The organism is Rhodococcus sp. NPDC047139, assembly GCF_040643435.1.
Lineage (GTDB): Bacteria > Actinomycetota > Actinomycetes > Mycobacteriales > Mycobacteriaceae > Rhodococcus.
Genome location: NZ_JBEYUH010000013.1, coordinates 57,672 through 114,022 on the forward strand (window position 1 = coordinate 57,672; position 56,351 = coordinate 114,022).

At 67.4% G+C, this 56,351-nt stretch carries 57 protein-coding genes and 1 tRNA gene (2 of these 58 cut by a window edge); 20 read left to right on the forward strand and 38 right to left on the reverse strand.

All coding sequences use genetic code 11. The annotated features are described in order from the left end of the window. Positions 1 to 524 carry the start of an ergothioneine biosynthesis glutamate--cysteine ligase EgtA gene (gene egtA / locus ABZ789_RS16765; RefSeq protein WP_358425664.1) on the reverse strand. Its footprint begins 706 nt before the window's first position, so the window shows 524 of its 1,230 coding nt (coding positions 1-524); the start codon lies at positions 522 to 524; its stop codon lies beyond the left edge, outside the window. A 153-nt stretch (positions 525 to 677) separates the two neighbouring features. Here egtA and ABZ789_RS16770 point away from each other — a divergent pair, with 153 nt between their 5' ends. From ABZ789_RS16770 to pth, 3 genes are all read left to right on the forward strand, one after another. Further along, entirely contained in the window at positions 678 to 1,856 is a 1,179-nt protein-coding gene (locus ABZ789_RS16770) for an aminotransferase class V-fold PLP-dependent enzyme (RefSeq protein ID WP_358425667.1), read from the forward strand. Positions 1,857 to 2,063: 207 nt separating this feature from the next. Continuing rightward, a complete protein-coding gene (locus ABZ789_RS16775) occupies positions 2,064 to 2,669 on the forward strand; it encodes a 50S ribosomal protein L25/general stress protein Ctc (RefSeq protein ID WP_358425670.1) in 606 nt (201 codons plus the stop codon). Positions 2,670 to 2,762: 93 nt separating this feature from the next. Beyond that, positions 2,763 to 3,335, forward strand: coding sequence for an aminoacyl-tRNA hydrolase (gene pth / locus ABZ789_RS16780; RefSeq protein ID WP_358425673.1), 573 nt, complete (start codon positions 2,763 to 2,765; stop codon positions 3,333 to 3,335). Positions 3,336 to 3,369: 34 nt separating this feature from the next. On the opposite strand, the gene ABZ789_RS16785 is transcribed toward pth, so the two are convergent. Further along, positions 3,370 to 5,007 (reverse strand): fatty acyl-AMP ligase, encoded by a 1,638-nt coding sequence (locus ABZ789_RS16785; RefSeq protein WP_358425676.1) that lies wholly within the window; start codon positions 5,005 to 5,007, stop codon positions 3,370 to 3,372. 212 nt (positions 5,008 to 5,219) lie between these two features. Between ABZ789_RS16785 and ABZ789_RS16790 the strand changes: the two genes are divergently transcribed. Then, positions 5,220 to 6,902 carry a peptide chain release factor 3 gene (locus ABZ789_RS16790; protein WP_358425679.1) on the forward strand — a complete coding sequence of 561 codons (1,683 nt, stop codon included), beginning with the start codon at positions 5,220 to 5,222 and terminating at the stop codon, positions 6,900 to 6,902. A 96-nt stretch (positions 6,903 to 6,998) separates the two neighbouring features. Further along, positions 6,999 to 7,616: a hypothetical protein gene (locus tag ABZ789_RS16795; protein ID WP_358425682.1), complete on the forward strand. Its 618-nt coding sequence runs from the start codon at positions 6,999 to 7,001 to the stop codon at positions 7,614 to 7,616. A gap of 44 nt (positions 7,617 to 7,660) precedes the next feature. Here the strand turns inward: ABZ789_RS16795 and ABZ789_RS16800 are convergent, their stop codons facing one another. From ABZ789_RS16800 to ABZ789_RS16820, 5 genes are all read right to left on the reverse strand, one after another. Continuing rightward, entirely contained in the window at positions 7,661 to 8,698 is a 1,038-nt protein-coding gene (locus tag ABZ789_RS16800) for an enoyl-CoA hydratase/isomerase family protein (protein WP_358425685.1), read from the reverse strand. Between the two features lie 50 nt (positions 8,699 to 8,748). Next, a complete protein-coding gene (locus ABZ789_RS16805; RefSeq protein ID WP_358425688.1) occupies positions 8,749 to 9,420 on the reverse strand; it encodes a pyridoxal 5'-phosphate synthase in 672 nt (223 codons plus the stop codon). Between the two features lie 34 nt (positions 9,421 to 9,454). Beyond that, a complete protein-coding gene (locus tag ABZ789_RS16810; RefSeq protein ID WP_358425691.1) occupies positions 9,455 to 9,889 on the reverse strand; it encodes a VOC family protein in 435 nt (144 codons plus the stop codon). Positions 9,890 to 9,903: 14 nt separating this feature from the next. Then, entirely contained in the window at positions 9,904 to 10,386 is a 483-nt protein-coding gene (locus ABZ789_RS16815; protein ID WP_358425694.1) for a nuclear transport factor 2 family protein, read from the reverse strand. Between the two features lie 139 nt (positions 10,387 to 10,525). Continuing rightward, positions 10,526 to 11,128 carry a TetR/AcrR family transcriptional regulator gene (locus ABZ789_RS16820; RefSeq protein WP_358425697.1) on the reverse strand — a complete coding sequence of 201 codons (603 nt, stop codon included), beginning with the start codon at positions 11,126 to 11,128 and terminating at the stop codon, positions 10,526 to 10,528. Between the two features lie 101 nt (positions 11,129 to 11,229). Here ABZ789_RS16820 and ABZ789_RS16825 point away from each other — a divergent pair, with 101 nt between their 5' ends. From ABZ789_RS16825 to ABZ789_RS16835, 3 genes are read left to right on the forward strand one after another with little or no spacing between them, the layout of a single operon-like run. Next, on the forward strand, positions 11,230 to 12,744 hold the full coding sequence (locus tag ABZ789_RS16825) for an acetyl-CoA acetyltransferase (RefSeq protein ID WP_358425700.1): 1,515 nt from the start codon (positions 11,230 to 11,232) through the stop codon (positions 12,742 to 12,744). Continuing rightward, positions 12,741 to 13,535, forward strand: coding sequence for an enoyl-CoA hydratase-related protein (locus ABZ789_RS16830; protein WP_358425703.1), 795 nt, complete (start codon positions 12,741 to 12,743; stop codon positions 13,533 to 13,535). The genes ABZ789_RS16825 and ABZ789_RS16830 overlap by 4 nt, the downstream gene beginning before the upstream one ends. Positions 13,536 to 13,537: 2 nt before the next feature. Beyond that, entirely contained in the window at positions 13,538 to 14,692 is a 1,155-nt protein-coding gene (locus tag ABZ789_RS16835) for an acyl-CoA dehydrogenase family protein (protein WP_358425706.1), read from the forward strand. A gap of 71 nt (positions 14,693 to 14,763) precedes the next feature. Here ABZ789_RS16835 and ABZ789_RS16840 read toward each other — a convergent pair whose 3' ends face one another. The 9 genes from ABZ789_RS16840 to ABZ789_RS16880 all read right to left on the reverse strand — a co-directional run bounded on the left by ABZ789_RS16840 (position 14,764) and on the right by ABZ789_RS16880 (position 23,549). Beyond that, positions 14,764 to 15,201, reverse strand: a complete 438-nt coding sequence (locus ABZ789_RS16840; protein WP_358425709.1) for a DUF6069 family protein — start codon at positions 15,199 to 15,201, stop codon at positions 14,764 to 14,766. Positions 15,202 to 15,274: 73 nt separating this feature from the next. Further along, positions 15,275 to 17,068 (reverse strand): ABC-F family ATP-binding cassette domain-containing protein, encoded by a 1,794-nt coding sequence (locus ABZ789_RS16845; RefSeq protein WP_358425712.1) that lies wholly within the window; start codon positions 17,066 to 17,068, stop codon positions 15,275 to 15,277. 52 nt (positions 17,069 to 17,120) lie between these two features. After that, positions 17,121 to 18,056 (reverse strand): 4-(cytidine 5'-diphospho)-2-C-methyl-D-erythritol kinase, encoded by a 936-nt coding sequence (locus ABZ789_RS16850; protein WP_358425715.1) that lies wholly within the window; start codon positions 18,054 to 18,056, stop codon positions 17,121 to 17,123. Between the two features lie 134 nt (positions 18,057 to 18,190). Beyond that, complete coding sequence (locus tag ABZ789_RS16855; protein WP_006553820.1) at positions 18,191 to 18,397, reverse strand: cold-shock protein; 207 nt, start codon at positions 18,395 to 18,397, stop codon at positions 18,191 to 18,193. A 226-nt stretch (positions 18,398 to 18,623) separates the two neighbouring features. Further along, the gene (gene rsmA / locus ABZ789_RS16860; RefSeq protein ID WP_358425720.1) at positions 18,624 to 19,532 is read right to left on the reverse strand and encodes a 16S rRNA (adenine(1518)-N(6)/adenine(1519)-N(6))-dimethyltransferase RsmA; all 909 of its coding nucleotides are present in this window, start codon (positions 19,530 to 19,532) and stop codon (positions 18,624 to 18,626) included. A 50-nt stretch (positions 19,533 to 19,582) separates the two neighbouring features. Continuing rightward, complete coding sequence (locus ABZ789_RS16865) at positions 19,583 to 20,710, reverse strand: transglycosylase family protein (protein WP_358425723.1); 1,128 nt, start codon at positions 20,708 to 20,710, stop codon at positions 19,583 to 19,585. Between the two features lie 395 nt (positions 20,711 to 21,105). Beyond that, entirely contained in the window at positions 21,106 to 21,537 is a 432-nt protein-coding gene (locus ABZ789_RS16870; RefSeq protein ID WP_358425726.1) for a DoxX family protein, read from the reverse strand. 79 nt (positions 21,538 to 21,616) lie between these two features. Continuing rightward, on the reverse strand, positions 21,617 to 22,678 hold the full coding sequence (locus ABZ789_RS16875; RefSeq protein WP_358425729.1) for a maleylacetate reductase: 1,062 nt from the start codon (positions 22,676 to 22,678) through the stop codon (positions 21,617 to 21,619). Between the two features lie 40 nt (positions 22,679 to 22,718). Beyond that, on the reverse strand, positions 22,719 to 23,549 hold the full coding sequence (locus tag ABZ789_RS16880; protein WP_358425732.1) for a TatD family hydrolase: 831 nt from the start codon (positions 23,547 to 23,549) through the stop codon (positions 22,719 to 22,721). A 22-nt stretch (positions 23,550 to 23,571) separates the two neighbouring features. On the opposite strand from ABZ789_RS16880, the gene metG reads away from it, so the two are divergent. The 5 genes from metG to ABZ789_RS16905 all read left to right on the forward strand — a co-directional run bounded on the left by metG (position 23,572) and on the right by ABZ789_RS16905 (position 29,821). Then, positions 23,572 to 25,128: a methionine--tRNA ligase gene (gene metG / locus ABZ789_RS16885; RefSeq protein ID WP_358425735.1), complete on the forward strand. Its 1,557-nt coding sequence runs from the start codon at positions 23,572 to 23,574 to the stop codon at positions 25,126 to 25,128. A 78-nt stretch (positions 25,129 to 25,206) separates the two neighbouring features. Further along, a complete protein-coding gene (locus ABZ789_RS16890) occupies positions 25,207 to 26,349 on the forward strand; it encodes a DUF2786 domain-containing protein (RefSeq protein ID WP_358425738.1) in 1,143 nt (380 codons plus the stop codon). 104 nt (positions 26,350 to 26,453) lie between these two features. Beyond that, positions 26,454 to 27,617 (forward strand): FAD-dependent oxidoreductase, encoded by a 1,164-nt coding sequence (locus tag ABZ789_RS16895; RefSeq protein ID WP_358425741.1) that lies wholly within the window; start codon positions 26,454 to 26,456, stop codon positions 27,615 to 27,617. Then, a complete protein-coding gene (locus tag ABZ789_RS16900) occupies positions 27,614 to 28,501 on the forward strand; it encodes an RNA polymerase sigma-70 factor (RefSeq protein WP_358425744.1) in 888 nt (295 codons plus the stop codon). The genes ABZ789_RS16895 and ABZ789_RS16900 overlap by 4 nt, the downstream gene beginning before the upstream one ends. 12 nt (positions 28,502 to 28,513) lie before the next feature. Next, entirely contained in the window at positions 28,514 to 29,821 is a 1,308-nt protein-coding gene (locus ABZ789_RS16905) for an aminodeoxychorismate synthase component I (protein ID WP_358425747.1), read from the forward strand. On the opposite strand, the gene ABZ789_RS16910 is transcribed toward ABZ789_RS16905, so the two are convergent. The 3 genes from ABZ789_RS16910 to rsmI all read right to left on the reverse strand — a co-directional run bounded on the left by ABZ789_RS16910 (position 29,785) and on the right by rsmI (position 36,481). Further along, positions 29,785 to 33,759, reverse strand: a complete 3,975-nt coding sequence (locus ABZ789_RS16910) for a WD40 repeat domain-containing protein (RefSeq protein ID WP_358425750.1) — start codon at positions 33,757 to 33,759, stop codon at positions 29,785 to 29,787. The two genes, ABZ789_RS16905 and ABZ789_RS16910, sit on opposite strands and share 37 nt — an antisense overlap. Before the next feature lie 286 nt (positions 33,760 to 34,045). Then, the gene (locus ABZ789_RS16915) at positions 34,046 to 35,449 is read right to left on the reverse strand and encodes a sodium:alanine symporter family protein (RefSeq protein ID WP_358425753.1); all 1,404 of its coding nucleotides are present in this window, start codon (positions 35,447 to 35,449) and stop codon (positions 34,046 to 34,048) included. A 144-nt stretch (positions 35,450 to 35,593) separates the two neighbouring features. Next, a complete protein-coding gene (rsmI, locus tag ABZ789_RS16920) occupies positions 35,594 to 36,481 on the reverse strand; it encodes a 16S rRNA (cytidine(1402)-2'-O)-methyltransferase (protein ID WP_358425756.1) in 888 nt (295 codons plus the stop codon). Positions 36,482 to 36,504: 23 nt separating this feature from the next. Between rsmI and ABZ789_RS16925 the strand changes: the two genes are divergently transcribed. Next, on the forward strand, positions 36,505 to 38,058 hold the full coding sequence (locus ABZ789_RS16925; RefSeq protein WP_358425759.1) for a phospholipid carrier-dependent glycosyltransferase: 1,554 nt from the start codon (positions 36,505 to 36,507) through the stop codon (positions 38,056 to 38,058). Positions 38,059 to 38,065: 7 nt separating this feature from the next. Here ABZ789_RS16925 and ABZ789_RS16930 read toward each other — a convergent pair whose 3' ends face one another. The 5 genes from ABZ789_RS16930 to mscL (ABZ789_RS16950) all read right to left on the reverse strand — a co-directional run bounded on the left by ABZ789_RS16930 (position 38,066) and on the right by mscL (ABZ789_RS16950) (position 41,917). Continuing rightward, positions 38,066 to 38,872 (reverse strand): hypothetical protein, encoded by an 807-nt coding sequence (locus ABZ789_RS16930; protein ID WP_358425761.1) that lies wholly within the window; start codon positions 38,870 to 38,872, stop codon positions 38,066 to 38,068. Positions 38,873 to 38,960: 88 nt separating this feature from the next. Next, a complete protein-coding gene (locus ABZ789_RS16935; RefSeq protein ID WP_358425764.1) occupies positions 38,961 to 39,413 on the reverse strand; it encodes a hypothetical protein in 453 nt (150 codons plus the stop codon). Further along, entirely contained in the window at positions 39,410 to 41,011 is a 1,602-nt protein-coding gene (locus ABZ789_RS16940; protein WP_358425767.1) for a BCCT family transporter, read from the reverse strand. The genes ABZ789_RS16935 and ABZ789_RS16940 overlap by 4 nt, the downstream gene beginning before the upstream one ends. Positions 41,012 to 41,092: 81 nt before the next feature. Next, positions 41,093 to 41,455, reverse strand: coding sequence for a GntR family transcriptional regulator (locus tag ABZ789_RS16945; RefSeq protein WP_358425770.1), 363 nt, complete (start codon positions 41,453 to 41,455; stop codon positions 41,093 to 41,095). 12 nt (positions 41,456 to 41,467) lie between these two features. Further along, a complete protein-coding gene (gene mscL / locus ABZ789_RS16950) occupies positions 41,468 to 41,917 on the reverse strand; it encodes a large conductance mechanosensitive channel protein MscL (RefSeq protein WP_358425773.1) in 450 nt (149 codons plus the stop codon). 157 nt (positions 41,918 to 42,074) lie between these two features. Between mscL (ABZ789_RS16950) and arsC the strand changes: the two genes are divergently transcribed. Next, on the forward strand, positions 42,075 to 42,422 hold the full coding sequence (arsC, locus tag ABZ789_RS16955; RefSeq protein WP_358425776.1) for an arsenate reductase (glutaredoxin): 348 nt from the start codon (positions 42,075 to 42,077) through the stop codon (positions 42,420 to 42,422). Positions 42,423 to 42,428: 6 nt separating this feature from the next. Here the strand turns inward: arsC and arcA are convergent, their stop codons facing one another. Beyond that, complete coding sequence (gene arcA / locus ABZ789_RS16960) at positions 42,429 to 43,640, reverse strand: arginine deiminase (RefSeq protein WP_358425779.1); 1,212 nt, start codon at positions 43,638 to 43,640, stop codon at positions 42,429 to 42,431. Positions 43,641 to 43,729: 89 nt separating this feature from the next. Between arcA and ABZ789_RS16965 the strand changes: the two genes are divergently transcribed. Further along, on the forward strand, positions 43,730 to 44,194 hold the full coding sequence (locus ABZ789_RS16965; protein WP_358425782.1) for an FABP family protein: 465 nt from the start codon (positions 43,730 to 43,732) through the stop codon (positions 44,192 to 44,194). A gap of 24 nt (positions 44,195 to 44,218) precedes the next feature. Here ABZ789_RS16965 and ABZ789_RS16970 read toward each other — a convergent pair whose 3' ends face one another. The 7 genes from ABZ789_RS16970 to ABZ789_RS17000 all read right to left on the reverse strand — a co-directional run bounded on the left by ABZ789_RS16970 (position 44,219) and on the right by ABZ789_RS17000 (position 49,553). Continuing rightward, entirely contained in the window at positions 44,219 to 45,067 is an 849-nt protein-coding gene (locus ABZ789_RS16970; protein WP_358425785.1) for an SDR family oxidoreductase, read from the reverse strand. Between the two features lie 75 nt (positions 45,068 to 45,142). Then, positions 45,143 to 45,286 carry a hypothetical protein gene (locus ABZ789_RS16975; protein ID WP_358425788.1) on the reverse strand — a complete coding sequence of 48 codons (144 nt, stop codon included), beginning with the start codon at positions 45,284 to 45,286 and terminating at the stop codon, positions 45,143 to 45,145. A gap of 98 nt (positions 45,287 to 45,384) precedes the next feature. Continuing rightward, positions 45,385 to 45,460, reverse strand: a tRNA-Ala gene (locus tag ABZ789_RS16980). Positions 45,461 to 45,630: 170 nt separating this feature from the next. Then, on the reverse strand, positions 45,631 to 46,455 hold the full coding sequence (gene glpR, locus ABZ789_RS16985) for a gephyrin-like molybdotransferase receptor GlpR (protein WP_358425792.1): 825 nt from the start codon (positions 46,453 to 46,455) through the stop codon (positions 45,631 to 45,633). Between the two features lie 254 nt (positions 46,456 to 46,709). Next, positions 46,710 to 47,345 (reverse strand): GNAT family protein, encoded by a 636-nt coding sequence (locus ABZ789_RS16990; protein WP_358425795.1) that lies wholly within the window; start codon positions 47,343 to 47,345, stop codon positions 46,710 to 46,712. Beyond that, on the reverse strand, positions 47,345 to 48,607 hold the full coding sequence (gene glp / locus ABZ789_RS16995; protein WP_358425798.1) for a gephyrin-like molybdotransferase Glp: 1,263 nt from the start codon (positions 48,605 to 48,607) through the stop codon (positions 47,345 to 47,347). Before glp ends, ABZ789_RS16990 begins: the two co-directional genes overlap by 1 nt. A 34-nt stretch (positions 48,608 to 48,641) precedes the next feature. Next, positions 48,642 to 49,553 (reverse strand): UTP--glucose-1-phosphate uridylyltransferase, encoded by a 912-nt coding sequence (locus ABZ789_RS17000; RefSeq protein WP_358425801.1) that lies wholly within the window; start codon positions 49,551 to 49,553, stop codon positions 48,642 to 48,644. Between the two features lie 59 nt (positions 49,554 to 49,612). Here ABZ789_RS17000 and ABZ789_RS17005 point away from each other — a divergent pair, with 59 nt between their 5' ends. From ABZ789_RS17005 to mscL (ABZ789_RS17020), 4 genes are all read left to right on the forward strand, one after another. Then, on the forward strand, positions 49,613 to 50,215 hold the full coding sequence (locus tag ABZ789_RS17005) for a 5-formyltetrahydrofolate cyclo-ligase (protein WP_358425804.1): 603 nt from the start codon (positions 49,613 to 49,615) through the stop codon (positions 50,213 to 50,215). Between the two features lie 109 nt (positions 50,216 to 50,324). Then, positions 50,325 to 50,621, forward strand: a complete 297-nt coding sequence (locus ABZ789_RS17010) for an FmdB family zinc ribbon protein (RefSeq protein ID WP_358425807.1) — start codon at positions 50,325 to 50,327, stop codon at positions 50,619 to 50,621. A gap of 104 nt (positions 50,622 to 50,725) precedes the next feature. Then, a complete protein-coding gene (locus tag ABZ789_RS17015; protein ID WP_358425809.1) occupies positions 50,726 to 51,445 on the forward strand; it encodes an SAF domain-containing protein in 720 nt (239 codons plus the stop codon). Between the two features lie 140 nt (positions 51,446 to 51,585). Continuing rightward, on the forward strand, positions 51,586 to 52,017 hold the full coding sequence (gene mscL / locus ABZ789_RS17020; protein WP_358425812.1) for a large-conductance mechanosensitive channel protein MscL: 432 nt from the start codon (positions 51,586 to 51,588) through the stop codon (positions 52,015 to 52,017). Between the two features lie 89 nt (positions 52,018 to 52,106). Here the strand turns inward: mscL (ABZ789_RS17020) and ABZ789_RS17025 are convergent, their stop codons facing one another. From ABZ789_RS17025 to ABZ789_RS17050, 6 genes are all read right to left on the reverse strand, one after another. Continuing rightward, positions 52,107 to 52,733 (reverse strand): MspA family porin, encoded by a 627-nt coding sequence (locus ABZ789_RS17025; RefSeq protein WP_358425815.1) that lies wholly within the window; start codon positions 52,731 to 52,733, stop codon positions 52,107 to 52,109. Between the two features lie 53 nt (positions 52,734 to 52,786). Further along, entirely contained in the window at positions 52,787 to 53,572 is a 786-nt protein-coding gene (locus ABZ789_RS17030; RefSeq protein ID WP_358425818.1) for an MspA family porin, read from the reverse strand. 577 nt (positions 53,573 to 54,149) lie between these two features. Further along, on the reverse strand, positions 54,150 to 54,380 hold the full coding sequence (locus tag ABZ789_RS17035) for a hypothetical protein (protein ID WP_358425821.1): 231 nt from the start codon (positions 54,378 to 54,380) through the stop codon (positions 54,150 to 54,152). 4 nt (positions 54,381 to 54,384) lie between these two features. Next, positions 54,385 to 54,882: a molybdenum cofactor biosynthesis protein B gene (locus ABZ789_RS17040; protein WP_358425824.1), complete on the reverse strand. Its 498-nt coding sequence runs from the start codon at positions 54,880 to 54,882 to the stop codon at positions 54,385 to 54,387. A 74-nt stretch (positions 54,883 to 54,956) separates the two neighbouring features. Then, positions 54,957 to 56,189, reverse strand: a complete 1,233-nt coding sequence (locus ABZ789_RS17045) for a trypsin-like peptidase domain-containing protein (RefSeq protein ID WP_358425827.1) — start codon at positions 56,187 to 56,189, stop codon at positions 54,957 to 54,959. A 119-nt stretch (positions 56,190 to 56,308) separates the two neighbouring features. Next, positions 56,309 to 56,351: the 3' end of a HAMP domain-containing sensor histidine kinase gene (locus ABZ789_RS17050; RefSeq protein ID WP_358425830.1), read on the reverse strand. The gene runs 1,361 nt beyond the window's last position; only the last 43 of its 1,404 coding nucleotides appear in the window; the start codon falls outside the window, past its right edge; it ends in the stop codon at positions 56,309 to 56,311.

A 56,351-nucleotide genomic window follows, 5' to 3' on the forward strand; every position in this document is an offset into this window, starting at 1 on the left:
GATGCGGTGCTGTTCATCATCAACCGGCCCATCGGGCCGATGCGGTCGTAGCGGAGTTCCATCGCGCCGTAGCGCGGGGTGCGGAGCAGACGCTGGGGAGGACGTACCCCGTCGGCGGCGTGGTCGAGCATGGTCACCGATCGTCGGGCGAGCAGTGCCCGGAGCATGCGGAGGTCGGCCGTGAGCCGATCGCACACCTGTCGCGCCGACACGCACGGCACGCTCGACAACTCCACCTGACCACCTGGTTCGAGGCTCACCACACTGCCCGAGGGCAGAGGACGCGCAGACGACGCCGGTGCCACCGTCCGGGGGGCGTGCGGCCCGAGCGCATCGACGAGGCTCGTGAGTTCCGGGCGTGACTCGGTGCCGTCCGCCCGAGCCGTGAGCCACTCGAGTTCGACCCCGATCAGCCTCGGAGTTCCCAACCGGAAAGCCCGCCTGCGGACGTGATCCTCGGCATCTGCGCGTGAACCGAGACCTTTGCGGGCACGTGACGCCGCGGTATCGACAGCCATCGCCATTGCTCCACCCCCTCGGCAGCGAGCCAGGTCTGCGGTCGAGACTAACCCGGCCGGGGACGCGACGCGCGGATAACGCATCGGTGCGTGCGCGAGCACGGCCGGCGGGGCAGTCTCGAACCCGACGCACGGGACGATGAAGGAGGTGAGCGGCCGGTGCCGGACCTGCAGGCGGTTCGCCGGGACACACCCGGGTGCTCGGACAGGGTCTTTCTCGACAGTGCGGGGTCGTCGTTGCCACCCACGCCGGTACTCGAGACGGTGGTCGGACATCTGCGCCGCGAAGCGGAAGTCGGGGGCTACGTCGCAGCGAACGAGCGAGCGGACGATCTCGCAGCCGTGAAGACGTCGTTGGGTCGCCTGTTCGGGGTACCCGAGACGACGATCGCGCTCACCGACAGTGCCTCCCGGGCATGGACGTCCTTCTTCTACGCCGTTCCGCTGCGACCCGGCGACCGCATCCTGCTCTCACAGGCCGAATACGCGGCGAACGCGATTGCCGCGCTCCAGCGCGCCCGGGCCACCGGTGCGGTCGTCGAGACGATCCCCTCCGATTCGTCCGGCCGCATCGACGTCGAGGCACTCGAAAGGATGCTCGACGAACGAGTGCGACTGGTGTCCGTCGTCCACGCCCCGACCAACGGTGGATTGCTCAACCCGGTACGGGAGGTCGCCGACGCCGCGCACGCGGTCGGTGCGCTCGTGTTGCTCGACGCGTGCCAATCGGTGGGGCAATTGCCGGTGAGCGTGCCCGAACTCGACGTCGACGCGCTGTCGGGCACCGGTCGCAAGTGGTTGCGCGGCCCCCGGGGCACCGGCTTCCTGCATATACGTGAGCGACTGGTCACGGCTCTCGAACCGACCGTGCTCGACCTGCACAGTGCAACCTGGACGTCGCCGCAGACGTACGCACTCGCCCCGGACGCCCGGCGTTTCGAATTGTGGGAGACCGACGTAGCAGCCCGCCTCGGTCTGGGCGCGGCCGTGGACTATCTTCTCGAACTGGGCGTGGATGCCGTAGCGGAAGCGGTGGCCCATCGCGCCGGACAGGTGCGGGACGGACTCGCCGGCATCGACGGCGTCACCGTCACCGATCTCGGTGAGCAGCGCAGCGGCATCGTCTCGTTCACCGTGGACGGCCACGATCCCCAGGACGTCCGCGACGCCCTGGCCGGGCGTTCGGTGACCGTGACCGTCAGCCACCGCAGTTCGACACTGCTCGACATGACCGCGCGGAATCTGCAGTCGGTGGTGCGGGCGTCGCCCCACTATTTCGTGTCCCCCGACGACGTCGACAAGTTTCTCGCCGCGGTGCGCGACCTCGCCCGGTCGTGAGACCGCACGAGACCTGTTTGTCGCTGCGCGACGTCATCCGGTAAAGTGGTTCGAGTTGTCTCGGCGAGGGTGAACCGCAATATCGCTGGATCACCGTGATCGACGCGGCTGCGACGGAAGCAATGTGCTCCCCGGTCGCCCGTGTCGGTTCCGTTCGTTCGAGAACACCCGACCACGAAGTGCCACCAGCGTAGGAGCCGTCACATCATGTCCGACGAGAATCGTCTCGTAGCCAGCGTCCGCACCGAGTTCGGCAAGGGTGCCGCACGCCGCGCCCGTCGTGCCGGCCAGGTCCCCGCCGTCCTCTACGGCCACGGCACCGAGCCCCGGCACCTCGCCCTCCCCGACCTCGAGTTCGCAGCAGTGCTGCGTGCTCACGGCACCAACGCCGTCCTGACCCTCGACATCGACGGCGACGAGCAGCTCGCGCTGACGAAGTCGGTCGTCGTCCACCCGATCCGTCGCTACATCGAGCACGCCGACCTGCTCGTCGTGCAGAAGGGCGAGAAGGTCACCGTCGAGGTGCCCGTCGTCCTCTCCGGCGAGGCCGGCTCCGGCACGCTGGTGGTCAACGAGGTCACGACCATCAAGCTCGAGGCCGATGCCCTGAACATCCCCGAGGAGATCACCGTCTCGATCGAGGGTGCCGAGGCCGGCACCCAGATCCTGGCCGGTGGCGTCGAGCTGCCCTCCGGCGCGACTCTGCAGGACGATCCCGAGCTGCTGCTCGTGAACATCGTCGAGGCTCCCTCGGCCGACGCTCTCGGTACCGAGGACGAAGAGGTTGCCGAAGAAGAGGCCGAGGAGGCCTGAGCCCCTCCCGGCTCTTGAAGTCACTCGTGCGGCGCGTCATCCCTTCGGGGTGGCGCGCCGCACGTCGTTCGAATGCACGGAAGGATTCTGCAGGTGGGTGACGACACCGCACTCGTGGTCGGTCTCGGCAATCCCGGGCCGAAATACGAGAACACCCGGCACAACATCGGATTCATGGTTGCCGACGTGCTGGCCGGACGCGTCGGTGGCAAGTTCTCGGCACACAAGCGCAGCAACGCCGACATCGTGCAGGCCCGTCTCGACGGGCGGCAGGTGATCATCGCCGAACCACGCACCTACATGAACCTGTCCGGCGGGCCTGTCGCCGCCCTGACGAAGTTCTTTTCGGTCGATCCCGCGAACGTGATCGTCGTGCACGACGAACTGGATCTGGACTTCGGGACGATCCGGCTCAAGCTCGGGGGCGGAGAGAACGGCCACAACGGTCTGCGGTCGATCTCGTCGGCGATCGGTACGAAGGACTACCTGCGGGTGCGGATGGGTATCGGTCGTCCTCCGGGGCGGCAGGACCCCGCCGACTTCGTGCTCAAACCGTTCTCGGCCACCGAACGCAAGGAACTCGACGTGTGGTGTGAGGAAGGCGCCGACGCTGTCGAACTGCTCCTGAAGCTCGGGCTCGAAGGCGCCCAGAACCGCATCCACTGACGCGTTTCGCGTTCTCGGTGGTTCGGTTCGGGACTCAACCGCGCGACAACAACCCGAGCGACGAGCCTCGGCGCAGCTTCCCCGAGGAGGTCTTCGGGATACTGCCGGGACCGAGTACCGCCACCGTGCGTGGCCGCACGCCCACCTCGGTGAACACGGCGTGCGCCACCTCGTGTTCGATGCGACGCACCTGCTCCGGATCGTCGAAGAGCTTGGTCTCCACGGCGACCGCGAACGATTCGCGCTTCTCCCCCGAGTCGAGCCGGATCGCGACGGAGTTGCCGGGCCGCACCCCGTCGACTGTCCCGGCCGCTCGTTCGATGTCGGTGGGATAGATGTTCCGGCCACCCATGATGATGACGTCCTTCACCCGGCCGCACACCACGACAAGGCCCTCTTCGGTGAAATACCCCACGTCACCGGTGTCGAGCCAGCCCTCGGAATCCTGCGCCGGAAGGGGCCCGTCCACCGTGAGGTAACCGTGCGTGACGGCCTCGCCGCGCAATTGGATGATGCCCACCCCGCGGGGCCGCAGTACCTGCCCGTCCCGGTCGACCACGCGGCCCTCGAGACCGGCCACGAGACGGCCGAGGGTCGGCATCCGGCGAGCATGGGGACGGCCGGTCGGCACGGCCATCCCACCGCCCTCGAGCAGGTCGGGGTCCACCAGGTCGAGCACCATCCCCCGTCCCGGATCGGGAACCGAAACCGCGAGCGTCGTCTCGGCCATTCCGTAGGACGGCGCGAGGGCTGCGGGGTCGAGACCGAATCGTTCTCCGGCCGCTGCGAGCGCCTCCATCGTGTCGGGGTCGACCGGCTCGGCACCGTTCCACATCCAGCGCATCGACGACAGGTCGACCACACCGTCCGGTGCCTGCGACAACTTCCGCGCCAGCAGTGAGTACGCGAAATTCGGTGCTGCCGTGAGCGTTCCCCGATACTTGGAGATCAGCTCCGCCCACAGGATCGGCGAGCGCAGGAAGTCGATCGGCGTGACGGAAACGACCTCGGCCCCCACCTGCATGGGAACGCTGAGGAAAGCCACCATGCCCATGTCGTGGAACAGGGGCAGCCAGCTGACCATCACGTCGTCTTCGAGCGAGAACTTGACGCGGTCCATCATCGCCACCGAATTGGCATAGAAGTTGCCATGCGTGATCCGCACCGCCTTCGGCGAACCGGTCGACCCGGACGTGAGTTGCTGCAGCACGACGTCCGACTCCGCGGTGTCCACGGGATCGACGGGTGCGCCCTCGCGCATCTGCTCCACGGGGACGACGGGGATTCCGCGTTCGCGGAGCAAGGGCTCCGCGATCTCGAACGGGGCACCGAGGACGACAGCGCGGGCATCGATCATCCGCAGGACGACCTCGGTGCCGCGTGACCACAATTGCAGGTCGGTGCGCGGGGTGGGCTGGTGCAGCATCGTCACGCTCCCCCCGCGCATCCACACCGCCTGGCAGACCGGCGCGATGTCCACCGGTTGTCCCGCGAGGATGCCTACGGCATCACCCGGTCCGATTCCTGCGGCGGCGAGGGCGCCGGCCATGCGCCGCGCCTGCCGGTGGATCAGTCCCCAACTCTGCCGCAGCGGCGCGTCCGGTTCTCCGGTGACCAGTGCCCCGGTGTCCGCATCAGCCGATGCGTACATCTCCTCGGTGAACCTGCTCACGACCCGCTCCCTCGTCCCCGGTGACGCGCGCTCCGGTGATTGTCGAGATCTCCACTTGCACACCAGCGTGCGCCTGTGAAAAGGCCGAGTGGGGTCGCACCCGGGAAACGTGATCGAATCTGGCGGAAATCGACACCGAATCGCCGAGTAACATAGACGAGTTGGCGGCGATAGCGCCCCTACTCCCTGCCCCCTTCGAGAGGTTTTTCGCGTTGAGCACCCCGCACGCTTCGGCCGACAGTCAATCCACCGGCACCACGAAGCCTGCGTCTGCGAAGGAGGTCCGAGCCGAAGCCGAGCGCAGACGTACCTTCGCCGTCATCTCGCATCCCGACGCCGGTAAGTCGACACTCACCGAAGCGCTCGCCCTGCACGCGAAGGTGATCTCGGAGGCAGGCGCGGTCCACGGCAAGGCCGGACGCAAGTCGACGGTCTCGGACTGGATGGAGATGGAGAAGGCCCGCGGCATCTCCGTCAGCTCCACGGCGCTGCAGTTCAACTACACACGGTCGGACATCGCGAACACCGAGGCCGAGTTCGTCAACGTCGTCAACCTCGTCGACACTCCCGGCCACTCCGATTTCTCGGAGGACACCTATCGCGTACTCACGGCGGTCGACGCCGCCGTCATGCTCATCGACGCGGCGAAGGGTCTCGAACCGCAGACCCTCAAGCTGTTCCAGGTGTGTCGTCACCGGGGCATCCCCGTGGTCACCGTCATCAACAAGTGGGACCGTCCGGGCCGCACCCCCCTCGAACTGCTCGACGAGATCGACGAGCGCATCGGCCTCACGCCGACTCCCCTGTTCTGGCCTGTGGGCATCGCCGGCGACTTCCGCGGTCTGCTGCGCCGAGGCGAGGACGGTGCCGCGCTCGAGTACATCAAATTCACCCGCACCGCAGGTGGGGCGAAGATCGCCCCCGAGGAACATCTGACCCCTGACGAGGCATTCGACCGCGAAGGCGACAGCTGGGCCGAGGCGGTCGAGGAATCCGAACTGCTCTCCGCCAGCGGCCAGGACCATGATCAGGAGTTGTTCCTCGCCGGACAGACATCGCCCGTGATCTTCGCGTCGGCGATGCTCAACTTCGGTGTGCGGCAGATCCTCGACACGCTGGTCACCCTCGCGCCCCCACCGCGTGCCCGCCTCGCCGTCGACGGCACCCCCCGCGAGGTCGACGATCCGTTCAGCGCCGTGGTCTTCAAGGTGCAGGCCGGTATGGACACCGCCCACCGCGACCGGCTCGCCTTCATGCGTGTGGTGTCCGGTGTGTTCGAGCGCGGCATGGTCGTCACACATGCCCAGACCGGAAAACCCTTCGCCACCAAGTACGCGCTGACCGTCTTCGGCCGCGAACGCTCCACGGTGGAGAACGCCTACCCCGGCGACGTCGTCGGCCTCGTCAACGCCACCGCTCTGGCACCCGGCCACACTCTCTACGTCGACAAGAAGGTGGAGTTCCCGCCGATCCCGTCGTTCGCTCCCGAGCACTTCGCGATCCTGCGCGCCGAGAGCGCCTCGAAGTACAAACAGTTCCGGCGGGCCGTGGACCAGCTCGACTCCGAGGGCGTCGTGCAGATCCTCCGCAACGACATCCGCGGTGACGCATCCCCGGTGATGGCGGCCGTGGGACCGATGCAGTTCGAGGTGGTCGCCGCGCGCATGAAGGCCGAGTACAACGTCGACCCGAAGATCGAACCTCTCGGCTACTCGCTCGCGCGCCGCACGGACGCCGCCTCGGCCGACGAGCTGAACCGGCAGCGTGGCGTCGAGGTGTTCACCCGCTCGGACGGTGTACTTCTCGCTCTCGTCAGCGACAAGTGGCGGTTGCAGTACATCCTCAAGGAGCTGCCGGAGCTCACTCTCGAACCCCTGGTCGCCGCGACCGACTGAACCATCCCGGCGGCGGCGTCCGCGTAGTGCATCCAGCGGATTTTACTGATACTTTTCCTTCCGTCGATCCGACGTATTCGGGTGGAATCAGGAGCTGTGTCGATGAACGACGACGTGCCGGCCGCAGCCGGTGAGGGTCTGTCGTCCGGTGGGACGACGGATGCGAGCAAGCGTTCCGGGCGGGCAAAGCGCTCGGGCACTTTCGTCTACCCGCTGCCGAGCACTCCTCTTCCGAGCAGTACCCCGCTGACGAGCACGCCGGATCCCGGAACACACCGTGCGAGCATCGGGGACTCATCGTCGCTCGAAGGTGACCCGGCCGGCGGGGTGGGCGCCGGCAATTCCGAGGAAGGAACGACCCTGGTGAGCAGCACCGGTACGAACGGCTCCGCGAGTGGGCCGATCACCACAGCGACAACGGCGAGCGAGAGCCTGGGCACAAGCACCATGCCGAGCCCGGTACCGTCGCGGCGGAACTCGATGGGCGTCGCGTCGGTGCGTATCGCCGCACGACTCGCGCAGAACGAACTGACCTCGCGCGACTCGCGCACCGCAGGCGCGCACGGTGACCCGATGGCCGACAACGACGAACTGCTCACCCTGCTCGGCGAATACCTGCTGGCGGGCGGGCTCGAGAAACCCGAGATCCGCGCAACCCTCGGCGGGCAGCCCATCGTGGTCGACCTGCAGTTGCCGCAGCGCCACGCCCGCTAGACCGGGTTCGCTCGGCCCCGCTGCCTCCACATCAGGGCGAGCGATCAGTCCCCGAAGAGGTCGGCTATCGCCGCCGGGTCCACGTCTTCGAGGGCGGGCGGCGACCAGTTCGGATCGCGGGTCTTGTCGACGAGGACGGCACGTACACCTTCTGCGAAGTCCGGGCTCGCGGCGACACGCACGGCGAGGTCGAGTTCGCGGGCGAAACACTCGCCGAGGGTGCTCTCGGCGCCACGACGCATCAGTTCGGCGGTCGCCCATACGCTCGTCGGCGACAGCGATCGCACTGCCGTGCGGGTCTGCTCGGCCCACTTCGCGTCGATCTCGGGAAGCTCGTCGAGGCGGGCCACCATATCGAGCACCGTCCCGTCGCCGAAGACCGTCTCGATGTCGGGGAAACGTTGCTCCAGAGAGGATTCGGGGGACGGTTCGACGAACTCGTCGAGTGCCTCGTGCCACTGACCCGCGCGGATACGGTCGGAGAAGTCGTCGATGCGCGCGCTGGGCACGTAGTGCGTGGCCAGACCGACCGCCAGGGCGTCTCCGGCATCGATACGAGCGCCGGTGAGCCCGAGATACATTCCTACGGCGTCGCAGCGCGCCGTGGTGCCGCGTAGACGCGGGAGGAAATGACTCGACCCGACGTCGGGGACGAACCCGATGGCCGTCTCCGGCATGGCCATCGTCGTCCTCTCGGTGGTGACGCGCACCGCGCCGTGCACCGAGATGCCCAGGCCGCCGCCCATCGTGACACCGTCGAGTACTGCGAGATACGGCTTGGGGTAGGTAGCGACGAGTTCGTCGAGCCGGTACTCGTCGGCGAAGTACTCCCGGACGGTGTCGAATCGTCCGTCGAGAGCGACTTCCCGCACCGGTTTGACGTCGCCGCCCGCGCAGAATGCGCGATCGGACGTGCTGGTGACGAGAACGGCCGTGACGGCCGGATCGTCACGCCAGGCGAGGAGCGACGAATAGACGTCGTGGATCATCGACCGGTCGAGTGCGTTGAGAGCACCGGGCCGGTCGAGTTGCACTTCGCCGACTCCGTTGGCGACGCGTGTGCGGATGAAGGACTCTTTCACGGCGGGGAGCCTACCGGTCATATGCGGCGAATCCCCGCGGCGCGAGAAGATCAGGGGTGGAGTTCCTCGGTGGACCAGCGATCCTGCGCTCGGCGATAGCGGTAGCGCAGATGCCGTCGACCGGGATCCGACTGCCAGAATTCGACCGTCGTGGCAGCGACACACCAGGCGGTCCAGTGCGGCGAGACGAGGTCGGGATCGCGCTCGAGGGCGGCAAGGCGTTCGTTCACGAGACGGTCGTATTCGCCCGGGTCGGACAGAACCTCACTCTGCCTGCCCGTGGACGCGACCGCGCGGGCGAATACCGATCGTTCCCGGAAGTCGCGGGCGCACATCTCGGGCGGGCCGACCTCGACGGGCCCGCGCACGCGGACCTGCCGGCCGAGTTCGCGCCAGTACACGGTGAGCGCGGCGGCGGGCGTCGCGTCGAGATCGCGTCCCTTCGGCGAACGGTCGTCACCGGAGAACCACCACCCCTCGTCGGTGACGTCCTTGATCAGCAGCATGCGAGCATCGGGCATCCCCGATGGGTCCACGGTCGACAGCGTTGCCGCATGCGGCTCGGTGATCCCGGCGTCGGCCGCCTCCGCGAGCCATTCGACGAAGGTCTCCTGCGGGGTCGATGCCGGCTCGAACCGTGGGGTGGGCACAGCCACGACGGGAAGCGCGCGGATCCAGCCGCGAAGATCGGGGAACTCGCTGCGACGCGCGATCTCGCTCATCGCCGCATGCTACAGCGGCAGGGACCGACGAAGCTCACTCCGGGGAGGGCGGAAGCTTGCCGTTCAACGGGCCCACGAGCATCCAGCGATGACCGAAGGGGTCGAGCAGGGTGGCGTTGCGATGGCCGTGGGCCTCGTTGATCCATCGTTCGACGGATCCCCCGGCCAGGCGGGCACGGGTGAGAACGGTATCGGTGTCCGCCACCTCGAGCATCAGACTCACCGAAACCGCCCCCTCCTGCGGTGCGGTGAGTCCGAGCTCGGGGAATTCCTCTGCGAGGTAGATCATCCCGGAGGGGAGCCGCAGCTCGGCATGCCCCACACGGCCGTCGTCCATCATGACCGGTTCGGTGGTCAGCGAAGCATCGAAGACCCGCGTGTACCAGTCGATCGCGTCGTGCGCCCGCGGCACGGTGAGATAGGGCAGCGCCCCCGGGCGAGGAAAGTCGTCGGAGTGCTCGGTGACCATCGTCGCGGGATTCCTCAGGAGGCTCTCGGTTGCTGCAGTAGCGCCCAGGGGTTGATGGTCAGCCTCAACGAGGGGGCGTCTCCCATGCAGGTGACCGTCTCCCAATTGCGACGATAGCCGGTCCGGCTGATGCGCCAGCGTCCGTCCTCGTTCAAGCTGTACCGATCGTGGTAATGGGCCGACCCCCGCAGCAACATTCCGTCCTCGGGGATGATCACGGTGTCCGACAACAGCCACACCCCGGTGGCGTTGCGACCGTCCTCGTCGATATCGATCTCAGGATGGGAACACCTGTGTTCTGTGACCAAGCGCGTGCCCAGCGTGTTCTCCAGGAAACCGATGAAGGCGTCGCGTGAATCGAAAACGAGATGCTCCCCGTAGACCGCGTGCGCGTCCGGCATCAGGGTGTTCGCGAGTTCGTCCCAGTCCTTCGTGTCGAGTGCACGCGCGTAACGGTACTTGAGCCTCGTGATCTCCGTTACCGCCTGCAGATCCATCGCGGCCTCCCATTGCCACCCCCTGCCAGTACTCGCTTCCAGGCTAGACCGGATGAGCTGGATCAGCCGCCGGAATCACACCGTTACCAGGACACACTCGGTCGCGATTCGGTCACGGGAGAACGCATGCGTCACGGGCTCACGACCCGCTCAGCGCGCGAATCGTCGCATCGACCACGAGTTCGGCGTACTCGTCGTCGACGTGTTCGCCCGGGGTGGTCAGTGCGAACAGCGCATGGCTCAGCACGGTGCCGGTGACCATCTCGAGCAAGAGGGTCGCCGAGGTGTCTGCAGGAAGTTCACCACGTTCGACGGCGCGGTGGACGATCGTGCGAGCCGCGAGCACACGGCTGCGGTTGAGCGTGTGAGTCAACCGGGCGAGCAGTTCCGGATTCGCGCGGGCGTCCAGTGCGACGCGCAGACTCACCAGTCCTGGGGTGGTCCGGTAGCCGCGCAGCAGTTGCCGGGCAAGTTCGACGAGATCCGATCGGAGAGCACCCGTGTCGATCGGCATGGGCAGCGGGCTGCGTGCTTCGAGCGCCTGGACGAGCAGATCGTCCTTGTCGGCCCAGCGACGGTAGAGGGCGGCCCGTCCCACACGGGCGCGGCGACCTACCGCGTCCAGGGTGAAACCGCGCCAGCTCGTCTCGGAGTACACCTCGAGCACGGCGTCGAACACTCGGTCCTCGAGGTCGGCATCGCGGGGGCGGCCCCGGCGGCGCGGGGCGGGTACGTCGGTCACGTCGGGCAAGTGTGCCAGACCCACGCCTATTTACAGACTGAAATCGTCCGTATTAGGCTGGCGGCGTCCTCCTCTCCAAAGAGCACGACCGAAGGAACACCATGACCGACCCCACCCGGGTGCCCGTCGTGATCGGAGTCGGCGACCTGCGCTCCGGCCGCGCCGGTGCGCCCGCCGAGCCGCGTGAACCGCTCGATCTCGTTCACGAGGCCGCCTCGGCCGCAATCGCCGACACCGGCGTCGACCTCGCCTCGCGCATCGACACCATCCATGCGATCAAGACCGCGAGCTGGAACTACGACGACCTGCCGGGCCTGCTCGCCGAACGTCTCGGCGCGAGCGCCGAACACACGTCGACGACGCCCATCGGTGGCCACTGGCCGGCGGCCGTGCTCGATCGCATCGCCCACGACATCGCCGCGGGCACCAGCACCGTCGCGCTGCTCGTCGGCGGTGAAGCACAGGCCTCGGTGACCAATTCGTACAAGGCGGGCACCGATCCGGCCACCCTAGGATGGACAACCGCGCCCGGTGGCCCCGCTCCGATCAGCAACGAGGACCTCGGCAGCCCCGCGATGCAGCGGGCCGGCATGGTAGCTCCCACCCGGGTCTACCCGCTGTTCGAGAACCGGCTCAGTCATGACCTCGGACATTCGCGCGAAGAATCACTCGACTGGTCGGCGACGCTGTACGCCGCCTTCTCGGAGTTCGCCGCGGACAACCCGGCTTCCTGGAACCCCGAGCGGCGCACCCCCGACGACATCCGCACCGTGGCCGGGAAGAATCGCCTCGTCACCGACCCGTATCCGCTCCTGCTCAATGCGATGCCGTTCGTCGACCAGGCCGCGGCCGTGGTCGTGACTTCGCTCGCCGTGGCCCGCGAACTCGGTGTCGCCGACGACCGACTCCTCTACGTGTGGGGTGGGGCCGGCGCGACCGAACCTTCGGATGTGCTGGCGCGCGGCGACTTCGGCCGCTCTGCTGCGCTCGACGACGCCCTGCGCAGAGCACTGTCGGCGACCGACCTGCGGCCCACGGACTTCGACATCATCGACGCCTACAGCTGCTTCCCGGTAGTGCCGAAGTTGCTGATCGAACAGCTCGGCCTTCCCCGCAACACCGTGCCGTCGGTGACCGGTGGCCACTCCTTCTTCGGCGGGCCGCTCAACAGCTACACACTGCATTCGGTCGTGGCGGTGGCGAAACGCCTGCGCGAGGACGGCGAGCTCGCTCTCGTGCACGGCAACGGCGGCTACCTGACCTACCAGCACGTCGTGGTCCTCGGCTGCGCTCCCCACACCGACGGATATGTCGGCGACCCCGAACACGTCCTGCTCGAGCCCTCCGCCCCCGAAGCCGCGACCGACTACACCGGCGAAGTTCAGATCGTCACCGCCACTGCCGAATTCGGTCGCGACGGCAACCCTTCTGTCGGTTTCCTCGTCGGCCTGACTCCCGACGGGAAGCGAGTCTCGGGCCAGACCGACGCCGCCGGCGCCATGATTCTCGCCGCCGGAGCCGACATCGTCGGCGAGACCGTGCACGTCACCGACAACGGCGGGCACCTGACCCTCACCCCCATCGAGAACCGACCCACCGAGGAGTCCCTGTCGTGAGCGAACCCGTCGTCCTCGTCGAGAAGCGCGAACACGTCCTCGTCGTCACCATCAACCGCCCCAAGGCCGCCAACAGCATCAACGCCGACGTGCACCAGGCACTCGGTGATGCCTGGGAGCGTGCCGAATCCGAACGCGACGTGCGCGTCGTGGTGCTCACCGGCGCCGGTGACGCCGTCTTCTGCGGCGGCGCCGACCTCAAGGCCCTGGGCACCAAGGGACCGGACGGTGTCACTCCACCCGAGACCGCCCACTGGGGCTTCGCGGGTGTGGTGAAACACCACATCTCCAAGCCCGTCATCGCCGCGGTCAACGGCACAGCGCTCGGGGGCGGCACCGAACTCGCCCTCGCGAGCGACCTCGTCGTCGCCTCGGACACTGCGGAATTCGGCCTGCCCGAGGTCCACCGCGGGCTGATCGCCGGTGCCGGTGGAGTGTTCCGCATCGGACAGGCCATTCCTCGCGCCGTGGCGATGGAGTTGATTCTCACCGGCAAACCGATGTCCGCTGCCGACGCGCTGCATTGGGGCCTGGTCAACCGGGTCGTCCCGCAGACCGAGGTCCTCGACACGGCCCTTGCACTCGCTGCCGACATCGCAGCCGGCGCACCACTCGCCGTGCAGGCGAGCAAGACCGTCGCCCGCGGCATCGTCGACGGCAACATTCCCGCCGAGGACCAGGCCTGGGAACTGACCGACAAGGCGCTCGCACGTCTGACCACCAGCGCCGACACCCTCGAAGGCGTCATGGCCTTCATGCAGAAGCGCGCACCTGTCTGGAAGGGCGAATAGTCGTGACCACCACCGAAGTGATCCGCTGGGACACCGACGAGCAGAAGGCACTGCGCCGGCTCGCCGCCGACTTCACACGCAAGGAGATCGTCCCCCACCTCGACGAATGGGAACGTGCCGGTGAGATCCCCCGCGAACTGCACCGCAAGGCAGCCGACGCGGGGCTGCTCGGAGCCTCGGTGGCCGAGGAACATGGCGGCTCGGGAGGCAACGCCCTCGACATGCTCGCGATCCTCGAGGAGATCATCCTCGCGGGCGGCTCGTCCGGCCTGATCTCGGCGCTGTTCAGCCACGGCATCGCGACCCCGCACATCGTGGCCTCCGGCAACACCGACCTGATCGAGCGGTTCGCGCGACCCGCACTCGAGGGTCGCATGATCGGCTCCCTGGCGATCTCCGAGCCGAGCGGCGGTTCCGACGTCGCGAACATCCGCACCACCGCACGTCGCGAGGGCGACGAGTATGTCATCAACGGTGCGAAGCTCTACATCACCTCGGGCACCCGCGCCGACTTCGTCACCACGGCGGTGCGCACGGGTGACGCGGGCGCAGGCGGCATATCCCTCATCGTCGTTCCCACGGACACACCGGGTTTCACGGTCTCACGCAAACTGGACAAGATGGGCTGGCTGTGCTCCGACACCGCCGAACTGTTCTACGACGACGTGCGGGTGCCGGTCGCCAACCTCGTCGGAGCCGAGAACTCGGCGTTCGCGCAGATCGCCCAGCAGTTCCAAGGTGAGCGCCTGTCGCTCGCGTTCCAGGCCGTCGCCACCGCGCAGCGCTGCTTCGACCTGACGGTCGAGTGGGTCAAGTCCCGCGAGACGATGGGCCGGCCTCTGTCGAAGCGTCAGGTCGTGCGCCACCGCCTCGCCGAACTCGCCACCGAGATCACGGCGGCAAAGACGTTCTGCCGCTCCGTGGCCGAGCGGTGGGTCAACGGCGAAGGCATGCTGCTCGAGACCTCGATGGCGAAGAACAACGCCGTCAAGGCGTGCGACCACGCCGTCATGGAAGCCGTGCAACTCGCCGGTGGCATCGGCCTCATGCGCGAGAGCGAAGTCGAGCGTCACTTCCGTGACGCTCGTGTCCTCGGCATCGGCGGCGGCACCAACGAGATCATGAACGAGATCATCAGCAAGTTGCTCGGCCTGTAGACCTGCGGACCGAGGGGAGGAAATGTGCTTCTCTGCAAATAAACTCGCGCATCTCCTCCCCTTCGTCCGTGTCAGCGACGCACTCGCAGCAACTCGATCGCCGCGACGGCCACGACAGCGATCACCACGTGCATCAGTGTGAGCGCAACAGTGCTCGGAGTGTCGAAATCCGCGCTGATCGTGCCTTGGATCGTCGCGAGCGGCAGTATGGCCCCGACAACCTGTGCGATCCGGGCGAAGCCGTTCCACCACAGCATCAGCAGCGCCGCGAGTGCCAGGCCGACGGTGAGCGGGAGCACGGTCATGAGCACGACACCGCCGGGTGCGGCGCTCATCACCTCACCCGCATCGGTGTGCTCGAAGGTGCCACCCGCTGCAAGACCTGACGCCCACAGAACGAGGTTGACGACGAGTGCCGCCGAGACGGACGCGGCGATCACGAGGCCGGAGCGAGCCGGCCGGGAGCGCGGGAGAAGCGTAGAGGTGCGAGATGTTCCGGTGACGGACATGAATCCTCCTGACGGACGTTCGTTCTGACGACGCCCATCGTCCGACCTCGAGTCGGCTCGAGGTCAAGAGAATTCAGTCCAGATCTTCGGCGAGCTCCATCCACTGCTCCTCGGCAGTTTCCTTCTCCGCAACCACCTCGCGCAACTGCGCATCGAGTTTCTGCAGTCGCTCGGGATCGGTGGCCGCCTCGGCGAGGTCGTGGTGCAACTTCTCCTCACGCTCGGTCAGCTTGGACACCAGCCGTTCGAGACGCGAGAGCTCCTTGCGAGCGGCGCGTTCCGCAGCACCGTCGCGCTTCTTCGGCTGCGCCGGGGCATCCTCGGATTTCGCGACGGTCGACGCCACCGACGGCACGTCGCCGTCGCCCATCGCCGCACGGCGGCGCAGGTACTCCTCGATACCACCGGGCAGGTTCGTGAGCCGGCCGTCGCCGAACAGAGCCCACGTCGAATCGCAGATGCGCTCGACGAGATACCGGTCGTGGCTGATGACGACCAGGGTGCCGGCCCAATTGTCGAGCAGGTCCTCGAGCTGCTGGAGCGTGTCGATGTCCAGATCGTTCGTGGGCTCGTCGAGGAGCAGCACGTTCGGTTCGGCCATGAGCACGCGGGTCAGCTGCAGACGGCGCCGTTCACCACCGGACAGATCACCGACCGGGGTGCGCTGGCGGGCCGGGGTGAATCCGAGCCGTTCGGCAAGTTGACCGGCCGAGATCTCCTTGTCGCCCAGCGTGATCCGCTCCGCTACATCCTGGACGGCCTCGAGCACCCGCATGTCGGTCGGAAGATCGTCGAGTTCCTGACGGAGCCAACCGATCTCGACGGTCTGGCCTTGGATACGGCGTCCGTGCGCAGGTTGCAGTTCACCGGCGAGAGTGCGCAGGAGAGTGCTCTTGCCCGAACCGTTCACCCCGACGAGTCCGATCCGCTCGCCCGGGCCGAGCCGCCACGTGAGGTCGCGGACGAGTTCCCGGCCGTCCGGGGTCGTGAGGGTCGCGTCCTCGAGTTCGATGACGATCCGGCCCAGACGCCGTTTCGCGAACGAAGCCAGCGCCACCGAATCGCGTGGCGGGGGCACGTTCGCGATCAACGCCTCGGCGGCCTCGATCCGGTACTTGGGCTTGGACGTACGAGCGGGGGCACCGCGGCGCAGCCAGGCCAGTTCCTTACGAGCGAGATTGCGTCGTCGCTCCTCCATCGCGTCGGCCTGCCGGGCGCGTTCGGCACGGGCGAAGATCCAGTCGTTGTAGCCACCCTCGTAGCTCTCGACCCGACCACCGACGACCTCCCATGTGCGGGTCGCGACGGTGTCGAGGAACCAGCGGTCGTGGGTGACGACGACGAGCGCACTGCGCCGCGACAACAGGTGCTCGGCGAGCCACTGAACGCCCTCGACATCGAGATGGTTGGTGGGCTCGTCGAGGACGAGCAGGTCCAGATCGCGGACGAGCGCGGCAGCGAGGGCGACCCGGCGACGTTCGCCCCCGGACAGGCCGTCGACCACCGCATCGAGACCGAGCTTGTCGATGCCGATTCCGGTGAGCACCGAGCGGATGCGCGCATCACTGGCCCATTCGTGTTCGGCCACACCGAGCGGACCGAGCACCGTCTCCCCCACGGTCGAACCCTCCGGCAGTCCCCCACGCTGGGTGACCACGGCCATACGCAGACCACCGACCCGGCTCACCCGGCCCGAATCGGGTTCCTCGATACCGGCGAGCACCTCGAGCATCGTCGTCTTGCCACCGCCGTTGAGGCCTACGACACCGATCCGGTCCCCCTCGTTCACGCCGAGGGACACCGAATCGAGCAGTGGCTTGATGCCGAAGGACTTCGACACCTGTTCGAGGTTGATCAGATTGGCCACGTGGAGCAACGCCTTCCGAGAATTGCGGGGATGTACTGCGGGAGCACGGGGATCAGGGGCGGGCGGAATCGGAGTCACCGACGACGCGGGCGCCGGGCACCGGGCCGGAGGCGACCCGCACGGTTCGGCACACACCGGCCCCGGCCAGCTCGGCGCTGACGGTTACGGCGGCGTGCTCATCCTCGACGAGGAAGGCGCACGTCGGGCCGGAACCGGAGACGATGCCCGCGAGCGCACCCGCCTCGACACCCGCCCGGAGTGTGCGGCGCAACATGGGATCGAGGGACAGGGCCGCGGCCTGCAGGTCGTTGCCGAGCAGCGGCGCGAGTTCGTGAGGGTCGCCGGATCCGAGCGCGGAGAGCACCGCGTCGGCATCTCCGATGCGGTGGGGTTCGCCTTCGGCCCGCAGCCGGTCGAGTTCTCCGAACACCACCGGAGTCGACAGGCCGCCCTTCGCCAGGGCGAGCACCCAGTGGAAGGTGCCGCGGGTGAGGACGGGCACGAGCCGTTCCCCCCGTCCTGTCCCGATGGCGGTTCCGCCGTGCAGGCAGAACGGCACGTCGCTTCCGAGTCGGCCGGCGAGGTCTGCGAGATCCTCCCGCGATGCTCCGATCCCCCACAGCGCATCGAGCGCGACGAGCGTGGCCGCGGCGTCGGCGCTACCTCCGGCCATCCCACCGGCGACGGGAATGCCCTTGTCGATGGTGATCGCCACATCGGGCGTGCGCCCAGCCCGTTCCGCCATGAGCTCGGCGGCGCGCCACGCGAGGTTGGTGGAATCGGTCGGCACGGCGTCGGCGCCGGTGCCACGCACCCGCACACTCAGTGTGTCCGCCGGGACGACCGAGACCTCGTCGTACAGGGACAGCGCCTGGAAGACCGTGTGCAGGTCGTGGTAGCCGTCGGGACGAAGGTCTCCGACCGCCAGATGCAGGTTGACCTTCGACGGGACCCGTACTGTCACGGGGGTCGGAACGACGGAAAGCACGAGTACAGAGCTTACTCGCGTGTGCCCGAACGACTCACATGCGACGGGGTGGTCGCGATCGAGAACGCGGCCGGACGACATACGGAACGGGCCGGCACCCTGAGGGTGCCGGCCCGTTCCGGAGATTGTGGGTGTCAGCCGATGACGTTGACGCCGGTGGCCTGCGGGCCCTTCTGGCCCTGGCCGATCTCGAAGCTCACGCGCTGGTTCTCCTCGAGGGTGCGGAAGCCGCGGCCCTGGATCTCGGAGAAGTGCACGAACACGTCAGCGGAGCCGTCCGACGGAGCGATGAAGCCGAAGCCCTTTTCGCCGTTGAACCACTTCACAGTACCTTCAGCCATGTTGCTGTCCTTCACTTGCAGGCAGGACGGATGTAAACGTCCTGTCTCGTCGGGAGGCGGTTTCGACTCCCGGGTCTGTCACTACACGGCTGAAACGATTCCATCGTGGCTATCGCATCCGCTCGCAACCAGAAATGTGCGAGGGGTAAACCACGAACACACTACCTAACGACCGAGGACTACTTAACCACACATCGCAGCCACCCGCCAGCAATGGTGATGGGCGTCACTCCACGGAGGCGAGGCGCACGAATGCCGCGGCGTCGAGTTTCTCACCGCGGGTCGACGGTTCGATACCCGCGGCGAGCAGGCGCCTTTCCGCTTCCGCCGGCGAACCCGCCCACCCACTGAGGGCCGCGCGCAACGTCTTCCGCCGCTGCGCGAAGGCGGCATCTACGACCGCGAAGACCCGGGCGCGCGTGGCCGCATCGGTGGGCCAGGGCGGTTCGGCATAGCGATCGATACGGACGAGACCGGATTCGACCTGAGGAACCGGCCAGAACACCGCTCGCCCCACGGCACCCGCCCTGCGGACGTCGCCGAAGAACCGGGCCTTGACGCTGGGCACGCCGTAGATCTTGCCTCCGGGCTCGGCCGCGAGCCGGTCCGCGACCTCGGCCTGGACCATCACGAGAGCCGTTCGGAGAGTAGGAAATTCGGAGAAGAGATGCAGCAGCACCGGCACGGCCACGTTGTAGGGCAGGTTCGCCACCAACGCGGTCGGCGCTGCCGGGAGATCTTTCGGCAGCACCTTCATCGCATCCATGTGCACGACGTCGAAACGGTCCACGAGCTCCGGTGCGCGTTCCTGCACCGTCTGAGGAATACGCTGCGCCAGAACAGGATCCAGCTCGACCGCTACGACGCGGTCGACTACGTCGAGCAGCGCCAGAGTGAGAGAACCGAGACCGGGCCCCACCTCGAGCACCACATCGTCGGCGCCGACCCCCGCCACGTTGACGATGCGGCGCACCGTGTTCGCGTCGTGCACGAAGTTCTGGCCGAGCTGCTTCGTCGGGCGCACCCCGAACTCCTCCGCGAGTGCCCGGACCTCGGCGGGTCCGAGCAGCGCGGCGAGGCCGCGCGGAGAAGCCGGGGTGGCCCTCGGAGTGGTTTCGGGATCGTCTGCTGACACGAGGTGAACCTAGCGCACTCGCGGGCAGGTCACGGCGTGCACCGGGCCACTCAGCGCAGGCCGAGCTTGCTGGTACAGGCCGGCCACGCTCCCCAGCCCTGGACGGCCTGGACCTTCTCGGCGACGGCGATCTGCTGCTCGCGCGTGGCGAGGTCGGCGCGCGGCGCGTACTGGGTACCACCGAACCCGGCCCACGTCTGCTGCGTGAACTGCAGGCCCCCGTAGAAACCGTTTCCGGTGTTGATCGACCAGTTTCCGGTCGCCTCGCACTGCGCGAGAGCATCCCAGGTGGAAGCGCGGCTGGAAACCGGCACGGCAGGCTTCGGCTTGGTGCCGACGCGGACGATCACGGGACGCGGCTCGGTGACCACCGTGAAACCGGTCTCCACACGTCCGACCTCGACACCGTTGACAGTGTGGACGTCGAAGGTCACCGCCCGCTCGCCGGGGGCGCCGGGATCGTTCACGGCGGTTTCGCCCTGGAACATGTTCGGATCGTCCACGCGGTGTTCGGGCGGGGCGATCGGGTGATTCTCGGTCCGCGGCTCGATCCGGTCGCGGGTGATCACGACTTCCATGCCCTCTTCGAGCGGCGCATCGAGAGCCGGAGTGACGCTGTCAGCCTGCTCGAGCTTCGCGCCCTGGGCCTCCAGCAGGTCGGCGACCGTGGGTGCTGCGATACGCAGCTCCGATGCGGGCGCACCGTTGTCCGCGAAACGCACCGTCTTGACGGTCACGACCTCGAGATCGGCACCGTCGAGCGGAAGCCGGTGCGAACGGGAGGCGGAGACGTAGACGTCGTCGGAGAGCCGGAACTGGTCGAGTGCCTCGTCGACGGTCAGTGCCGTGGTCCACACCGAACGCTCCTCACCGTCGACGGTGAGCCGAATCTCGCGAGCCTGCCGAAGGACGATCGTGTCGCCGTCCGACACCGACGAGTCCACGGCCGGTGCTACGACGTCGTTCTCGTCGATGGTGTAACCGGCGGCGGCCAGGATGTCGCCGACCTTGGAGTTCATGGTGCCGAAGGCGCGCTGCTCACCATCGACATCGAGGACGACGTCCTTGTGCTGGACCACAGCCGCGGCACCACCGGCACCGAGGGTGACGAACATGGCGGCGACCACCGAGTAGAACACCGGTGATTTTGCTCGATTGATCTTGGTGAAAGGCGACACGATTTATTTCCAGACAGACGACGAGTGGGATCACGGCACGATAACGAAACGGATTACGTGCGGCAACACGGGCCGTGTTACCTGCGGTTTCTCGTGTGAATCCTGTGACAAAAGTCGACCAATGTTATGTCCGAAAATACCGTTTTTCATATTCGGATAATCGCTGGTCCGAGCGAAGATCGGTGCAGGAGAATCGAAAATATCCACCCGGTTCGGAAGATGTCCGAAAACTCGTACAGGCCGGCACCGCATCACGAACGAATCACAGGCGTTTGTGCCCGGTTCCAGCCGGATGACCACAGGCACGACAAACGGCCGCAGCGCCGGCGGCCGTCCTGCCGCCGGCGCTGCGGCCGGGAGATGCGAGCCGGCCTCCGCGAGGAGGCCGGATATACCTATCGGGCGCCGGCGAGAAGCGGCACCTTCGGCGCAAGGAAGCGGTCGATGCCGAACGCTCCCGAACCGACCACGGCGAGCAGGAGGGCGCCCGCTCCGAGTGCGACCACGAGCTCGAAGCCACCATCGGCGACGTAGATGCCGTTACCCACATGGACGATGAAGAACGCGCCGACCATGAGCAGGAACAGCAGGAAACCGAAGACTGGAACCAGGACACCGAGGATGAGCGCGAGACCTCCGAGGATCTCGACCCACGTGGCGACGAAGGCCGAGATGGCCGGCGCGGGAGCCCCCATGCCTTCGAAGCCGGCCTTGGTGCCCTCGTAGCCCCACGAGTCGAACTTCTGAAGTCCGTGAGCGAGGAAGACGACGCCGAGCGCCAGGCGGGCGATCAGGATTCCGATGTCACGGACGAGAGGGGTCTTCATGGCGGGCCTTTCGGATGGGAGGCAGAAGCCCAGTTAGTTGAACAGGCAACTAAGATACCATCCGTAGTTGTAGCTTCAACTATGCTTCCGGCCGGGCCCCGGCGAACGCGTGCCCCAGCAATCGCCTCACTCCCACTTCCGTCACTTCGCGCGGGTTGGGGTACGCCTTCGCGGAGGCCAACCTCGCCGCCTCGTCCAGATCCGCCTCCACCATCCCCAACTCCTCGAGGCTGGTCGGACCACCCGCGGCCGCCACGAGGTCGTAGACGCCTGCGGGCGCCGAATCCGTACCGAGGACCCGGGCGACCCGCGCCATGACGTGCGGCACGGACGGTTCGTTGAACGCGAGAACGTGCGGCAGCACGACCGTGTGCGTCGCAGCGTGCGGTAGATCGAACGATCCTCCCAGGACATGACACAACTTGTGGTGCAGTCCCATCCCCGCCGAGGCCAGGCACGTACCGGCGAGCCACGCTGCGAGGAGCAGATCCGAACGCCCCTCGGGGTCCGCCGAGTCCGCGCCGAGCGCCGGCAGGCCACGCGCGATCGCAGCCACTGCTTCGAGTGCCAGGGCATCGACGATCGGGTTCGCCTGTTCGGAATACAACGCCTCGATCGCATGAGCCATGGCGTTCATCGCGCTGGTCACCGCCATGGGGATGGGCATCGTGGTGGTGAACTCCACGTCGTAGATCACGATCTCGGGAAGAATCTCGGACGACGACCGCGTGGTCTTCACTCCCTCCGCGGTCTCTCCCAGGACGGGTGTCACCTCCGAACCGGCATAGGTCGTCGGCAGAATCACCTGATCGATCCCGGTGCGGGCCGCGAGCGCCTTCGCCAGACCTGTGGTCGATCCGCCACCGACCGCCACGACCGCATCGACGTCGTGCTCGGTGACGAGGCGGAGTGCCCTTTCGGTCACCGCGACCGGCGTGTGCGCGACCGCGCCGTCGAACCGTGCGACCAGCAGTGAGCCGAGAACCTTCTCGACCTGTTCGGCCTGCGGACGCACATGCTCGCCCGCGAGCAGGAGCACCCGGGAACGACCGAGGCGACTCACCTCGTCCGCGACCCGCGAGGCGGTACCGGGGCCGAAGATCACACGTACCGGTTGAGAGTTGTAGACGAAGGAACGCATGCCCGTATTCTCACGAGGCTCGGGAGGGCATGCGGGGCCTTTACGAAAGTCCGTACACCCGTTCGGCGTTCATGGTGGTGGCTGCCGCCAGTTCGTCCGCGTCCTCACCCCGCACCTCCGCGAGCGCGCGCACCGTGTAGGGCAGGCAGTACGACTCGTTCGGAGCGCCCCGGAAAGGATGCGGTGTCAGATAGGGGGCGTCGGTCTCGACGAGAACCAGTTCGCGGGGAACGAGCGGCGCCGCCTCCCGCAGCGCCTTCGCGTTCTTGAAGCTCACGGTGCCGGAGAAGCTCAGCACGTATCCGGCGTCGACGCACCGCCGGGCCATGCCGGCATCGGACGAGAAACAATGGAAGACGACCGTCTCGGGTGCTCCCTCGTCTTCGAGCACACGTAGCAGGTCGTCGTCCGCCTCCCGGTTGTGGATCATGAGGGGCTTCCGGAGCCGTTTCGCCAGATCGATGTGCCAGCGGAAACCCTCCTCCTGTTCGGAGGGCTCGGCGCATCCGTCGAGCTTCCCCGGCCAGTAGAGATCGAGGCCGGTCTCCCCCACCGCGACGCAGCGGGGGTCCGCGGCGAGGCGTTCGATTTCCGCGCGGGTCGCGTCGTCGAGAGCGTTCGCGCGGGTCGGATGGATCGCGACGGCGGCGTACACCCGCTCGTCCCAATGTGCGGCGCGAACCGCGAAGCGAGCGGCCTCGAGATCGTCGGCCACCGTGACGATGCGCCCGACTCCCACCGCAGCGGCGCGGTCGACGATCGCGGAGGTCGACTCGGCGTCCTCGGCGCCGCACGCGTCGAGATGCGTATGGGCGTCGACGAGCGGCGTCAACGGCTGGGGAGGTTCGGGGGCGGGACGGGCTGCGCTCACGACCTATAAACTACTGGCCACCATGACTGCGCCTGATTCCTCCCGCCCGCCGTTCTACGTCACCACCGCTATCGCGTACCCGAACGGCGCCCCGCACATCGGGCACGCCTACGAGTACATCTCGACCGACGCGATCGCCCGGTTCAAGCGTCTCGACGGTTTCGACGTGCGTTTCCTGACCGGCACCGACGAGCACGGCCTGAAGATGCAGCAGACCGCCGCGAAGGAAGGGATCCCGGTCACGGAACTCGCGTCCCGCAACTCGGATGTGTTCGAGGCGATGGACAAGCGGCTGAACATCTCGTACGACCGGTTCATCCGTACCACCGACGCCGATCACCTCGAGGCGAGCAAGGCGATCTGGCAGCGGATGGTCGACGCGGGCGATATCTACCTCGACACCTACGCGGGGTGGTATTCGGTTCGCGACGAGGCCTTCTACACCGATGCCGAGACGACGGTGCAGGACGACGGCACACGGATCTCCACCGAGACCGGCACCCCCGTGGAATGGACGGAGGAATCCACCTACTTCTTCCGGCTGTCCGCCTACCAGGACAAGCTGCTGAAGCTGTACGAGGAGCAGCCCGGCTTCATCGCCCCGTCGACCCGCCGCAACGAGATCGTCAGCTTCGTCTCCGGCGGTCTGAAGGACCTGTCGATCTCGCGCACGACCTTCGACTGGGGTGTTCCGGTCCCCGATCACCCCGATCACGTCATGTACGTCTGGGTGGACGCGCTGACGAACTACCTCACGGGCGCGGGCTTCCCGGACACCGACTCGGAGGCGTACCGCCGGTACTGGCCCGCCGATCTGCACATCATCGGCAAGGACATCACCCGCTTCCACACGGTCTACTGGCCCGCCTTCCTCATGTCGGCAGGTCTGGAGCTGCCGAAACGGGTCTTCGTGCACGGCTTCCTGTTCAACAAGGGCGAGAAGATGTCGAAGTCGGTCGGCAACGTCGTCGACCCGCTCGAGATGGTCGAGCGCTACGGCCTCGACCAGCTGCGCTTCTTCCTGCTCCGGGAGATCTCGTACGGCCAGGACGGCAGCTACAGCCATGAAGCGATCGTCACGCGGATCAACGCCGACCTCGCGAACGACCTCGGCAACCTCGCGCAGCGTTCGCTGACGATGGTCGCGAAGAACCTCGAGGGCAGGGTTCCGCAGCCGGGCGAGTTCACGGACGAGGACCGAGCGATGCTCGCTCAGGCAGACGCCCTTATCGAGAAGGTGCGGGCCGAGTTCGACGCGCAGGCCCTGCACCTCGGGCTCGAAGCGATCTGGCACGTACTCGGCGAGACGAACCGTTACTTCTCCGCGCAGCAGCCGTGGGTGCTCCGCAAGACCGACCCCGAACGCATGGCAACGGTTCTGTACGTCACGCTCGAGGTCGTGCGGATCGTCGGCCTGCTCGTCCAGCCGGTGATGCCGGATGCCGCCGCGCGGATCCTCGACCTGCTCGGCCAGGGATCCGACGACCGGCAGTTCGATGCCGTCGCCACCCGGCTGGCCCCGGGCACGGAGCTGCCGGCGCCGACGCCGGTCTTCCCGCGGTACGTCGACGAAGACTGACGGCACGACGGGGAGCGCTCACCTCTGCGTTCTCCGTCACCGCCGAACGTGTCGGTGCCGTGCGCCACAATTCGGCGCATGCGCAGCGATAGAACACATGTTCGATCCGAGGGCCTGAACGAGCACGCACTGGTCGCCGAGTTGGGCGGCGCCTACGAGCGGGGATGGCAGCCCGCCGACGTCCTGCACGTGACGGCACGTTCGGGTGGACCTTCCTCCGACGCCACCCTCGCCGCGACCGCGGTGCTGTTCGACGCACGGACGACTCGCGCGGCCGAACGCGCGCCCGTCGACTGGATGCGGCAGATCGACGAGATCTCCCGCCGGCATCCTCACCTCGTCCGTGCGGCCGGGGCACGGACACTCGCCGACGGTCTCCGTCGAGCCTGTCCCGAGGTCACCCGATTCGAAGTCGAGGGACTTGCCTTCACCTGGAAATACCTGCCGTCCGTCGCGATCCTCACTCCACCTCCCTCGCGGTGGCCGGCCGTGCGCTCCGCCGACGCTCCTGCTGCCGCACCACCCGACACGCGGATCCTCGAGCGCATCCGGGCTCTCCTGTCGAAGGCCGAATCGACCGGCTTTCCCGACGAAGCAGAAGCACTCACCGCGAAAGCACAGGAACTAGTCTCGCGACACGCCGTGGGCGCTGCCCTCCTCGTCGACCTCGGCTCGGGCACCGATCCGGTCGTGGGCCGGCGCATCCATCTCGACAACCCCTACATCAGGGAAAAGGTTCTGCTCCTCACCGCCATCGGAGACGCGAACCGGGTGCGTACGGTGTGGTTCACCCGCGTGCAGATCGCCACGATCGTCGGCACCGCGTCCGACCTCCGACAGGCCGAACTGCTGTTCACCTCGCTGCTCGTGCAGTCCGGCCGGGCGGTACAGGCGGCGGGCACCGCAGGACGACGCGGAACGTCTGCCGCCACCTTCCGTCGCGCCTTCCTCACCGGCTACGCGCATCGCATCGGGGAGCGCCTCCGCGAGGCGGATGTCCGGGCCACCGCCGAGGCCGCAGCCGATGCCCGGGTGCCGATCACCACCCTCGCGCCGATCCTCGCCCGCCGATCGGATGCAGTCGATTCGGAGTTCCGGCGGCTGTTCCCCGTCACCCGCGACTCGCGTAGCCGCGGTGTCGACGCAGACGGCTTCCACGCCGGTCGCGACGCGGCCGACACCGCCTCGCTGACACCCGGACCCCGTCCGGTTCATCGCTGACGAGACGGGTGTCACAGGTCTTCGCGCCCACGGCCGTGTCACATCCCCGCTGCGAGCGGTGTCACGTCAGCGACACCACTTCCGACAGCGAAGGGACGAGAGCGATGACAACGCGATTCCATGTGGTGGTCGTAGGAGCCGGGTACGCGGGGGTGATGGCTGCGAACCGACTCCTGGTCGAACACCCCGACGTGGCGGTCACGGTGGTCAACCCGAGGCCCGTCTTCGTCGAGCGGATACGGCTGCACCAGGTAGCGGCCGGCTCCGGAGCCGCCACGCACGAACTGTCCGATCTTCTGCATCCACGGGCGACGCTGCATGTGGCCTCTGCCGTGCGGATCGAACCGCACGCGGTGTCCCTCACCGACGGCACTGTCCTACGGTCCGACGCGGTCGTCTACGCCGTGGGCAGCATCTCCGGTGCCGGTGCGATTCCCGGGGCGGAGAGGGCGTTCTCCGTATCCGATCTCGACTCGGCCACTGCTCTGCACGATGCGCTCCGGACAGCGGACGATCACGCCTCCGTCGTCGTGATCGGCGGCGGGCTCACCGGCCTCGAGACCGTCACCGAACTCGCGCAGTCGCATCCGCGACACACATTCACCCTCGTCGGTGATCCGGGTGCCGATCTTCCGGCACCCACTCGGCGCTATATCCGCCGCCGGTTGGAGGAACTGGGCGTCCGGCTCCGTTCGGGAACGCGAGTCACCCGAATCGACCACGATATCGACCACGAATCGGTCGAGCTCGACGACGGCACCGCGATTCCCGCGGCCCTCGTGGTACGGACGGCGGGCTTCGCCGTCCCCGACCTGGCTCGTCGCAGTGGCCTGCCGGTCGACGAGACCGGGCGCCTTCGGGTACGCGACACCCTCCAGGCGATCGACGGCACACCGATCGTCGGAGTCGGCGACGCGGTGGCGGTGTCGGGCAACGACCATCTGCGGATGAGCTGCCAGGCGGCGATGCCGCTGGGCGTGCACGGTGCCGACACGGCGTGGCAGTTGCTGCTGGGACGCGAACCGGCACCGCTCTCGCTCGGATTCGTCTCCACCTGCATCTCGCTGGGCCGCGATCGCGGCGTGGTGCAGTTGTCCGCCCGTGATGACTCCCCTACGAGGTGGGCGGTGCGGGGGCGGCTCGCAGCACCGGTGAAGGAAGCCGTCGTTCGTGGGACGATCCGCGGCATGCAACTCCAGGCGCGCGGACGAGCCCTGCCGACCCGACGCGGACCGGACAAGTCCGCACGAGACGAGGTGCGCGTATGACCGGCGGCGATGTGGATGTCTTCACCGAGCATCGGGGACTGCTGTTCTCCATCGCCTACGAGATCACCGGTAGCGTCGCCGACAGCGAGGACGTACTGCAGGAGAGCTACATCCGCTGGGCCCGCACCGACGCCGATGCCGTCGACAACCCACGGGCCTACGCGGCGCAGGTCGTGACGCGTCAGGCGCTGAACTCACTACGATCGGCGCAGCGCCGCCGCGAGGACTACGTCGGGCCGTGGTTGCCCGAACCGATCCTCACCTCTCCCGACGCCTCCCACGACGTCGAACTCGCCGAGTCGGTGTCCACCGCGATGCTGCTGGTATTGGAGACGTTGACGCCCGTCGAACGTGCGGTCTTCGTGATGCGCGAAGTGTTCGGTTTCGAGTACGGGCGCATCGCCGAAGCAGTCGGCCGCACCGAAAGCGCTGTGCGGCAGACCGCGCACCGCGCCCGCGAGCACGTCCATGCCCGTCAACGGCGATTCACTCCGCCGAGCGTCGAGACCGATCGGGTGGTCACCGCTTTCCTCACCGCGGCGACCACCGGAGATCTCGACGGACTGCTGTCGCTGCTGGCTCCCGACGTGGTGTATCTCGCCGACGGCGGAGGCAAGGTCAATGCGGCCCGGGTCCCGGTCCTCGGCGCCACGAAGGTCGCCCGACTGTTCCTCGGGCTGGTCCGGCACCCGTTGCCCGACATGACCATCGAGGCCGCGGTGGTGAACTCGATGCCGGGCGTCCTCGTCCGCTCGGCAGGGGTCCTCGACATGGTGCTGCACTTCGAAATCGACGAAGGGCTGGTCACCGGGGTGTACGTGGTGCGCAATCCCGACAAGCTCACGCATCTCGGGGCTCGTCCGAACTCCCCCGACCAGGCATGACAAGCTGACGCCATGCGGATGGAACGACTCGGCCGCGGCGGCACCGTCGATCGCGTTCTCGGTGCACTGGCAGCACGCGCCGCGAACCTGGCCATCCCCGCCCCGGCTGCGCTGTCGGGAGAGTGGTTCGGGGCTGCGGCCGTGCTCGTTCCCTCTGTATCCGTCGAATCGGTCCCCTCGGCGGAAGTCTTCTCACTCCCGGCGGACGGTCCCGTGTCCTGCGGCGACGACGGGCCCCTGATCGGCGGCGGACGCATCGGCTACCTCGCATATCCGGATCGCATTCCGGAGCACCCCGCTCTACCGCTGGCCGCGAGTGGTTGGACCGACACCGTCCTGCGTCTCGACCTCGACGGCTGCTGGTGGTACGAAACCCTCGGCACCGCGCCCTGCCCGGACGATCTCGCATCCGCGGTCCTCGACAGCACCCCTGTGGCCTCCGGGCGTATGGCTTCCGACTGGCACATCGAATGGACACCGCCGGTTCGGGAGGAACACCGTCGCGGTGTCGAACGGTGTCTCGACGCTATTCGCGCCGGCGAGGTGTACCAGGCGTGCGTGTGCACCCGCTTCACCGGGAGGTGGGGCGGCGATCCGCTGGCATTCTTCGCCGACGGAATCTCTCGGACGGCCCCGGCACGCGCCGCTTATCTGGAGGGATCCTGGGGTGCCGTCGCGTCGCTGTCGCCCGAACTGTTCGTCTCGCTCCACGGCGACACGATGCGATCGAGTCCGATCAAGGGCACGCTCCCACGTTCTGCCGACCCCGCCGGCCTGCGGACGTCGGTCAAGGACGTCGCGGAGAACGTGATGATCGTCGACCTCGTCCGCAACGACCTCGGTCGCGTCGCCGAAACCGGCTCGGTCGAGGTGGAGGATCTGCTGACGGTGCGGTCCGCGCCCGGAGTGTGGCACCTGGTGTCGACCGTCGCAGCGACCCGCCGATCCGGCGTGACCGTCGCCGACATTCTGGATGCGGCGTTCCCACCCGCTTCCGTGACGGGATGCCCGAAGCTTCGCGCTCGGACGCTGCTCACCCGGTGGGAAGGTTCCACGCGGGGTGTGTACTGCGGAACCGTGGGCATGACGAGCCCGATCGCCGGCACCGAACTGAACGTCGCGATCCGCACGGTCGAGTTCGGCCACGACGACGCGGGCAACGGCGTGTGCGCGCTCGGTGTGGGTGGCGGCATCACGATCGATTCCGATCCCGATACCGAATGGCAGGAATGCCTCGACAAGGCCGCCAGCATCCTCGCGCTCGGCGATGCCCGGACCGGCCCTCAGCACACCTCGCGCGGGAGGGAAGGCAGCTCGTAGCGGTCGAGCACCGCCGCGAGGCGCACCGAGGTGGACCGGCAGATGCGGGCCACGACAGTATCTGCGTCGAGTCCCCACGTGCGGAGCAGACCGTCGCCGCCGCCACCGACGATGGTGCCGTCGGGCGCGAAGGTGACCTGCCACCTGCCGGTACCCATGTCGGTGACCGGGCCGCCGATCGCGTGCATCGAGTCCGGATCGGCGACATCCCACAGCCGCACGGTGCCGTCGTCGCTTCCGCTCACCGCGCGAGTGCCGTCCGGGGTGAGCGACACCGAGTAGACCGTGCCGCTGTGGCCGGTCAACCGCGTGTCGCGGGCGACGAAGTTGCCGGACTCGTCGCGATCCCAGACGACCACGTCGTGATCGTCCCCACCGGTCACGAGCACGTTGCTGTTCCCACCGAAGGCCGCTGCATTCACTCCGGTGGCGTGCCCGTCGGATACGTCCACACGCTGCGGAGAGCGCGGGTCCGTGACGTCCCAGGCGTAGATCTCGCTGTCGGCGCTCGTGACCACCAGGCTCCGGCCGTCGGGGCTGATCGTCGCGCTGCGCACGAGGTTCTTCGGACCCTTCAGGGGTTCGCCCCACGGCACGGGATCGGCAGGATCCGCGACGTCCCACAACTGCACGGAGAAGTCGTCGGCGCCGGTCACGAGGGTCGTGCCGTCGGGTCCGAACGCGAGTGCGGAGGTGAATCTGGTCGTGAGCGGAACGGGGTCGCCGAAGGGTTGTGGTGCGGACGGATCGCGCACATCCCACAATTGCACGCTGCCACCCGACGTCGGTGCCGTGGCCAGGATGTTCCCCGAGGGAGACAGCGCGCACACGTATGCGCCGCCGAGCGGGCGCGGCAGGGCGATCCCGCCCGCACGATGCCAGTCACCGCCCGCACCGATCCGCCAGAGGGTGACGTCCGGCCCGTAACTGCCGGTCGCCACAAGATTCCCGGCACGGTCGATCGCCGGGCGGGTCAGCGCGCCGCGGGCTACCGCCAGTCGGGTCTGCGGCATGGTCCACACCCGCACGTTGGAGTCCTGCCCGCCGGTGACGACCGTGTTGCCGGCCGGGCTCACCGCGAGTGTGGGCACGCCACCTCCGTGCCCGGTCAGCGCCGGGCCGATCTCGTCGAGGGTTCGCGTGGACGGGTCGATGTCCCACAGCTTCGCGGTGCCGTCCCACGAGGCACTCGCCAAGGTGCGCCCGTCGGGCAGGAACGCGATGTTCCAGACACCGCCGGTGTGTGCATTCGTCGGCGCTCCCAGCCGACGGACATTGCGCGGATCGGTGGCGTCGAACAGGTGCAACATACCGTCGTCACTGCTCGCCGCGAGGAGCGTTCCGTCACCGTTGAAGCTCACCGAATGTGCGACGTCTCCGAATCCGGTGAGAGGTTCGCCGAGCGGCACGGGCCTCGACGGCGTGCTCACATCCCACAGCCGCACGGTGCGGTCGTCGCTCGAAGTGGCGAGGATCTGCCCTCCGGGTCTGAAGGCCACCGTGCGGACACCGCCGTCGTGTTCGTCGATCAGGGTGACCGGGAACCGTCCCGATGCAGGATCCGAGGTATCTACGAGCGCGACCCGTCCGTCGTCGTACGGCACCGCAAGCACACGTCCCGTGGGCGAGAAGCGCACATTGTGCACGGCGCCCTCTGCGTAGACCTGCCGGTCGAGGACCACCCGCGGCGCAGACCGATCCGCCACGTCGTAGATCCACACACCGCCGTCACCTGCACCTATCGCGAGGAAACGGCCGTCCGGACCGAACGACACCGAGGCCATGTACTTCGTCGAGAGCTGGAGCGGTGCACCCACGGCGGCCGGCTCGTCACCGTCGAGCGACCACAGGCGAACCGTGCCGTCGTCGCTGGCGGAGGCGAGGGTGGATCCGTCCGGCGACACGACGACGCCGTAGACCGGACCGCTGTGGCCACTCAGGGTGTAGGCAAGGGGCACGGCCTGGCTGGCGATGAGCCTGGAATACGCCACCGGACTGTCCGGCTGGAGTTCGGCCGCGGCGAGCGCCAGGTTTGCCGAGGTGGTGGGGTCGTCCTGTCGTAGCGAATCGGACAGCGCGACGATCTGCTGGAACTGTGCGGCGCTCCGCTCGGTCTCGGCGCGACCCTTCGCGTCCCAGGCGAGACCCGTCATCACGAACGCGACGATCGTGGACAGCGCCAACGCGGTGATAGCGACGTGGCGCCGGCGCAACTGGCGGACGATCTGTTTCCGGGAGGCGTCGAGGAAGGCCACGGCAGTGGGGCTGAGGGCGAGCGGTCCGCGTCGACCACCGGATGTTCCGGCGGACGCGAGATGCGGATACTGCTCGGCCACGACATCCATGCGTCCGCGCTGGTAGAGCAGTTCCTTGTTACGCCCGGATTCGAGCCACGTCGACGCGTCCGCCTCGATCTGCTGCCGCAGGGCGGCGCCGGCCCGGTCGTGCTGGAGCCACGACTTGAGGCGGGGCCACGCCTCGATCACGGCGTCGTGGATGAGTTCGACACAATCGGCATCGACGACGAGTACCCGCGCCGACACGAAATGGTCGAGGACGCGCTTGGCCGTGCCACGGTCCTCGCCTCCCACCGCGAGCAGTTCGTTCAACGGTCTCGCGATCTTGACGTCGGTGCCGGTCGCGGTGACGTAGACCAGGTGGACGAGCATCGCTCGGGCACAGGTCCGGTCGGCGGCGTCGGAGAGGCTCTCCCATGCCCGTTCCGCACCCGCGGCGACGGATCCGCGGACACCACCGGTGGCGCGATATGCCGCGACGGTGAGCGCCCCACCGCTGCGCTTGTCCCACAACGAGTCGAGCAGGTGGGACAGCAGGGGAAGCTCGGTTCCGCTGATCTCCCCCTCGGCCAGACCGGTGAGGTCGTGGAGGATGAGGTCGACGAGACCGGTCTCGAGCCGGAGCCCCACGAGCTTGGCCGGCGCGGTGATCACCTCGACGAGATCGTCGCGGTCGAGTGGCTGAACCGTCTTGGTCCGCCGTTCCAGTGCACGGGCGAGCACCGGGTTGGCCACCGCCTGGTCGTAGAAGTCCGAACGCATCGTCGCTACGACGAGGGCAGGAGCATCACCGTCGACACCGGTCGAGGCGGTCTCGAGCAAGGTCAGGAACTCGTTGCGGAGGCCGCTGTCGGGGCAGTGGGTGAACAACTCCTCGATCTGATCCACGACGATGAGCAGCAGCGACGACGAGGTCCGCGTGCTCGCAGCCCGCAGGGCCGCATGGACGGCATCGTGGTCGGCGGGATCGCTCACCTCTGCCAGTTCGGGGATCGCATCGACCAGCCGGGTCACCGGGTCGGCACCGGGCGTGATGACCACCGGATGGCAATCCGGCGCCGAACACAGCAGCGGGATGAGACCGGCCTGCACGAGCGAGGACTTCCCGACGCCGGAGGCGCCGGTGACCACGACGGGTCCCTGCCCGTGGGATGCCGTCACCACGTCGGCGAGGCTGCGGACACTCTGGGTCCGCCCGAAGAACAGCCGGGCGTCGTTCTGCCGGTACGACGCGAGGCCCTTGTAAGGCCGGATGCCGGGCGGCACTGCGGCAGCAGGCGCCTCCTTCGTGCGCGGGGCGTTCGTCTGCCCGCGCGCAGCCTTCCACCAGTTCTCCCACTGCTTCAGTGAGTACAGACCCGGGGCCGGCGGTTCGGCGTTGAGTTCCCGCGCCGCGCGAATGAGCACTACGAGCACCGGATGCACCGACTCGAAGTTGGCGGGCATCCGGGTGCCACTGCGCCAGTCGCTCACCCGCTGGACGGATACCGTTCGGTCGCTACCCAATGTCCGGGTGACTGCCGATGCCTCCGACACGACCTTCTTGAGGGCAGGACGACCGGCTGCCGCGAACAGCATCCGGAGCTGGTCGGCGAAGAACTGTCGCTGCGTCGACCCTGGCTTCTCGCCGGTGTCTCCCATCCGTTCCGCGCCCCTCGTACTCCGTTCCCCGCCCGAAATCGTCCGCTGCGGAAAAATTCCTCACCATGCCTGAGCAGGGATGATACCGCTTCCGCGCCGATCGGTATTTTTCTCCTCCCAGTGCGGCACGACAGAGTGGTGATCACGCAAGGTTCCACCTTGCAGCGTGGGGCGGGGGCCTCCACGCCGATAGGGACTGACGAGGGGTAGTTCCGGGTCGGCGTGGAGGCAGGCTCCGCCCCCATACTCTCGGCCCCGCTTCTGCGGGGCTTTCGCGTATCCCCGCCTACTTCACGACGTCCGGATCATCCGTGGCGGCGGGAGTGCCCAACAGATACGGATCGCGATCGAGATAGGCCTTCGTCTCGCGGGCGATCAGACCCGACAGCACCAGCAGGCCGATCAGGTTCGGCAACGCCATGAGTCCGTTCATCACGTCGGAGAAGTTCCACACCACTTCGAGCTGAGTGGTCGCCCCGATGAACACCACCGCCACGAAGACGGCGCGATAGGGCACCACACCCCGGCGACCGACGAGCCGCTCGACGCAGCGCTCGCCGTAGTACGACCAGCCGAGGATGGTCGAGAACGCGAAGAACACGACCGAGATCGCCACGATCCAGCCGCCCCACTCGCCGCCGAGACCGTCGGAGAAGGCCGTCGAGGTCATCGTCGCGCCCTGCTCCCCCGACTTCCATGCACCCGTGGTGATGATCACCAGACCGGTGAAGGTGACGACGATGATCGTGTCGATGAAGGTCTGCGTCATCGACACGAGTCCCTGACGGACGGGATGGGAGGTCCGGGCCGCTGCGGCGGCGATCGCCGCGCTGCCCATACCCGACTCGTTGGAGAAAATGCCGCGGGCGACGCCGTAACGCAGAGCGATCATGAAGACCGAGCCGATGAAACCGCCGGTGGCCGCGGTGCCGGTGAACGCATCGGCGAAGACGAGCGCAAACGCACCAGGAACCTCGCCGATGTTGAGCGCGAGGACGAGGGTGCCGGCCCCGACGTAGAGCAGGATCATGGCCGGGACGAAACCGGCGGTGACCCTGCCGATGGACTTGATACCGCCGAGGAGGACCGCGGCGGCGAGCACCGTCATGATCACGCCACTGAGCCAGGTCGGTACGCCGAAGGTGTCGTCGAGCTGGGTGGCGACGGTGTTCGCCTGCGTCATGTTGCCGATACCGAAGCTCGCGAGCACCGCGAACACCGCGAACATCAGGCTCAGGACCAATCCGAATTTGTTGGGGATCGCGCGAGCGAGGTAGTACTGCGGACCACCACTCTGCTCACCCTTGGCATCGGTGGTGCGGAACTTCACGCCGAGGAACGCCTCCGAGTACTTGCTGGCCATACCCACCAAGCCGGTGATCCACATCCAGAACAGCGCACCCGGCCCACCGAAGTAGATCGCCGTGGCGACACCGGCGATGTTGCCCACACCCACCGTTGCCGCCAACGCGGTGGTCAAGGCCTGGTACTGGGAGATATCACCTTCGGTGGCGTCGGCGTCGTGGCGAGTGATCAAGCCCAGTCGCAGCGCGGGCCCCAACTTGCGGAACTGGATGCCCCGCAGCCGGACCGTGAGCACCACACCCGTCCCCAGCAGCAGCGGAATGAGCAGATACGGCCCCCACACCACCCCGGCCACCTCGACGAGGAAATCGTTCACCGAATCCATCCGCGTCCTCCTGATCGTCCGATGCCACGAGCAGCGTTCCACCGGCCGGTTCCGGCGACGCCTGTGCCCGGGACCCGGCAGAGTCTAAGCGCCCGTGGCACTGAGTGACACCCATCCCCACCAGGTGTCCGTTATGCGCCTTTCTCAGGTGCGACGTGCTTCCAGCACCGCGTCGTAGAGCTCACGCTTCGACACAGACGCGCCGGACGACTTCGACGCCGACTCGGCGACATGTGCGCAGGCGTCCTTCAACCGCATCCCGTCCGCGACCATCCGTTCCACCTCGTCGACGAGATCGCCAGGGTCTGCGGCGACCGCGACCGCACCCTCGACGACGACGGTGATCTCGCCGCGTGCACCCTCGACTGCCCATGCGGCGAGTTCCGCGAGCGTCCCCCGCCGAACCTCTTCGTAGGTCTTGGTGAGCTCACGGCACACAGCGGCACGACGCGTACCACCGAGCACGTCCACGGCGTCGGCCAGGCACGCCGCGAGCCGGTGCGGCGCCTCGAAGAACACCACCGCGCGGGGCTCGTGCACGAGAGTGGACAGCCACGCCCGGCGCTGACCGGGTTTGCGCGGCGGGAAACCGTCGAAGCAGAACCGCTCGACGGGCAGGCCCGACAGCGCGAGAGCAGTCGTGACGGCAGAGGGACCCGGCAAGCACGTCACCGGCAGTCCGGCCTCGACGCACGCGGCGACGAGGCGGTAACCGGGATCGCTCACCGACGGCATGCCCGCATCGGTGACGAGCAGGACGGTACGGCCTTCCTCTATATCGGAGACCAGGCCCGGCAACCTCGACACCTCGACCTGGTCGTAGAAGCTCACGACCCGCCCGGTGATCGTGACGTCGAGCGCCGCGGCGAGCGCACGGGTACGGCGGGTGTCCTCCGCTGCGATCACATCGGCGGTTCCGAGAGCGTCGCGAAGCCGTGCCGACGCGTCTCGCACGTCGCCCATCGGAGTTGCGGCCAGCGTCAGCCGGCCCTCTGCCTCATTCGCGCCCTGGACCGATTTGGCTGCCTGCATACGGCTCAGCCTACGATCGGGTGGTGACCGTGACGGACCGCAGCCCTTCCGAGGCCCCGGACCGGCGTCTTCTCGGTCCCGGCCCACTCGTGCCCGGCCCCGAACCCCTACCCGGCGACCGGGCGCGGGGCTGGATCGTCACCGCCTTCGTCACGGCCCTCGCCGCGATCACGCGGTTCACAATGCTCAACTACCCCACCGACGCCAAGACGCCGGTCTTCGACGAGAAGCACTACGCGCCGCAGGGCTGGCAGGTGCTCACCGGTGGCTGGATCGAGGACAACCCGGGTTACGGGCTCGTCGTGCATCCGCCCGTCGGTAAACAGATGATCGCCCTCGGCGAGGCACTCTTCGGTTACACCGCGTGGGGCTGGCGGTTCTCGGCCGCGGTGGCCGGAGTCGTGCTCGTCCTGCTGGTCGTTCGCATCGTGCGGCGAATGACCCGATCGACGATGCTCGGTGCGATCGCGGGTCTGCTGCTCGTCGTCGACGGGGTGACCTTCGTGTCGTCCCGACTCGGCATGCTCGACATCTTCCAAGCGGTCTTCGTCGTTGCGGCCTTCGGTTGCCTGATCGTCGACCGCGACGACATGCGGGCCCGCATGGCGCGCGTCCACGCCGAGGGACGTGTCCTCGACAGCCTGTGGGGTCCGCGATTCGGTGTGCGGTGGTGGCGTTTCGGCGCGGGCGTCCTGCTAGGCCTGGCGTTGGGCACGAAATGGTCCGGCTTGTATTTCATCGCGTTCTTCGGGCTGATGTCGGTGGCTTTCGACCTTGCGACCCGACGCGCCTACGGGGTTCGGCGTCCGTGGGTGGGAACGGCACTGCGCGACATCGGTCCGGCGCTGTATGCCCTCGTACTGATTCCGCTCGGGGTGTACCTGTCGACCTATTGGGCGTGGTTCGCGAGCGAGACCGGCGTCTACCGCCATGCGGTCGGCACCCGGATCGGCCACGACGGAATGTTCTCCTTCGCGCCCGACGCGCTGCGATCACTGTGGTACTACAGCGCGAGCGTCCTCGAGTTCCACTCCGGCCTGACGAATTCGGCGGGCAATCAGCATCCGTGGGAGTCGAAGCCGTGGACGTGGCCAATGGGGTTGCGTCCGATGCTGTACTACTTCGCCGAGGGGGAGCAGATCGGTGGGTGCGGCGCAGAGCAGTGCGTCAAGGCGGTCATGCTCGTCGGCACTCCGGCTCTGTGGTGGGTCTCGCTGCCGGTCCTCGGATGGGGACTGTGGCAGGTGCTCGTCCGGCGCGACTGGCGGTGGGCCGCCGTCCTCACCGGATACGGCGCCGGGATTCTGCCCTGGTTCGCGAGCCTCGACCGGCAGATGTACTACTTCTATGCGGTGCCGATGGCACCCTTCCTCGTCATGGGCATCGCGCTCGTCCTCGGCGACATCCTCGGTTCGCCACATGCACCGAAGGAGCGAAGGGCGACAGGGCTACTCGTCGTATGCCTGTATATCGGGCTCGTCGTGGCGAACTTCGTGTGGTTGTGGCCGATCCTCACAGCCATGCCGCTGACCCCGGAACAGTGGAACGACCAGCTGTGGTTACCGAGTTGGCGGTGAGCGGCTGTCAGTTCGGTTCGTCGAGCACACCGTCCTCGGCGGACAGGTCGACCTCGCGGTCCGATTCGGCGCCGTAGCGGACGCCGTCGAACCGGCGGGCGAACCGGTCGTCGACGACCGTGAGGAATCTCTTCAGTCTCTCGAGCAGTTCCGAGAGGTGCCCCGGCACGAAAGGATCGCCGAGTAGATCGACGGTGGCGACGAGGCGATCCTCGACGAGCACCACCTTGATGTGCGGCCACCCGCGGTTCAGTTCGGTCAGGGTGGCAAGGGCCCGGGTGCGGCGGCCGCCCGGCGAAACCCCCGGAGTGTCGTCCTCGGGGATCGCGTGCAGCAGCGGTGCCCACAGCCTGATGCCGCTACCGTCGTCGTCGACGATGACGAAGACCACCTGGGAGTCGAGGACCACGACGAAGTCGCCGTCGGCGTCGACCGGCACGGGGCGTCCCAGTGTGCGTGCGAGCGCCTCGCTCACACGCTCGCGCAGGTCGCCCAGCGCGGACGGCGGGAGCGCGTGCAGGAATGCCGGGTGTGGCACCTTCCCGTGACCGCGCAGCATCGACACGATGTGGCGGGCGAGCCTGTCGGCCTCGGAAACGGGCCTGGTGACGATCTCCGATCCGACGACGTCGACCATTGCGCGCCCGTCGGAGCGCGCCTGTACCCGCACGCAGGCCGTCGGCCCGGATGCGGTCTCGGCGAACAGCTCGAAGGTGTCGGACGCGGTGAGAACGGTGATGCGTCGTGCGAGCTGCGACGCATAGCGAGCCCAGTCGCGGTCGAGCACCTCGTCGAATCGGTCGGTATCGGTCACGCGCACTCCTCTCGAAGAGCAACTGCCGGGCAGGCGACACCGTACTCGCGGTGGACGGCCACGTACCGCAGGCACGCGGGACCGTGTGTCAGCCGTGATTCCGGTGTCCGATCGCCGCCCACACCGCCACCTGTGATCCCCGCTCGAGGATGTCGACGATCGCGAATCCGGCCTGTGCCAGAACGGTGCTCACCGTCAACGAGACGGTGCCGGTGCCCTCCCCCACGCCTGCCCGGTCGATGACCCACAGCTGTCCGCAGGCGGCGAGCAGAGGTGCGAGCGCGGCCACTGCGGGAACATCCGAACGAAAGTCCGGCACTCGCATCGCGTAGATGCGGTCGAACTGCTCGTGCCGACCGCATCGTGCAGGTGCCCCGGCCGCGCTCGGCGCCACGCGGACGCGACCGCCGCGCCCGACCCGCTCCCCGACGGCCTCGGACGACGCCACCTCCGGGTCTATCGCGAGGATCGACATGCCGGGGTGAAGATCGAGGACCTCGAGCAGGAACTCGGCGTCCTCGGAGCAGTACCGCCGGCTCATTCGACCCGGCGCAGGGTCCGTCTCCTGCGTCCACCCGTGATCAGCGGGTCGAGTTGCAGATCCCGGTACAGCGATACGCACAGGCCGATCATGACGAGCACGAACGGCGCAGCGGCGATGATCGTCATCTTCTGCAGGGCGTCGAGGGCTTCTGTGCCGCCGGTCCACAGCAGCAATGCCGCGACACCACCGGTGAGTCCGCCCCAGAAGACCACCACCGAGCGCCGGGGTGCGAGTGTGCCGCGCTGGCTGAGGGTGCCCATCACCATCGACGCAGAGTCGGCTCCGGAGACGAAGAAGATGGCGATGAGCAGCATCGCGACGACAGTGGAGAGGCCGACGAGCGGCAGATTGCCGAGCATCCCGAACAGCTGGCCCTCGACACTGTCGGCACCCGCGATGTCGAGTCCGTCCTGCTGCTGAGCGATGCCGGCGCCTCCGAAGATCGAGAACCACACGAGACTGACCAGGCTCGGCACGAAGATGACGCCCACGACGAACTCTCGGATAGTGCGGCCGCGGCTGATCCGTGCCAGGAACATCCCGACGAAGGGAGCCCAGGAGACCCACCATGCCCAGTAGAAGATCGTCCAGCTCGACAACCATTCGCCGGCGGTTTCGCCGGAAGCCGCGGTGCGCGCTGACATTCGGGCGAACTCGGCGACATACGCGCCGAGGGTGGTGGGCACGAGGTTGAGGATGAAGACCGTGGGGCCGAGCACGAACACGAACAGCGCCAGGACGGCGGCGAGCACCATGTTGATGTTCGACAACCACTGAATGCCCTTGGCGACGCCCGTGACAGCAGAGGCGATGAACGCGAGGGTGAGCAGAGCGACGATCGCGACCAGCAGCATCACTCCTGCCGATTCGAGCCAGCCGGTGACCTCCAGACCCGACCCGATCTGCAGCGCTCCCAGACCGAGCGAGGCCGCGGTGCCGAACAGCGTCGCGAACAGGGCGAGGATGTCGATGACCTTGCCGAGCGGGCCTTCGGACCGACGACCCAGGAGCGGGACGAATGCAGAGCTGATGAGCTGCCTGCGGCCCTTCCGGAAAGTGCCGTACGCGATGGCCAGGCCGACGACGGCGTAGATCGACCAGGGATGCAGGCTCCAGTGGAACATCGATGTCGCCATGGCGACGCCGGTGCCTCCGGCAGTCCCCGGCGGTGGATCGACGTAATGCGAAAGTGGTTCGGCGACACCGAAGAACATCAAACCGATGCCCATACCGGCAGCGAACATCATCGCGATCCAGCTGACCGTGCGGAATTCGGGTTGCTCGCCGTCCTTGCCCAGCGGAATCCGGCCGTATCGGCTCGCCGCCAGCCAGATCGCGAAGAAGACGAATCCGCTCGCCGTGAGTACGAAGAGCCAGCCGAACTCGATGACGACCCAGTCGAGAATGCTCTCGGTGACGGCCCCGAAATTCTCGGTGGCCGTCAGACCCCACAAGACGATCGCCGCGACCAGAACGGCGGAGACGCCGAGAACGACCTTGTCGGTTTGCGGCGGTGCCACTACAGGCTCGGAACCTGCAGGAGTGCCGATGTTCGGGGTCTCTCCGGAGCGGGCCCGAAAACCAGGGACGTTCATGCGACAAACCTTGCAAGTTTCGGTCGCCCTCGGAGCCGAATCGCCGAACCCGAGGGAATCGTCACATTCCCTCTACCTGTGTCAGCCTGCCCGTAAGGCGGCCGAGACGAAGTCCAGGATCTCGTCGTCGGACATCCCCAGCGCCCTCACCGCGGCGACGTATTCGTTTGTCGACCGCTGGGCACGGGTCCGGGTCGGGTCGCCCGTGTCGGCGACGAAGGTCCCGGCCCGCCCGCGGGCCTCGAGCACTCCCAGCTTCTCGAGTTCCCGGTAGGTCTTGGCGACCGTGTTGGGCGCGATGCCGAGGGTGTCCGCGAGACCCCGGACCGTGGGCAGCTTCGACCCTGCGATGAGTTCGCCATCGTGTACGAGCTCGACGATCCGTCGGCGCAACTGCTCGAAAGGCGGAACGGGCGACTCGGGATCGATGGTGACGTCGAGCATTCTCGCAGGTTATCAGCGCTCGGAGGCGCTGAAGGGTTCTTCGGCCGAGGATGATTCGGGAGGAGCGCTGTTGTAGGTGCCCTTCTCGAGCAGGTCGCGGATCTGGAGGAGGAGGTCGGTCTCGCTCAACGGCTCGTCCTCGGGCTCCTTGTCGGGAGCAAAGCGCGCCTTGGCCGCATTGACGGGAACGATGAGTACGAAGTAGACGACCGCGGCGATGATGAGGAAGTTGATCCCCGCGGAGATCACGGCACCCAGATTCACGAAAGTCGCATCATTGGAGGGGAGAAGCCGGAAACCGAACCCCATCTCGTTGTCGCCGCCAACCGCTGCGACCAGCGGGTTCACGATGTGATCCGTGAACGCGGTGACGATCGCAGTGAATGCCGCACCGACGACCACGGCGACCGCCAGTTCGACGACGTTGCCGCGCAGCAGGAAATCCTTGAAACCTTTGAACATCGGTATCGGGGCCTCTTCTTCGGAAAATCATGACGGACGAACGAAACCAACGGGATACCCTAGTGAGCCGCGTGTGCCTCTCTCAACAGCAACGCGTCCGGGGCAGTCGTGGTCGCCCGTCGTATCCGCGCCCGCTCCGGCAGGGCACAATCAAGCCATGGCACACACCGCGACGATCTATCACAATCCGCGTTGCAGCACCTCTCGCAACACCTTGGCTCTGCTGAAGGAGCACGGCGTCGAGCCGACGGTGATCAAGTATCTCGAGACTCCGCCCTCGCGGGACGAACTGCGCTCACTGCTCGACGCCGCGGGACTCGCACCGAGCCAGGCGATCCGGAAGAAGGAAGCGCTCTACAAGGAGTTGGACCTGGCCGAGGCCACCGAGGACGAACTGCTCGAGGCGATGGCAGCGAATCCGATCCTCATCGAGCGACCGCTGGTCGTCACAGGCAAGGGCACCGTGCTCGCTCGCCCGGTCGACAAGGTGCTCGAGATCCTCTGACGAGACCTACAGGGCCGCCCGTGTGAGCGGGCACGACATGCATCGCGGGCCGCCGCGGCCGGAACCGAGTTCCGATCCTGCGATTCGCAGAACCTCGACTCCGGAATCCTCGAGCCGGGTGTTCGTCTCGACGTTGCGCTCGTAGGCGACGACGACACCGGGCGCGACGGCCAGCGTGTTGTTTCCGTCGTCCCACTGTTCACGTTCCGCCACAACGGGATCCAGCCCGGTATCGATCACGCGGAGCTTCTCGATTCCCATCGCGTCCGCGGCGGCCTCGAGGAAGGGGCGCGGGCCGGAGATCCGGACCGCGCCGTCTTCCCGTCGGATGGTGAACGCCTGCAGGCTGTCCCGGATCGCCGGATACATCACCACCGCATCGACGTCGACCATCGTGCACACCGTGTCGAGGTGCATCGACGCTCGTCGCTGCTCTATGGGCACCGCCAGCACCGTGTGAGCAAGTCCGTCTTCGAACACGCTGCGTGCCAATGCTTCCGCACCGGCCGGACTCGTCCTCTCCCCCACACCGACGGCGACGACTCCGGCCGCGAGGAGCAACACGTCACCCCCTTCGACGGGGGCGGTGTGCGACTCGTACGCGCGCCGCACGTCGAGGAACTGTGGATGGAATGCGTAGATGAGGTCGGTGAGGCCGGTCTCGCGGCGCCGCGCCGGCAACGCCAGGTTGGGAATGGCGACGCGCGAGCCGATCCAGAACGACGAATCGCGGGTGAACAGGAGATTCGGCAGCGGCGCGATGACGAAATCGGAACCGTGGTGCATCAAGCGCACGAGTGACGGAGCCGCGCCGTTGCCTACCACGGGGAGTTCGTCGAAGGTCATGCCCGCGATGAGGATGTGCGCGAGCTCGGCTGCCGGCAGTGTGCGGAGGTGGCCCGACAGTTCCTCCGCGAGCGCGTATCCGAGGCGTTGCGCGTCGACTGCCGACGAGACACTCTGCACGCGGGCGGCACCACTGACCTCGAGGGTCTCGGTGAGCAGATCGGCCAGCAGGTACACCTCGACCCCGCGGCCGCGGAGAAGCTCGGCGAAGGCATCGTGTTCTTCCTGAGCGCGCGCCACCCAGGGCAACGCGTCGAAGAGCAGCTGGTCGTTGTTGCGCGGCGTGAGGCGCTCGAGTTCGGCACCGGGACGGTGCAACATCACTGCGCGAAGTTCACCGACTTCGGACTCGACACCCCAGTGATGGCTCATATGCTCACCGTATCGCGCATGATCGCCGTATTCGGGTCGGGCGCGTCGAGTACGACGACAACGAAGCGAAGAACACGGAGGACACGACCATGGCCGACGACCCGCTCGGTTTCCTCGCGCCGTTCGCCGGACGGTGGACCGGAGGTGGCGACGGCCACTACCCCACCATCGACGACTTCTCGTACGACGAGACGATCGAGTTCGCCACCGTGCCGGGCAAGCCGTTCCTGATGTACGTCAGCCGTACCCGGCACCGGACGGAGGGCCGTCCGCTGCACACGGAGAACGGCTATCTACGCCGAAGCGGGGACGACGTCGAATTCCTCGTGTCGCAGCCCACCGGGTTCGTCGAGATCCAGCGTGCCCGGCCCGAGGACGGCGTACTCGACTTCACCACTTCCACTCTCGAACGATCGCCCGACGCCAAGCCCGTCCACGAGATCCGCCGGCGCTTCGAACTCGACGGCGACACGCTCGTCTACGACCTGTGGATGGCGCACGCGGACACTCCGCTCACACATCATCTGCATGCCGAGTTGCACCGCGCGGGCTGAGCGGGGCGGGATCCCCACAGGTTCTCATCTCGTGCCGACGACGCGACGGAAGTAATCGTTGGCGGCCTGCATGACGAGGTTGTAGGGCGGCGCGAACTTGCGAGCCCACCAATAGCCGAACCGGGTGTCGAACGAGGTGTAGACCATGAAGCGGTTCTTCAGGATGCCGGCGACGATGCGATCGGCCACCTGTTCGGGGCTCGCGGCGTGCCGGACGAAGCGTTCGGTGAGTTTGCGGACCTCGGGACGATCGCGGTCGACTCCGACGATCTGCACGCTGTCGACGAGCGGCGTGCGCACGGCCCCCGGAACCACGAGGGAGACACCGATGCCGTCGCGCTTCAGATCGAACCGCAGCACCTCGGACACCCCGCGCAGACCGAACTTGCTTGCGCTGTAGGCAGCGTGCCACGGGAGAGCGATGAGCCCGGCAGCCGACGAGACGTTGACGAGGTGCCCACCGCGACCGGCCTCGATCATCGCGGGCACGAAGTTCTCGATGACGTGGATCGGCCCCATGAGGTTGACGTCCACCATGAGCTTCCAGTGCTCGTGGCGGAGCCGGTCGACCGTGCCCCACACCGATACCCCGGCAACGTTGGCGACGACGTCGAGCGACCCGTAGGTCTCGTGCACCTCGCGGGCGAAGGCGGTGACGGCCTCGTAGTCGGAGATGTCCAGTGCAGCCGCGTGCAGCACGGTGCCACCCCGTTCGCGGACATCACGAACGACGTCGTCGAGGGCCTCGGCCTGCAGGTCTGTGAGCACCAGCCGGGCACCGCGATCGGACGCAGCATGGGCCAGGGCGCGGCCGATCCCGCTGGCAGCGCCGGTCACAAGGAATTTGGTTCCGCGCAGGTCGGTGATCGCCATGGCGACACCCTAGCGTCGGGAAGACAGCACGACGCTCCGGCGCGCCCGCGAGAAGGCCCTGCAGCGGAGCGATACTCAGAGCCGCTGGGCCATCTCCTCCTGGTACTCGCGAACCGTGCGCTCGATCATCGCGGCGTCGTCGTCGCGCCCCTCACTGCGCGCAAGATCAACTCGCTCGCGCAGTACCCGGATCGCCCGACGCAATTCGTCGTCACTCATCCTGTGGTCCATGCCACACAGTCTGCCGGGTTCCGTAGAGACCCGCTACCGCATGTCGCCCGGAAAAGACGAAAGCCCCGCCGACGGCGAGGCTTTCCTGGTGGAGCTGAGGGGAATCGAACCCCTGACCTCTTCGATGCGAACGAAGCGCGCTACCAACTGCGCCACAGCCCCCTGGGTCCCCGAGGGAACCGACTCGCAAACTCTAGCAAACCACCCCTGCCATCACGAAATCGGATTATCGATGCAGGTGATGTGGTGTTTCGGCGTGGCGGTGCCGAACACGAAGCGGGGCCGCACCACTCGGTGCGGCCCCACCCGACGTGTCCACCTTCTCGAGACGGTCACTCCCCTGCTGCGCGAGGAACGAGGTAGTCGTCCGGGTGGTCGAGATCATCGCCGGGACGGACTCCGTATCCGGGATCGATGGCGTAGTCGTCCTCGTAACGATCGAGGTGCTCGAACTCCGGATCCTCGTCGTCGACCTCGAGCACGACGGCACCGGGGCGGCGCAGACGCTGCGGCACCTCGTAATGGCCGTCATCACCTCCCCAGCCCGAACGGGACCGTTGCAGGCGCGCGAGCCGGCGACGACGGATCTCCTGCTCGAGTCGCACCTGGCGGCGCAGATAGAACAGATAGCCGACGAGCACCGCAGTGGCGAGGCCTGCCAGCAACCACATCATCGACGACACGATCAGCGCGAGTGCCGCAGTCATGATGGCGGCGATCAGCAGGCCGAGTACGACCCGCTGCCGGAACTCGTAGCGCGCGGCGCTTGCGACCGCATCGGCGTGCGGGTCGAAACCACCGCGGCCCCGCCGCTGCGGGCCGCGTGCCCGCTGCGGCGAGCGGTCCGATGCCGCTTCGTCGTGGTAATCGTCTTCGTGTGTGTCGAGTTCGGGCCGGTCGTCGCGTTCAGTGTTCATGCGGTCCTCCGCGGGATGGCGGTGCGTGCGGTCGCGACTCGGACGCCAATGAGGGTCGCTGCGGTGTCCGGCGGCCGGCCCCCTGGGGGTGATCGGCTCGTCGTCTCCGCGGTGCAGAACTCGCGTTGCGAGAGCGGCGTCGGTCGTCTGCCGGATACGAGGACGCTTCGTGACCAGCATGGGAACCAGAACGAACAACCACACGGCAACGAGCCCGATCCACAGAAGCGAGTTCGGCATCCGGTGGTCCTCCCTCCAGTCGTCGCCCTACCGGCCTTCGACGCCACCGACCTACATGAGGCTAACGGCAGCGACGCGCTTACCTGTCCAGAAACGCCGACTCGGTAGGCCACAAGAGCCACTCGAGTCACGCGAAACCATCTGACACTTTCTTCACTTTAATCACAGAGATCCCACACTCGCTGGGGATTGTTACTCGAGTTCTACGTAACCTGCGTTACATACGGGACGAACCCGACTCGAGTCGGAAACGGTCAGGACCAGGTCGCGCGACCGGCGCGGACGAGACGGTCCGAGACCGAACCCGGCACTTCCTCGACCGTCATCGCGACGAGCAGGTGATCGCGGAATCGGCCCTGGACATCGAGGTAGCGCTTCAGCAGCCCTTCTTCGCGGAAACCGACGTTGCGGAGTACCGCCCGGCTCGCCTCGTTCTCGGGCCGCACGGTGGCCTCCACACGGTGCAATCCCACGGGGCCGAAGCAGTGGTCGAGGCCGAGAGCGACCGCGGCGGTCGCCACACCGAGTCCGTTGACCTCTTTCTCCACCCAGTAACCGATCCACGCCGAGCGCAGCGCACCGCGCACGACGTTCCCCACCGTCAGCTGCCCACAGAATCTGCCGTCCAACTCGATGGCCATCGGCAGCATCAGCCCCTTGTGCGCCTCCGAACGCAGACTCCGGTAGAGCCCGGGCCACATCGAGATGTGATGGCGCATGTCCCACGGCGCCTCGCCCGTCGGCTCCCACGGCTCGAGATGTGCGCGGTCACGCTGACGCAGGCGACTCCACGCCGCCGCGTCCCGCAGCCGGATCGATCGGACGGTCACGAGACCACCCTTCACCCGCAACGGTCCGAGCTCGGCCGGCCAACCGGGATGACGGGACATCAACCACGCTGCCCGAGGAACGCCACGTCCACCGGGTCGCCCGTGCGGATCTCGGAGACCTCGGGCTCGACGATGACGAGGCAGTTGGCCTCGGCGAGCGTCGCGAGCAGATGAGAGGACGCTCCCGCAGCGCCGCCGAGCGCCTGGACGAGATAGTCGCCCGTGGTCTCGTCGCGCATGAGCTGGCCGCGCAGGAATCCCTTCCGTCCCGGAATCGACGTGATCGGGGCGACGGTGCGGGCGGAGACGATCCGGCGCATCGGCTGTCGCCGGCCGAGCGCGATACGGATCAGCGGCCGGACCATAACCTCGAAGACGACGAGCGCACTCACCGGATTGGCGGGCAGCAGGAAGGTCGGCACCTCGTCGCGGCCGAGACAACCGAAACCCTGCACGGAGCCGGGATGCATGGCGATCCGTTCGACTTCCAGATCACCGAGATCGGCCAGCGCTTCGCGCACCTCCTCGAGTGCGCCCCCACCCACGGCACCGGCGATCACGACGATCTCGGCACGGATCAGCTGTCCCTCGACGACCTCACGCAACCGCTTCGGATCGGTACCGGCGATGCCGACCCGGTTGACGTCGGCGCCGGCATCGCGCGCGGCGGCGGCCAGCGCGTAGGAGTTCACGTCGTAGACCTGTCCCGGACCGGGTGTTCGATCCACGTCGACGAGTTCGCCGCCGACTGAGATGACGGACAGCCGCGGGCGCGGATGGACGAGTACCTTGTCGCGCCCGACGGCGGCGAGCAGACCTACCTGCGCCGCCCCGATGATCGTCCCGGCACGCACCGCGATATCGCCCGGTTGGACGTCGTCTCCGGTACGACGCACGTAGTCGCCCGAACGGACGGGTTCGAGCACCTTGATGCGCGCGGCACCGCGGTCGGTGTTGTCGAGGGGAAGCACCGCGTCGGCGAGAGTCGGCAGAGGCGCCCCGGTATCGACACGCACCGCCTGCCGCGGCTGGAGCCGGATCGGCTGCCGCGAACCGGCACGCACCTCCCCCACGACGGGCAGGGTCACCTCCGCGGGGGCGGAAGCGTCGTCGGGGTCACGACCGTCGGCGGGGGCCTGGAGGTCGACGCTGCGAACGGCGTACCCGTCGATGGCCGCCTGGTCGAACCCCGGCAGCGGCCGCTCGGTGACCACTTCCTCAGCACACAGCAGGCCCTGTGCCTCGGAGATGGCCACTCGGACCGGTCGGGGTGCGACGGCCGCCGCCGTCACCCGGGCCTGCTGATCCTCAACCGACCGCATACCGCTTCTCGTCCTCCAGCCCGTCCGCCCGCCGTCAGCGCTTCAGACGCTCGACGAGCCACTCGCGCAGCGAGTGCCCGTATTCTTCCGTGTTCAACGCCGAGTCAACCGCAGCGCGTAGGTAGCCTCCCGGATTTCCGAGATCGTGTCGGGTACCGCGATGCACCACCACGTGGACGGGATGTCCTTCGGCGATGAGCAGCGCGATGGCGTCGGTGAGCTGCAGTTCGCCTCCGGCTCCGGGATCGATCCGACGCAGCGCGTCGAAGATCGCACGGTCGAGCAGGTAGCGACCGGCGGCGGCGAAGGTCGACGGCGCGTCCTCCACGGCAGGCTTCTCGACCATGGCGAGCACCTTGAGCACATCGGGGTTGACGGCATCGGGCACGACCTCGACCTCGAACACGCCGTACGCGCTGACCTGGTCCTTCGGCACGTCGATCGCGCAGAGCACGGAACCGCCGCGCTTGGCCCGGACACGTTGCATCGTCTCGAGCACTCCGACCGGAAGGACGAGATCGTCGGGCAGCAGGACGGCAATGGCGTCCTCGTCGGGATCGAGTGCTTCCTCCGCGCATGCCACGGCGTGGCCGAGACCGAGCGGCTGCTCTTGGATCACGGACTGCACCTCGAGCAGTCCCTGTGCCTTGCGGACCTTGGCGAGGAGTTCGTACTTGCCCTTCTCCTCGAGCTTGGACTCGAGGACGAGGTCCTCGACGAAATGCGCGACGACGCCGTCTTTACCCGGCGACGTCACGATGAGTAGGCGCTCGGCACCCGAGTCGGCGGCCTCGCCTGCCACGAGCTCGATGCCGGGCGTGTCGACCACCGGAAGGAGTTCCTTCGGAACCGTCTTCGTTGCGGGAAGAAACCGTGTCCCCATGCCTGCTGCGGGGACGATCGCGGTCTTGAAATGCCGCGTGCCTCCGGTCGTACTGTTCGTCATAGACTCCCACCCTAACTTCGGCCACCAAGACGGTGGTTCAGCGATCGTAAGGCGCAGACATGCACCCATCCCCGAAAGCGGTCTGGCGTGACCGCATTCTTACAGCCCGGCGCAAGCTGAGCACCGAGAGGCGCAGGATCGAGGACACTGCGCTCGCCACGGTGGCTGCGACACTCGCCCCCTCCGGCTCCGTGGTGTGCGCGTACGTACCGGTGGGTTCGGAACCCGGATCAGTGGCCCTGCTCGATGCGCTGAGCGAGGCCGGGGTCACGGTGCTCCTACCCGTCACCAGAACCGGTGAGCCGCTGTCGTGGGCTCGTTATCTCGGGGAGAACACGCTGGTAGCGGCGAATTTCGGGTTGCGGGAACCCAGTGGCGAGCTATTTCCGCCCGAAACGGTGGCCGAGGCGCACACGGTGCTCGTGCCGGCGCTGGCGGTGGACGGGCGCGGCGTGCGGCTCGGCCGCGGTGCCGGCTTCTACGACCGCACCCTGCACCTCGCAGCCCCCACCGCTGCGCTCATCGCCGTGGTCCGCGACGACGAACTCGTCGACGAACTTCCCGAGGATCCCCACGACATCCGCATGGGCTGGGCACTGACACCCGGGAAAGGGCTGGTTCGCCTCGGTAGCGACGACCGTGCCGAACAACACATTTCCTAGCCGTGCGGAACAACACACTCCCTGGCGTTGTTGGCACTGTCGGCGGTAGAGTGCCAAAACTGCAGTACGACGAATGCTGCGGTACGACGAACTGGCGGAGGATCAACCGGTGCCCACCTACTCATATGCCTGCACGGCCTGCGACAACAAGTTCGATATCGTGCAGTCCTTCAGCGACGACTCCTTGACCGAGTGCCCGCAGTGCGCAGGCAAGCTGCGCAAGCTGTTCAACTCGGTCGGCATCGTGTTCAAGGGCAGCGGCTTCTACCGCACCGACTCCCGCAGCGGCAGCACCGCGAGCGAGTCCGCCTCGACGAGTTCCAGCAGCTCCTCCTCGTCCGGCGACAGCAGCTCCTCGTCCTCGTCGAGCAGCACCTCGTCGACGCCCGCTGCCGCCGCGAGCTGACCCTCCAGAAAGAGTTGTCCACAGGCGGGCGGTTCATCCACAGACCGCTGCCTCCGAGGGCTCATCGGGGCCGACGGGATACTCCGACCTCCTAGGTTCGGGGCATGCCCGTCGGTCCCTTTCCGTTCATCCAGGCCGAGAGCACGCGTCCGCGGCGTTCGCCCGCAGACGCCTCGCTCCAGCCCACGTTTCCCGACCGGTTCGCCGAAATCCTCCGCCCCGGCTGGTCGCGCATCGTGCGGATCCGCCGAATCGCAGCGGCCCTGCTCGCGATCATCGCCGTGGCCCTCGCGCTTCGCGGCGACCCCCACACCGATCAGGTAGGTGTGGTCGTCGCCGCCCGAGATCTCACACCCGGGCACATCCTCACCGCAGACGACCTCGCCCGCGTGGATCGTGACGCGTCCGGTGTGGTCGCCGGAACCCTGCACGAGGTCGACGAGGCCGTCGGCCGTATCCTGGCCGGCCCTGTGCCCACCGGGGAACCGCTCGTCGACACACGTCTGCTCGGCCCCCGTCTTGCGGTCGCGGCCACCGGGTTCGCCGACGCACGAGTGGTGCCCATCCGGCTCGCGGACGCCGGTGTGGGCGAACTGCTCCGCGAAGGCGACCGGGTCGACGTCCTGACGGTGAGCGACACCACCGACGGCCCGCTACCCGGCGCACACGTGCTCGCGAGAGGAGCAGTAGTGGTGCTGGCCGAGTCCGGCGGGTCCACCCGGGAGCGGAACGAACGCGTCGTGCTGGTCGCTCTGGAACCCGAGCCTGCCACTGCCGTGGCTGCGGCGTCGCTCGTCAGCGCTCTGACGGTGACGCTCCACTGAGCGCAGGGCGACGAACCGAGGCGAGCCGGGTGCCGGCCAACGCCCCCGAGGAAGCGACCCCGCGGTCTATCGTGGAAGCGTCCGTGTGACCCACCTCACTTGCGCGGCTCCGGCGGGCAGGCCGCGAGAAGGAGCGCACCATGCTGAAGGGCTTCAAGGACTTCCTGCTGAGAGGTAATGTCCTCGACCTTGCCGTCGCGGTCGTGATCGGTGCTGCCTTCACGGCGATCGTGACCGCCTTCACCCAGTACGTCATCGAGCCGCTGATCAACGCGCTCGGCGGCGACAACGAGCTGGGCTGGGGGTTCCAGGTCGTGAGCGACAACCCGGAAACCTTCATCAACATCGGCGCGGTGATCACGGCGGCGATCAACTTCATCATCATCGCCGCGGTCGTGTACTTCGTACTCATCGTCCCCGCCAACTCGGCGAAGAAGAAGTTCGCCACCGAACCGAAGGACAAGCAGGCCAGCACCGAAGACCTGCTCATCCAGATCCGCGACCTTCTCGAGGCTCAGGCTTCGCAGTCCGCTCAGGGTGCGCACGCCAGGCCCGCGCCCCGCGTCGAATAGGCGCCCCACGACGAAACGACTGGGCCCGCTCGAAATCGAGCGGGCCCAGTCGTTCGTGCTGTGTTCGGCGTGAGCCGGACGTCTACTTCCTAGACGGTCCAGGCGTCACCGTAGGTGGTGACGTTGTCGCCGTTGGCCGTGATGGCGCGGACGAACGGACGGACCTGGACGGAGCCGAGGACGCCGGAAGCGGTGCCGTGGACATTGGCGAACTGAACGGACTTGAAGTCACCGTCGAACTCGCCCTCGGCGACGACGAGCTCCTCGATGCCCGGAGCCGGCGACAGCTCCATCTCGGCGTAGGCCTGCGGAAGGATGTCGGTGGCGGTACCGCCGCCGGCGAGGTCCAACTCGAGCTGCGGCGTCGAGTAGGTCACGCCGATAGCGCCGTTGAGGCTGCCGGCCCACGCGAACTGGTAACCGAACTGGAAGACGGTGCCCTCCGCATCGGCTGCGCCCTCACCGATGAGGTTGGCCGTGCCACGGCCGTTGTGGAAGAACTCGCGGTTGAGCGGGCTGCCACCGAGGGCCGGAACACCCTGGATGAAGGTGTCCTCCTGGGTCACGACGACCTCGAGGCCGTCGGAGACGATGCGGTTCTGGTCGTCGACCTCGGCCGAAGCGACGCCCGAGGCGCCGAGGACCAGACCGAGGACAGCAGCACCGGCGACGGCGGCGTTACGAGCGGCCTTGAAGCCACGCGACTTGATTCCCATGATTACTCCGTTTGTGGTGGTGGGGATTTACTGCGGGATGGCGCGGAGCAGGACTAGAGGGTCCAGACCTGGCCGTAGGTGGTGACGTTGTCGCCGTTGGCGGTGATCACACGGACGAACGGGCGGAGGGAGACCGGGCCGATGACGCCGGTCGCCGCACCGGAAACGTTGGCGATCTGAACTTCCTTGAAATCGCCGTCGAACTCACCCTCGGTGACGACGATCTCTTCGATACCGGGAGCCGGAGTCAGTTCCATACCGGTCGTGGCCTGGGGAAGAATGCCCTTGATCGTGGTGGTCGTGGAGTTCTTTTCGGCCGAGCCTTCCTCGTCCTTGACGAACACCGGCTGACCGTCGACCTCACGCTGGATGAACTCGGGCTCGGTCGAGGCGGGATCCTCCGGGTTGTATGCCGGGTTCGGGTCCATGACTGGCTTGTAGGCGTCGACCTGGGAAGTCGTCGCCTTCATCGAGGCATCCGGGCTGGTCCAGCCGAAGCCCATTGCGCCGTCGACCGAGGCCGTCCACGCGACCTGATAGCCGAACTGGAAGGTCGAACCCTCGAAGTCGGCCGCCTCGGGGCCGACGATGTTGGCGATGCCGCGGCCGTTGTGGAACCACTGACGGCTCAGCGGGCTACCGCCGATCGGGGGCACACCCTGAATGAAGGTGTCCTCCTGCGTGACGATGACCTCGTGGCCGTCGGAGACGATCCGGTTCTGATCGTTGACCTCGGCACCTGCGGCGCCGGCCGATCCGAGAACCAGACCGGCCACAGCAGCTGCCGCCACCGTGGCGTTGCGGGCGGTCCGGAAACCGCGTCGCGTCTGAATCTTCATGAATGCCTCATCCGTTCTCTGCGTGCCGGGTTGCGCGCCGCGTCCGACAACAAGTGGTCAACCCTGTCGCCCGCGGGTCGCTGTCCACAGCGAACACACCGGCGGCTCAGCCGTCGGCGTATCGGTACGTCCATCGTCCGCACGGTTTTGCTTTATCGATTCGTGACCGAGCCCAGGCTGCGAAGCCTGGGCTCGACCGGTTTGAACCTGAGAGGGAGATTAGACCGTGACCATTCCTGGAGCAACGGCTAGCTTTCGTAACGTTCCGGTATAGGTGGCACGCCGACCTGACGGAGAGCGCTTCACAAAAGTGTGCAAACCGGGCACAGGCGGAAACGGGATACCGTAACCCCACATCACACGAACCGTTTCGAACGGATCTCCATCGCACCTGGTAGGGCCCATATTCTTACTGCACCGACGGTGCAGAAGCGAATACCCTACTGTGGGCGGAAGCACAGATCGAATTCGTCACCCGAAGCAAGCCGGAATGAACGGTTTGTTGCGGCGATGTTTCGTTGCGGTCGACAACAGATTCGAATCAGGAACAACCGGCAAACAATAGTGATGCAGATCACTACCCGGAGTGGTGCGGGGGAACCTGCCGGCGCAGCCATTCGTCCGCCCCGACACCGGAGTCGCCGTCGGCCCGCTCGTCGCGAGTGGTCTCGGGAAGGACGTCCCCGAATATGCGAGCCAGCCGTGCCCGGTCGATCCGGGCACGGCTCGTCTGCTCCTCGCGAGTCACCGCGTCGCGCGGGGAACGACCGCTGTCCTGGTCGTTCGAATCCGCACGGTCGTCGGACATTCCGTCATTCCTCCATCCACGACAATTCTTCGATGACATGGGCGGCCAGGGGCAACAGAGTCGCCATCCCGTCGCGGATGGCAGGGCGCGACGACGCGAGATTCACGACGAGCGTCGAACCCGAGACACCGACGAGACCGCGAGAGAGACCGGCGTCCACCGCTCCCGACGCAAGACCCGACGATCGCAGCGCTTCGGCGATACCGCGGATCTCGTGGTCGAGAACGTCCTCGGTCGCATCGGGCGTCACGTCCCGCGGGGTGACCCCGGTGCCACCCACCGAGATCACCAGATCGACACCACCGATCACCGCCGTATTGAGCGCATTACGGATCTCGACCTCGTCGGCCGCGACGGTCACGACGCCGTCGACGGCGAAACCACCTTCGACGAGAAGCTCCGTGACCAGCGGGCCCGCGGAGTCCGGGCTGTCGCCGTGGGAGACGCGATCATCGACGATGACGACGAGTGCGCGACCTTTTCTGGGAGCGTCGAGTTCCATGAGGTCCACGGTAGTTTGCGGCTCGAAGGCACGCGGCTCTTGCACCGGAATGTGAGCTATGTCCATGTCGTTCCTCATCTTCCGGCCGAATCTGCGGTGGTCACGACGTCGACGGTGGTTTCCTTGCCGTCGGGCGTCTCGTAGGTGATATTTACTGTCTCACCCGGAGCGCGAGAGCGGATCGCGGCGATGAGCGAGTCGCCATCGGTGATCACCCGACCGTCGACCCGCACGATGAGCGCGTTGTCGGGGATGCCGGCGCGGGCGGCCGGTCCGTCGGGCACGACCTCCACCACACGCGCGCCGTAGGAGTCGTCCCGGGACGGGACCTGGACGCCGATGATCGCGTGCGTCGCCCTACCCGTGTCGACGAGTTCCTGCGCGACGCGCCGCGCCTGTTCGACAGGGATCGCGAAACCGAGCCCGATCGAACCGGACTGGGCACCGGCCGTGGCGATCGCGGTGTTGATGCCGACCAGCCGACCTTCCATGTCGACGAGTGCGCCACCGGAGTTGCCGGGGTTGATAGCCGCGTCGGTCTGGATCGCGTCGATCACCGACGCCTGGTTGGCGAGGTCGCCACTGGTGGAAACGGGACGGTTGAGAGCGGAGACGATGCCCGCCGTCACCGTGCTCTGCAGTCCCAGCGGAGAACCGACGGCCACGACCTCCTGGCCCACCGCGAGGTTCTGGGAGCTACCGAGTTCGATGGGAGTGAGATCGGTGCGACCTTCGGTCCGGATGACGGCGACGTCCGACACCGCGTCCGCGCCGACGACCGTCGCCGGAGCGGTGGAGCCGTCCGAGAAGAAGACCATCAGACGCGCACCCTCACCGGCTCCCGACACGACGTGATTGTTCGTGAGGATCAGTCCGTCGGAGGACAGGACAACACCCGAACCTTCACCCGCACCGGTGCGGCCCATCACCTCGATGCGCACGACGCTCGGCACGACCCGCTCTGCGACGGCCTGCACGCTGCCCTCGGGGGCTGCGGCGACGCTCTCGCTGTCGGGCTTCGGCGCCTCGAGGGAATTGACGACCGGAGCCGACGAGTCGTTCACCGACCACGCGCCCACCGCACCACCGATGCCGCCGCTCACCAACGCCAGCGCGACCGCCCCGACGGCCAAGGCGGAACGACCCGGCATCCGGCGGGGCCCCGCCACCGGCGGCGGAGATGCCGGCTCCTGGCCGGTCTGCGCGTACGGAGCGGCGGATCCGCCGGGGCCGTACGGATGGGGCTGCGGCTGGGATTGCGGTTGCGGTTGCGGTGTTCCCGCGCTGCGGGTGGGATCCTCACTCATTCGTCACTTCGCCTTCGTCCGCCAGGTGCGGGGTCTTTCAGCGCCCCGCTCTTCTCCGTCAAGCATGAACCCGAGAGCTGAGAGCTGCCTCAGAACTACCCTCGAAATCTCTGTCGGATTCACTCTGCCCGAGTGGTATGCGCCTCTCCGTCGAGGCTGGAA

Bases quoted from the DNA above. Each gene is read 5' to 3' on its own strand.
- ABZ789_RS16775 (WP_358425670.1), top strand. From the start codon at position 2,064: ATGTCCGACGAGAATCGTCTCGTAGCCAGCGTCCGCACCGAGTTCGGC.
- ABZ789_RS16805 (WP_358425688.1), bottom strand. From the start codon at position 9,420: ATGAGCGAGATCGCGCGTCGCAGCGAGTTCCCCGATCTTCGCGGCTGG.
- ABZ789_RS16810 (WP_358425691.1), bottom strand. From the start codon at position 9,889: ATGGTCACCGAGCACTCCGACGACTTTCCTCGCCCGGGGGCGCTGCCC.
- ABZ789_RS16815 (WP_358425694.1), bottom strand. From the start codon at position 10,386: ATGGATCTGCAGGCGGTAACGGAGATCACGAGGCTCAAGTACCGTTAC.
- ABZ789_RS16825 (WP_358425700.1), top strand. From the start codon at position 11,230: ATGACCGACCCCACCCGGGTGCCCGTCGTGATCGGAGTCGGCGACCTG.
- ABZ789_RS16840 (WP_358425709.1), bottom strand. From the start codon at position 15,201: ATGTCCGTCACCGGAACATCTCGCACCTCTACGCTTCTCCCGCGCTCC.
- ABZ789_RS16855 (WP_006553820.1), bottom strand. From the start codon at position 18,397: ATGGCTGAAGGTACTGTGAAGTGGTTCAACGGCGAAAAGGGCTTCGGC.
- ABZ789_RS16870 (WP_358425726.1), bottom strand. From the start codon at position 21,537: ATGAAGACCCCTCTCGTCCGTGACATCGGAATCCTGATCGCCCGCCTG.
- ABZ789_RS16875 (WP_358425729.1), bottom strand. From the start codon at position 22,678: ATGCGTTCCTTCGTCTACAACTCTCAACCGGTACGTGTGATCTTCGGC.
- metG (WP_358425735.1), top strand. From the start codon at position 23,572: ATGACTGCGCCTGATTCCTCCCGCCCGCCGTTCTACGTCACCACCGCT.
- ABZ789_RS16890 (WP_358425738.1), top strand. From the start codon at position 25,207: ATGCGCAGCGATAGAACACATGTTCGATCCGAGGGCCTGAACGAGCAC.
- ABZ789_RS16895 (WP_358425741.1), top strand. From the start codon at position 26,454: ATGACAACGCGATTCCATGTGGTGGTCGTAGGAGCCGGGTACGCGGGG.
- ABZ789_RS16900 (WP_358425744.1), top strand. From the start codon at position 27,614: ATGACCGGCGGCGATGTGGATGTCTTCACCGAGCATCGGGGACTGCTG.
- ABZ789_RS16905 (WP_358425747.1), top strand. From the start codon at position 28,514: ATGCGGATGGAACGACTCGGCCGCGGCGGCACCGTCGATCGCGTTCTC.
- ABZ789_RS16910 (WP_358425750.1), bottom strand. From the start codon at position 33,759: ATGGGAGACACCGGCGAGAAGCCAGGGTCGACGCAGCGACAGTTCTTC.
- ABZ789_RS16915 (WP_358425753.1), bottom strand. From the start codon at position 35,449: ATGGATTCGGTGAACGATTTCCTCGTCGAGGTGGCCGGGGTGGTGTGG.
- rsmI (WP_358425756.1), bottom strand. From the start codon at position 36,481: ATGCAGGCAGCCAAATCGGTCCAGGGCGCGAATGAGGCAGAGGGCCGG.
- ABZ789_RS16935 (WP_358425764.1), bottom strand. From the start codon at position 39,413: ATGAGCCGGCGGTACTGCTCCGAGGACGCCGAGTTCCTGCTCGAGGTC.
- ABZ789_RS16940 (WP_358425767.1), bottom strand. From the start codon at position 41,011: ATGAACGTCCCTGGTTTTCGGGCCCGCTCCGGAGAGACCCCGAACATC.
- ABZ789_RS16945 (WP_358425770.1), bottom strand. From the start codon at position 41,455: ATGCTCGACGTCACCATCGATCCCGAGTCGCCCGTTCCGCCTTTCGAG.
- mscL (WP_358425773.1), bottom strand. From the start codon at position 41,917: ATGTTCAAAGGTTTCAAGGATTTCCTGCTGCGCGGCAACGTCGTCGAA.
- arsC (WP_358425776.1), top strand. From the start codon at position 42,075: ATGGCACACACCGCGACGATCTATCACAATCCGCGTTGCAGCACCTCT.
- arcA (WP_358425779.1), bottom strand. From the start codon at position 43,640: ATGAGCCATCACTGGGGTGTCGAGTCCGAAGTCGGTGAACTTCGCGCA.
- ABZ789_RS16965 (WP_358425782.1), top strand. From the start codon at position 43,730: ATGGCCGACGACCCGCTCGGTTTCCTCGCGCCGTTCGCCGGACGGTGG.
- ABZ789_RS16970 (WP_358425785.1), bottom strand. From the start codon at position 45,067: ATGGCGATCACCGACCTGCGCGGAACCAAATTCCTTGTGACCGGCGCT.
- ABZ789_RS16975 (WP_358425788.1), bottom strand. From the start codon at position 45,286: ATGAGTGACGACGAATTGCGTCGGGCGATCCGGGTACTGCGCGAGCGA.
- glpR (WP_358425792.1), bottom strand. From the start codon at position 46,455: ATGCCGAACTCGCTTCTGTGGATCGGGCTCGTTGCCGTGTGGTTGTTC.
- ABZ789_RS16990 (WP_358425795.1), bottom strand. From the start codon at position 47,345: ATGTCCCGTCATCCCGGTTGGCCGGCCGAGCTCGGACCGTTGCGGGTG.
- glp (WP_358425798.1), bottom strand. From the start codon at position 48,607: ATGCGGTCGGTTGAGGATCAGCAGGCCCGGGTGACGGCGGCGGCCGTC.
- ABZ789_RS17000 (WP_358425801.1), bottom strand. From the start codon at position 49,553: ATGACGAACAGTACGACCGGAGGCACGCGGCATTTCAAGACCGCGATC.
- ABZ789_RS17005 (WP_358425804.1), top strand. From the start codon at position 49,613: ATGCACCCATCCCCGAAAGCGGTCTGGCGTGACCGCATTCTTACAGCC.
- ABZ789_RS17015 (WP_358425809.1), top strand. From the start codon at position 50,726: ATGCCCGTCGGTCCCTTTCCGTTCATCCAGGCCGAGAGCACGCGTCCG.
- mscL (WP_358425812.1), top strand. From the start codon at position 51,586: ATGCTGAAGGGCTTCAAGGACTTCCTGCTGAGAGGTAATGTCCTCGAC.
- ABZ789_RS17025 (WP_358425815.1), bottom strand. From the start codon at position 52,733: ATGGGAATCAAGTCGCGTGGCTTCAAGGCCGCTCGTAACGCCGCCGTC.
- ABZ789_RS17030 (WP_358425818.1), bottom strand. From the start codon at position 53,572: ATGAAGATTCAGACGCGACGCGGTTTCCGGACCGCCCGCAACGCCACG.
- ABZ789_RS17035 (WP_358425821.1), bottom strand. From the start codon at position 54,380: ATGTCCGACGACCGTGCGGATTCGAACGACCAGGACAGCGGTCGTTCC.
- ABZ789_RS17040 (WP_358425824.1), bottom strand. From the start codon at position 54,882: ATGGAACTCGACGCTCCCAGAAAAGGTCGCGCACTCGTCGTCATCGTC.
- ABZ789_RS17045 (WP_358425827.1), bottom strand. From the start codon at position 56,189: ATGAGTGAGGATCCCACCCGCAGCGCGGGAACACCGCAACCGCAACCG.